General features: G+C 36.2%; 59 protein-coding genes, 1 other RNA gene, 3 pseudogenes and 3 other annotated features (1 of these 66 running past the window's edge). Of the genes and pseudogenes, 41 read left to right on the plus strand and 22 right to left on the minus strand.

Going from position 1 to position 57,671, the window contains the following annotated elements; genetic code table 11:
• Positions 1-11: 11 nt before the first annotated feature.
• The 3 genes from C568_RS36540 (at position 12) to ssrA (ending at position 1,439) form a co-directional block, all read left to right on the plus strand.
• On the plus strand, positions 12-221 hold the full coding sequence (locus C568_RS36540; RefSeq protein WP_081623636.1) for an IS3 family transposase: 210 nt from the start codon (positions 12-14) through the stop codon (positions 219-221).
• A 264-nt stretch (positions 222-485) separates the two neighbouring features.
• Positions 486-953 carry an SsrA-binding protein SmpB gene (gene smpB, locus C568_RS0122050; RefSeq protein WP_001123909.1) on the plus strand — a complete coding sequence of 156 codons (468 nt, stop codon included), beginning with the start codon at positions 486-488 and terminating at the stop codon, positions 951-953.
• 127 nt (positions 954-1,080) lie between these two features.
• Positions 1,081-1,439, plus strand: a transfer-messenger RNA (tmRNA) gene (gene ssrA / locus C568_RS33445).
• A 299-nt stretch (positions 1,440-1,738) separates the two neighbouring features.
• Here the strand turns inward: ssrA and C568_RS0122055 are convergent.
• From C568_RS0122055 to C568_RS0122070, 3 genes are all read right to left on the minus strand, one after another.
• Positions 1,739-3,232 carry a peptide MFS transporter gene (locus C568_RS0122055; RefSeq protein ID WP_018782732.1) on the minus strand — a complete coding sequence of 498 codons (1,494 nt, stop codon included), beginning with the start codon at positions 3,230-3,232 and terminating at the stop codon, positions 1,739-1,741.
• Between the two features lie 230 nt (positions 3,233-3,462).
• Complete coding sequence (locus C568_RS0122065; RefSeq protein WP_018782734.1) at positions 3,463-4,230, minus strand: NADH dehydrogenase; 768 nt, start codon at positions 4,228-4,230, stop codon at positions 3,463-3,465.
• 1 nt (position 4,231) lies between these two features.
• Positions 4,232-4,561, minus strand: a complete 330-nt coding sequence (locus tag C568_RS0122070) for a PadR family transcriptional regulator (RefSeq protein ID WP_003201969.1) — start codon at positions 4,559-4,561, stop codon at positions 4,232-4,234.
• Between the two features lie 367 nt (positions 4,562-4,928).
• On the opposite strand from C568_RS0122070, the gene psiE reads away from it, so the two are divergent.
• The 12 genes and pseudogenes from psiE (at position 4,929) to tyrS (ending at position 17,324) form a co-directional block, all read left to right on the plus strand.
• A complete protein-coding gene (psiE, locus tag C568_RS0122075; protein ID WP_003201971.1) occupies positions 4,929-5,333 on the plus strand; it encodes a phosphate-starvation-inducible protein PsiE in 405 nt (134 codons plus the stop codon).
• Between the two features lie 261 nt (positions 5,334-5,594).
• Positions 5,595-6,113 (plus strand): spermidine N1-acetyltransferase, encoded by a 519-nt coding sequence (gene speG, locus C568_RS0122080; protein WP_016112470.1) that lies wholly within the window; start codon positions 5,595-5,597, stop codon positions 6,111-6,113.
• Between the two features lie 181 nt (positions 6,114-6,294).
• Positions 6,295-6,462 (plus strand): annotated as a pseudogene (locus C568_RS33450) (DUF3955 domain-containing protein); the annotation flags it as partial.
• Positions 6,463-6,927: 465 nt separating this feature from the next.
• Positions 6,928-8,472 carry a spore germination protein gene (locus tag C568_RS0122090; protein ID WP_414629868.1) on the plus strand — a complete coding sequence of 515 codons (1,545 nt, stop codon included), beginning with the start codon at positions 6,928-6,930 and terminating at the stop codon, positions 8,470-8,472.
• Positions 8,469-9,575 (plus strand): spore germination protein, encoded by a 1,107-nt coding sequence (locus C568_RS0122095; RefSeq protein ID WP_018782736.1) that lies wholly within the window; start codon positions 8,469-8,471, stop codon positions 9,573-9,575. Before C568_RS0122090 ends, C568_RS0122095 begins: the two co-directional genes overlap by 4 nt.
• A complete protein-coding gene (locus C568_RS0122100) occupies positions 9,556-10,758 on the plus strand; it encodes a Ger(x)C family spore germination protein (RefSeq protein ID WP_018765078.1) in 1,203 nt (400 codons plus the stop codon). The genes C568_RS0122095 and C568_RS0122100 overlap by 20 nt, the downstream gene beginning before the upstream one ends.
• Before the next feature lie 347 nt (positions 10,759-11,105).
• Positions 11,106-11,594 (plus strand): YndM family protein, encoded by a 489-nt coding sequence (locus C568_RS0122105; RefSeq protein ID WP_003201983.1) that lies wholly within the window; start codon positions 11,106-11,108, stop codon positions 11,592-11,594.
• A 221-nt stretch (positions 11,595-11,815) separates the two neighbouring features.
• On the plus strand, positions 11,816-12,211 hold the full coding sequence (locus C568_RS0122110) for an SET domain-containing protein (protein ID WP_003201985.1): 396 nt from the start codon (positions 11,816-11,818) through the stop codon (positions 12,209-12,211).
• Positions 12,212-12,325: 114 nt separating this feature from the next.
• The gene (locus C568_RS0122115) at positions 12,326-12,886 is read left to right on the plus strand and encodes a sigma-70 family RNA polymerase sigma factor (RefSeq protein WP_018782737.1); all 561 of its coding nucleotides are present in this window, start codon (positions 12,326-12,328) and stop codon (positions 12,884-12,886) included.
• On the plus strand, positions 12,856-14,250 hold the full coding sequence (locus C568_RS0122120; RefSeq protein ID WP_018782738.1) for a DUF4179 domain-containing protein: 1,395 nt from the start codon (positions 12,856-12,858) through the stop codon (positions 14,248-14,250). The genes C568_RS0122115 and C568_RS0122120 overlap by 31 nt, the downstream gene beginning before the upstream one ends.
• A 474-nt stretch (positions 14,251-14,724) precedes the next feature.
• Positions 14,725-15,642: a UDP-N-acetylmuramate dehydrogenase gene (murB, locus tag C568_RS0122125; protein WP_006096450.1), complete on the plus strand. Its 918-nt coding sequence runs from the start codon at positions 14,725-14,727 to the stop codon at positions 15,640-15,642.
• Positions 15,643-15,769: 127 nt separating this feature from the next.
• Positions 15,770-15,991: a binding site (T-box leader), on the plus strand.
• A 70-nt stretch (positions 15,992-16,061) separates the two neighbouring features.
• Complete coding sequence (tyrS, locus tag C568_RS0122135) at positions 16,062-17,324, plus strand: tyrosine--tRNA ligase (RefSeq protein WP_018782740.1); 1,263 nt, start codon at positions 16,062-16,064, stop codon at positions 17,322-17,324.
• Positions 17,325-17,785: 461 nt separating this feature from the next.
• On the opposite strand, the gene C568_RS0122140 is transcribed toward tyrS, so the two are convergent.
• The 3 genes from C568_RS0122140 to C568_RS0122150 form a co-directional block, all read right to left on the minus strand.
• Positions 17,786-18,964, minus strand: coding sequence for an NAD(P)/FAD-dependent oxidoreductase (locus C568_RS0122140; protein WP_018782741.1), 1,179 nt, complete (start codon positions 18,962-18,964; stop codon positions 17,786-17,788).
• Between the two features lie 44 nt (positions 18,965-19,008).
• Positions 19,009-19,449, minus strand: coding sequence for a DUF1641 domain-containing protein (locus tag C568_RS0122145; RefSeq protein ID WP_003201998.1), 441 nt, complete (start codon positions 19,447-19,449; stop codon positions 19,009-19,011).
• Positions 19,450-19,909: 460 nt separating this feature from the next.
• Positions 19,910-20,260 (minus strand): winged helix-turn-helix transcriptional regulator, encoded by a 351-nt coding sequence (locus tag C568_RS0122150; RefSeq protein ID WP_003202000.1) that lies wholly within the window; start codon positions 20,258-20,260, stop codon positions 19,910-19,912.
• Positions 20,261-20,579: 319 nt separating this feature from the next.
• Here C568_RS0122150 and C568_RS0122155 point away from each other — a divergent pair, with 319 nt between their 5' ends.
• From C568_RS0122155 to C568_RS0122170, 4 genes are all read left to right on the plus strand, one after another.
• Positions 20,580-21,797 (plus strand): MFS transporter, encoded by a 1,218-nt coding sequence (locus C568_RS0122155; protein ID WP_018765070.1) that lies wholly within the window; start codon positions 20,580-20,582, stop codon positions 21,795-21,797.
• 56 nt (positions 21,798-21,853) lie between these two features.
• Positions 21,854-22,696: an aldo/keto reductase gene (locus C568_RS0122160; RefSeq protein WP_018782742.1), complete on the plus strand. Its 843-nt coding sequence runs from the start codon at positions 21,854-21,856 to the stop codon at positions 22,694-22,696.
• 142 nt (positions 22,697-22,838) lie between these two features.
• On the plus strand, positions 22,839-23,399 hold the full coding sequence (locus tag C568_RS0122165) for a biotin transporter BioY (RefSeq protein WP_003209123.1): 561 nt from the start codon (positions 22,839-22,841) through the stop codon (positions 23,397-23,399).
• A gap of 141 nt (positions 23,400-23,540) precedes the next feature.
• Positions 23,541-24,443 (plus strand): thioester domain-containing protein, encoded by a 903-nt coding sequence (locus C568_RS0122170; protein ID WP_003202008.1) that lies wholly within the window; start codon positions 23,541-23,543, stop codon positions 24,441-24,443.
• A gap of 36 nt (positions 24,444-24,479) precedes the next feature.
• Here the strand turns inward: C568_RS0122170 and C568_RS0122175 are convergent, their stop codons facing one another.
• Positions 24,480-25,118, minus strand: coding sequence for an NAD(P)-dependent oxidoreductase (locus C568_RS0122175; RefSeq protein WP_006096457.1), 639 nt, complete (start codon positions 25,116-25,118; stop codon positions 24,480-24,482).
• A gap of 324 nt (positions 25,119-25,442) precedes the next feature.
• Here C568_RS0122175 and C568_RS0122180 point away from each other — a divergent pair, with 324 nt between their 5' ends.
• The 3 genes from C568_RS0122180 (at position 25,443) to C568_RS0122190 (ending at position 29,885) form a co-directional block, all read left to right on the plus strand.
• Complete coding sequence (locus tag C568_RS0122180) at positions 25,443-26,879, plus strand: alanine/glycine:cation symporter family protein (protein WP_018782743.1); 1,437 nt, start codon at positions 25,443-25,445, stop codon at positions 26,877-26,879.
• Between the two features lie 300 nt (positions 26,880-27,179).
• The gene (locus C568_RS0122185; RefSeq protein WP_018782744.1) at positions 27,180-28,361 is read left to right on the plus strand and encodes a NupC/NupG family nucleoside CNT transporter; all 1,182 of its coding nucleotides are present in this window, start codon (positions 27,180-27,182) and stop codon (positions 28,359-28,361) included.
• 342 nt (positions 28,362-28,703) lie between these two features.
• Positions 28,704-29,885, plus strand: coding sequence for a NupC/NupG family nucleoside CNT transporter (locus C568_RS0122190; protein WP_018765065.1), 1,182 nt, complete (start codon positions 28,704-28,706; stop codon positions 29,883-29,885).
• A 44-nt stretch (positions 29,886-29,929) separates the two neighbouring features.
• Here the strand turns inward: C568_RS0122190 and C568_RS0122195 are convergent, their stop codons facing one another.
• From C568_RS0122195 to C568_RS0122205, 3 genes are all read right to left on the minus strand, one after another.
• On the minus strand, positions 29,930-31,102 hold the full coding sequence (locus tag C568_RS0122195; protein ID WP_018782745.1) for a DUF418 domain-containing protein: 1,173 nt from the start codon (positions 31,100-31,102) through the stop codon (positions 29,930-29,932).
• A 172-nt stretch (positions 31,103-31,274) separates the two neighbouring features.
• Positions 31,275-31,781, minus strand: coding sequence for a ferritin (locus C568_RS0122200; RefSeq protein ID WP_016112449.1), 507 nt, complete (start codon positions 31,779-31,781; stop codon positions 31,275-31,277).
• A 55-nt stretch (positions 31,782-31,836) separates the two neighbouring features.
• Entirely contained in the window at positions 31,837-32,157 is a 321-nt protein-coding gene (locus C568_RS0122205) for a MazG nucleotide pyrophosphohydrolase domain-containing protein (RefSeq protein WP_016112448.1), read from the minus strand.
• A 73-nt stretch (positions 32,158-32,230) separates the two neighbouring features.
• Between C568_RS0122205 and C568_RS0122210 the strand changes: the two genes are divergently transcribed.
• The gene (locus tag C568_RS0122210) at positions 32,231-32,809 is read left to right on the plus strand and encodes a TIGR00730 family Rossman fold protein (RefSeq protein WP_018782746.1); all 579 of its coding nucleotides are present in this window, start codon (positions 32,231-32,233) and stop codon (positions 32,807-32,809) included.
• A 27-nt stretch (positions 32,810-32,836) separates the two neighbouring features.
• Here the strand turns inward: C568_RS0122210 and C568_RS34850 are convergent.
• From C568_RS34850 to C568_RS0122220, 3 genes and pseudogenes are all read right to left on the minus strand, one after another.
• Positions 32,837-33,034, minus strand: a pseudogene (locus tag C568_RS34850) (hypothetical protein).
• A 186-nt stretch (positions 33,035-33,220) separates the two neighbouring features.
• Positions 33,221-33,382, minus strand: a complete 162-nt coding sequence (locus C568_RS34855; RefSeq protein WP_080740092.1) for an NADH dehydrogenase — start codon at positions 33,380-33,382, stop codon at positions 33,221-33,223.
• On the minus strand, positions 33,352-33,792 hold the full coding sequence (locus C568_RS0122220) for a Dps family protein (protein WP_018765061.1): 441 nt from the start codon (positions 33,790-33,792) through the stop codon (positions 33,352-33,354). Before C568_RS0122220 ends, C568_RS34855 begins: the two co-directional genes overlap by 31 nt.
• Positions 33,793-34,181: 389 nt before the next feature.
• Here C568_RS0122220 and C568_RS0122225 point away from each other — a divergent pair, with 389 nt between their 5' ends.
• The 3 genes from C568_RS0122225 (at position 34,182) to C568_RS0122235 (ending at position 35,888) form a co-directional block, all read left to right on the plus strand.
• Positions 34,182-34,616: a DUF3920 family protein gene (locus tag C568_RS0122225; RefSeq protein ID WP_018782747.1), complete on the plus strand. Its 435-nt coding sequence runs from the start codon at positions 34,182-34,184 to the stop codon at positions 34,614-34,616.
• A gap of 113 nt (positions 34,617-34,729) precedes the next feature.
• A complete protein-coding gene (locus tag C568_RS0122230; RefSeq protein WP_018782748.1) occupies positions 34,730-35,140 on the plus strand; it encodes a MarR family winged helix-turn-helix transcriptional regulator in 411 nt (136 codons plus the stop codon).
• A gap of 49 nt (positions 35,141-35,189) precedes the next feature.
• Positions 35,190-35,888 (plus strand): pirin family protein, encoded by a 699-nt coding sequence (locus C568_RS0122235; RefSeq protein ID WP_018782749.1) that lies wholly within the window; start codon positions 35,190-35,192, stop codon positions 35,886-35,888.
• Between the two features lie 65 nt (positions 35,889-35,953).
• Here C568_RS0122235 and C568_RS0122240 read toward each other — a convergent pair whose 3' ends face one another.
• Positions 35,954-36,223 (minus strand): hypothetical protein, encoded by a 270-nt coding sequence (locus C568_RS0122240; RefSeq protein ID WP_018782750.1) that lies wholly within the window; start codon positions 36,221-36,223, stop codon positions 35,954-35,956.
• A gap of 243 nt (positions 36,224-36,466) precedes the next feature.
• Here C568_RS0122240 and C568_RS0122245 point away from each other — a divergent pair, with 243 nt between their 5' ends.
• Positions 36,467-38,116: a M4 family metallopeptidase gene (locus tag C568_RS0122245; RefSeq protein WP_042511553.1), complete on the plus strand. Its 1,650-nt coding sequence runs from the start codon at positions 36,467-36,469 to the stop codon at positions 38,114-38,116.
• 47 nt (positions 38,117-38,163) lie between these two features.
• Here the strand turns inward: C568_RS0122245 and C568_RS0122250 are convergent, their stop codons facing one another.
• Positions 38,164-38,478 (minus strand): metal-sulfur cluster assembly factor, encoded by a 315-nt coding sequence (locus tag C568_RS0122250; RefSeq protein WP_003201771.1) that lies wholly within the window; start codon positions 38,476-38,478, stop codon positions 38,164-38,166.
• 139 nt (positions 38,479-38,617) lie between these two features.
• On the opposite strand from C568_RS0122250, the gene C568_RS0122255 reads away from it, so the two are divergent.
• A complete protein-coding gene (locus C568_RS0122255) occupies positions 38,618-39,712 on the plus strand; it encodes a TIGR04053 family radical SAM/SPASM domain-containing protein (RefSeq protein ID WP_018782752.1) in 1,095 nt (364 codons plus the stop codon).
• A 259-nt stretch (positions 39,713-39,971) separates the two neighbouring features.
• On the opposite strand, the pseudogene C568_RS32065 reads toward C568_RS0122255, so the two are convergent.
• Positions 39,972-40,765: pseudogene (locus tag C568_RS32065) on the minus strand (class I SAM-dependent methyltransferase).
• Between the two features lie 116 nt (positions 40,766-40,881).
• Positions 40,882-41,155, plus strand: a binding site (T-box leader).
• Between the two features lie 51 nt (positions 41,156-41,206).
• Between C568_RS32065 and metG the strand changes: the two are divergent.
• On the plus strand, positions 41,207-42,835 hold the full coding sequence (gene metG / locus C568_RS0122265; RefSeq protein ID WP_018782753.1) for a methionine--tRNA ligase: 1,629 nt from the start codon (positions 41,207-41,209) through the stop codon (positions 42,833-42,835).
• 31 nt (positions 42,836-42,866) lie between these two features.
• Here the strand turns inward: metG and C568_RS0122270 are convergent, their stop codons facing one another.
• Positions 42,867-43,769 carry an EamA family transporter gene (locus C568_RS0122270; RefSeq protein ID WP_006096476.1) on the minus strand — a complete coding sequence of 301 codons (903 nt, stop codon included), beginning with the start codon at positions 43,767-43,769 and terminating at the stop codon, positions 42,867-42,869.
• Between the two features lie 538 nt (positions 43,770-44,307).
• Here C568_RS0122270 and C568_RS0122275 point away from each other — a divergent pair.
• From C568_RS0122275 to C568_RS0122290, 4 genes are all read left to right on the plus strand, one after another.
• Positions 44,308-44,922 (plus strand): DedA family protein, encoded by a 615-nt coding sequence (locus C568_RS0122275; protein ID WP_003201786.1) that lies wholly within the window; start codon positions 44,308-44,310, stop codon positions 44,920-44,922.
• A 201-nt stretch (positions 44,923-45,123) separates the two neighbouring features.
• A complete protein-coding gene (locus C568_RS0122280) occupies positions 45,124-45,345 on the plus strand; it encodes a helix-turn-helix transcriptional regulator (RefSeq protein ID WP_018782754.1) in 222 nt (73 codons plus the stop codon).
• Positions 45,335-46,048 carry a DUF3169 family protein gene (locus tag C568_RS0122285; protein ID WP_018782755.1) on the plus strand — a complete coding sequence of 238 codons (714 nt, stop codon included), beginning with the start codon at positions 45,335-45,337 and terminating at the stop codon, positions 46,046-46,048. The genes C568_RS0122280 and C568_RS0122285 overlap by 11 nt, the downstream gene beginning before the upstream one ends.
• Positions 46,048-47,154 (plus strand): M50 family metallopeptidase, encoded by a 1,107-nt coding sequence (locus C568_RS0122290; RefSeq protein ID WP_080740089.1) that lies wholly within the window; start codon positions 46,048-46,050, stop codon positions 47,152-47,154. Before C568_RS0122285 ends, C568_RS0122290 begins: the two co-directional genes overlap by 1 nt.
• A 157-nt stretch (positions 47,155-47,311) precedes the next feature.
• Here the strand turns inward: C568_RS0122290 and C568_RS0122295 are convergent, their stop codons facing one another.
• Positions 47,312-47,698, minus strand: coding sequence for a DUF3938 domain-containing protein (locus C568_RS0122295; protein WP_018765049.1), 387 nt, complete (start codon positions 47,696-47,698; stop codon positions 47,312-47,314).
• A gap of 367 nt (positions 47,699-48,065) precedes the next feature.
• Positions 48,066-48,959 (minus strand): YitT family protein, encoded by an 894-nt coding sequence (locus C568_RS0122300; RefSeq protein WP_018765048.1) that lies wholly within the window; start codon positions 48,957-48,959, stop codon positions 48,066-48,068.
• Between the two features lie 275 nt (positions 48,960-49,234).
• On the opposite strand from C568_RS0122300, the gene C568_RS0122305 reads away from it, so the two are divergent.
• From C568_RS0122305 to C568_RS34860, 6 genes are all read left to right on the plus strand, one after another.
• A complete protein-coding gene (locus tag C568_RS0122305; protein ID WP_018782757.1) occupies positions 49,235-49,519 on the plus strand; it encodes a hypothetical protein in 285 nt (94 codons plus the stop codon).
• A 28-nt stretch (positions 49,520-49,547) separates the two neighbouring features.
• On the plus strand, positions 49,548-50,330 hold the full coding sequence (locus C568_RS0122310) for a membrane protein insertase YidC (RefSeq protein WP_006096484.1): 783 nt from the start codon (positions 49,548-49,550) through the stop codon (positions 50,328-50,330).
• 156 nt (positions 50,331-50,486) lie between these two features.
• Positions 50,487-51,293, plus strand: coding sequence for a hypothetical protein (locus tag C568_RS0122315; RefSeq protein ID WP_018782758.1), 807 nt, complete (start codon positions 50,487-50,489; stop codon positions 51,291-51,293).
• A gap of 389 nt (positions 51,294-51,682) precedes the next feature.
• Positions 51,683-51,918 (plus strand) — a binding site (T-box leader).
• Positions 51,919-51,983: 65 nt separating this feature from the next.
• Positions 51,984-53,297 carry an APC family permease gene (locus C568_RS0122320; protein ID WP_018782759.1) on the plus strand — a complete coding sequence of 438 codons (1,314 nt, stop codon included), beginning with the start codon at positions 51,984-51,986 and terminating at the stop codon, positions 53,295-53,297.
• Between the two features lie 163 nt (positions 53,298-53,460).
• Complete coding sequence (locus tag C568_RS0122325; protein ID WP_029427618.1) at positions 53,461-54,633, plus strand: MFS transporter; 1,173 nt, start codon at positions 53,461-53,463, stop codon at positions 54,631-54,633.
• Between the two features lie 79 nt (positions 54,634-54,712).
• Entirely contained in the window at positions 54,713-54,883 is a 171-nt protein-coding gene (locus tag C568_RS34860) for a hypothetical protein (RefSeq protein WP_003209008.1), read from the plus strand.
• A 23-nt stretch (positions 54,884-54,906) separates the two neighbouring features.
• Here the strand turns inward: C568_RS34860 and C568_RS0122335 are convergent, their stop codons facing one another.
• Together C568_RS0122335 and C568_RS0122340 are read right to left on the minus strand one after the other, a co-directional pair.
• Positions 54,907-55,665: a TrmB family transcriptional regulator gene (locus tag C568_RS0122335; RefSeq protein WP_006096488.1), complete on the minus strand. Its 759-nt coding sequence runs from the start codon at positions 55,663-55,665 to the stop codon at positions 54,907-54,909.
• Positions 55,666-55,798: 133 nt separating this feature from the next.
• Complete coding sequence (locus C568_RS0122340) at positions 55,799-56,458, minus strand: hypothetical protein (RefSeq protein ID WP_018782760.1); 660 nt, start codon at positions 56,456-56,458, stop codon at positions 55,799-55,801.
• Positions 56,459-56,655: 197 nt separating this feature from the next.
• Here C568_RS0122340 and C568_RS0122345 point away from each other — a divergent pair, with 197 nt between their 5' ends.
• Together C568_RS0122345 and C568_RS0122350 are read left to right on the plus strand one after the other, a co-directional pair.
• On the plus strand, positions 56,656-56,958 hold the full coding sequence (locus C568_RS0122345) for an MTH1187 family thiamine-binding protein (protein WP_001018864.1): 303 nt from the start codon (positions 56,656-56,658) through the stop codon (positions 56,956-56,958).
• 114 nt (positions 56,959-57,072) lie between these two features.
• Positions 57,073-57,318, plus strand: coding sequence for a YusU family protein (locus C568_RS0122350; protein ID WP_006096491.1), 246 nt, complete (start codon positions 57,073-57,075; stop codon positions 57,316-57,318).
• A gap of 67 nt (positions 57,319-57,385) precedes the next feature.
• On the opposite strand, the gene C568_RS0122355 is transcribed toward C568_RS0122350, so the two are convergent.
• On the minus strand, positions 57,386-57,671 hold the 3' portion of the coding sequence (locus tag C568_RS0122355; RefSeq protein ID WP_018782761.1) for a GNAT family N-acetyltransferase. 260 nt of this gene lie beyond the right edge of the window; the window shows 286 of its 546 coding nt (coding positions 261-546); its start codon lies off the right edge, out of view — the gene reads right to left on this strand; the stop codon is at positions 57,386-57,388.

Consider the following 57,671-nt stretch of genomic DNA (forward strand, 5'->3'; position numbering starts at 1 on the left):
TGAAGGCTAGTATGTCTCGGAAGGGAAACTGTTGGGACAATGCTTGTATAGAAAACTTCTTCAGCCACTTTAAGTCAGAGTGTTTTCATTTATACTCTTTCCGTAAAGCTGATGAGGTTAAATTTGCCGTGCGCAAATATATACACTTTTATAATCACCAAAGATTTCAAAAGAAATTAAATAACCTGAGTCCATATAAATATAGAACTCAGGTTACTTAGTTGTGCTTTTTGAATACAGTCTACTTGACAGGGGTCACTTCAAGAAGGAGGGCTTTGCTTATATACTGAGCGAAGCCACTTCTTTTCTGGTGGTATCTAGTTAAGGCGGCAAGCTCTTCGTGTTTAAGAACCTTCTGCAAAAGAAGATAAAAAGCATCCTCTATGCGAAAGAACCTTAGCCGATCAGAGCCGAACATTCTGAGCGAGCACTTCCAATTTTTCGTAATTTTTGTTAAAATGGTACAAATAGAGGAGGGACATAAAATGCCAAAAGGTAGTGGTAAGGTTATTGCACAAAATAAAAAAGTATTTCATGATTATTTCATCGACGAAACATACGAAGCAGGGCTTGTCCTTCAAGGAACGGAAATTAAGTCTATTCGCGCCGGACGCGTAAACTTAAAAGATGCTTTCGCACGTATACATAATGGTGAAGTTTGGGTGTATAATATGCATATTAGTCCATATGAGCAAGGGAATCGTTTCAATCACGAGCCGCTTCGTACAAGAAAATTACTTCTTCATAAGAAAGAAATCGACAAGCTAATTGGCTATTCAAAAGAAACAGGTTATACGCTTGTTCCAGTTAAAATCTATTTAAAAAATGGCTTTGCGAAAATGGCACTTGGTGTAGCACGAGGGAAGAAACAATATGATAAGCGTCATGATTTAAAAGAGAAGGAAGCGAAACGCGAAATCGCACGTGCATTCCGTGATCGTCAAAAGATGTAATACAAAAATTTACATTTGTAAAATGTTGAACGTATGATATAATAATTTTTGTAAGGCCAGTTGAACATTGAAAAACAGCTCATTAAGTAGCTATCACGAATATACTTCGTATGCTCCATTCTTATATGGGGACGTTACGGATTCGACAGGGGTAGTTTGAGCTTAAGTTGCGAGTCGAGGGGATCGGCCTCGTTAAAACGTCAAAGCCAATAACTGGCAAACAACAAAACAACTTCGCTTTAGCTGCTTAATACAGCTTAGCGGTTCCTCCCTCCATCGTCCATGTGGTAGGGTAAGGGACTCAAACTAAGTGGACTACGCCGGAGTTCGCCGTCTGAGGACGAAGGAAGAGAACAATCAGACTAGCAACTTGGAAGCCTGTCGATAGGCCGAAGAGTTTGCGAAATGCCAATATATCGACTACACTCGTAGAAGCTTAAGTGCCAATATCTTTGGACGTGGGTTCGACTCCCACCGTCTCCACCAATACATATTTGGTGGTTTTTTTATTTTGTGTGATATGAACCATAAGTTTGCCGGAACGGCAAACTTATGGTTCTTTTTGTTTGTAGTAAAGTGATTGTTCTGAGAAATGAAGTGGATAGAGAATACGATTGTTGAGTGTGTAATGTTTTTATGTAAAAGAATCAAAAAGTGACAATGGCATAAAAAATAATTCCATTTATAAAAAATAAAGAAGTTGGTATAGTACCAGCTTCTTTATTTTTTATGAAATAGATATTGAATTGAAATAACTTATATCGTTGAACGATTCGAGTGACTCTTTACTGAAGTCCTTTCATAAAGCTTTGAATTTTTGTTGATAGCATAAATAAAGTGATACTTACAATAATGGATATAGCTCCAATTACTCCAAAGTAAATGATTTCTGTTGCGGGATTATACAGTTTTACAACTTGTGCATTTATGGCTTGTGCAGATGCGGTAGATAGAAACCATAAACTGATTGTTTGCGCTGAAAAAGCAGCTGGAGCTAATTTTGTTGTTATTGATAATCCAGCAGGCGATAAACAAACTTCCCCAATTACGATTAACAAAAAGCTAAGAACTAGCCATATAGGGCTTGCTAGAGATTCTGTACCGTTAATAAAGGCAGGGATCATCATGATTAAAAATGACAATCCGGCAAAAAGTAATCCAATAGCGAATTTTTTAGGAGTGGAAGGTTGTTTTGTATTCAGTTTTACCCAAATCCACGCGAATATTGGTGCTAGTATTACTATAAATATAGGACTTAATGATTGGAACCATGCAGGTTGTATTTTAAATCCAGCGAATTGTAACTGAGTTCGTTGATCTGCATATGTTGCTAAAATAATTGCACCTTGTTCTTGTATCGCCCAAAATATCGCAGCTGAAATAAATAGGGGTATATAAGCAAGCAGGCGAGAACGTTCAACTTTAGTGGTTTTTGGACTACGATACATATAAATAAAGTAACAAGTAGGAATAATAATTCCTAAGATACTAATTAAAAAAGTAAAACGATTAATCGTTAATATACCCGTTGGTATTGTAATAGCACATAAAAGTATGATTACAATGATACTGATGCTAAAGTGTTTAATAGTTTTTTTTCTTTCAATATCTGTTAAAGGGTTTGGCACTTGAGTGCCAGCTACTCCAAGAGTCTTTTTTTTCGTAAAAACAAATAGTATTAAACCTATTACCATACCAATTGCTGCGACTCCGAAACCAAGATGGAAGTTATATTGTTGTCCTAATGTACCGACAACTAAAGGAGCTACAAGAGCACCTAAATTAATACCCATATAAAAAATACTAAAACCAGAGTCTCGGCGTGTGTCTGATTCATGATATAAATTTCCGACAATGTTAGAGATATTTGGTTTTAATAATCCTGTCCCAAGTATTAAAAATACCATGGAAATAAATAAAGTAATGATACTACCCGGCAATGCTAGAATAAGGTGGCCAATCATAATTAAAACTCCACCCCAAAAGACCGTTTTGCTTGAACCGAGTAAACGATCAGAGACCCAGCCGCCGATAACACTGGACATGTATAATAGAGAGCCGTAAATTGCCATGATTGAAGTGGCAGTAGCTTGATCAAGTCCTAATCCACCTTTTGCGATGGAATAATACATATAGTAAAGTAAAATAGCTCTCATTCCATAATAAGAAAATCTTTCCCAAAACTCGGTGAAAAATAAAGTGAATAAACCTTTAGGGTGACCAAAAAAACCTTGTTGAGGGATACTCTCCATCATTGTTTGTTTTTCTTTCATATCCATACCGCTTTCTCCTTCGTATATTTATATATTATTTTAGTATAACGTAAATGTTTAGGAATGAAAGTAGAATATTTAAAAGTATCTTGTTTAAATTTATCCCGCATTAACGGACAGTAACACTCCCACCTCAAAATTCAGCGAAAGCAAAGAAGTTAGGTGAGAGATCAATCGCCCATAAAAGCCCGATTAGTGAGGAGGAATAATCAGTGGAATAGAAAGAAAACCACTTCCTAAGTATTGGAAGTGGTTTTCGCCTTCTTGTAGAAATAGATTACTAGCAAAATACCTATGACGATACTAATGATAATCGTTAGTGTAATATACATGGGATCTTTATTAATTTCAGGTGGAATAACGTGCTCTAAAAGTGGACCAATGCCCATCGTGAATGCTGCCCCAATTATTAACCATGATTTTGTATATGATGCAAAAAGAATAAAAATAAGGACACATATACTAGTGATGATATAGTTTTGCATAGTAGTCGCTACAAAGTAATCTGTATCAAGTCGTCCATCTAACCAAAAATAAAAAGCAACCCATCCGCCGATGGTAATAAGATGAGCTACTATTAAAAGAAAAATTGTGTTTTTTCTAGATGGGTATACTTTTGGAAGTCCTTTAAATAGCGTAAATGCAAATATAGCAAGGGCCAAGAATAAAGGTAATGATCCAAATAACAATATGTTTTGTGAAATTTTGAACTGCCCTCTTACTGCTGGAGCAAAGCACATAGAAGCAACGATAACTAAAATCGCTGCAGGAATGATGACGAGCAATCCTTCCTTGTCTACAGGTAGTTCTTTCCCAATATTCTTCATGTGCTGTTTACGACTTTTTCCAATAATATGATCAACATTCTGGCCTCTTTGTTCAGCTTCTGTTAAATGAACTTCTAGTTCGTCTACTATTGCATTTATATCTTCATCTTTTTTTCCGCGTTGCAGTAAGTACATTCTGAGTTCAATTAAAAATTGTTCAGACTTTGTTGATAACATTCTATTCGCCCCCTTTATTAATCACTTTTTCAACAGATAGCTTTAAATCAGTCCAGCGCTCTTTGAAGTTGTTTAATTCTTTCTCCCCTAATTCTGATAGCTGATAGTACTTCCGCTTAGGGCCAGCAGTTGATTCCCTTAATACGCTCGTAACCAATCCTTCTTTTTGCATACGTAATAGTAATGGATAGATCGTGCCCTCACTAAAAGAGTGAAAACCATAGCTATGTAATTTCTCTGTTAATTCGTAACCGTATATTTCACCTTCTTGAATAATGGCTAAAATACAACCATCCAAAATTCCTTTTAGCATTTGCGTTGAGTCAGCCATTTTAGCCCTCCTGTTCGTATATCTTTATATATATCTTGTAATACAAGGTATATAATTGTGAGGATACCTTGCAATGCAAGTGTTGTAATAAAGGTAACATAAAATTAACTTGTAATGCAAGGTATGTGAATTTAATTTCAATGGTATTTCTCAATGTGCATATAAGTATGCTTTACAGGATTATGTACTTATTTTAGGAGTGATGATTATCAATTGATAATTTATGAATATTAAATAAAATTAATTCATACGATAAGACTTGCTTATACGAGGAAGAAACTACGATTTAACGCTTCTGCAATTTATATAGCAGGATAATTTTGCTATAATATATGAGCATGACATATACGTAGAGGAGTGCTAGAAAATGCGATCATTTAATGTCGATGACTTTATTGCCAGTGTTTTACAATGGATATTAAATACAGCTTTAATCATATTATCCATTGTTCTATCTATCTTTTTAATTAATGAAACAATTACATTTATACAATACATATTTTCCGCAAAGAAATACACATCCTATAAATTAGTTGAAAGTATTATTGTTTACTTTTTATACTTTGAATTTATTGCATTGATTATTAAATATTTTAAATCGAATTATCATTTTCCATTACGTTATTTTATTTACATAGGAATTACAGCTCTAATTCGATTAATTATTGTTTCTCATGAAGAGCCATTTGAAACATTATTATATGCAGGATCTATTCTCATTTTAGTGATTGCTTTATATATATCTAATATGAGGGATTTGAAGAAACATTAAATATGATTTTGATGCAAAGCTATATCGTATATGAAACCACTTTTGCATGAATTACATAAAGCATACTAAAAAGTAGTGCAGACCAAGGTATTGGTTCGCACTACTTTTTTCATTCTAGTGATGAAAAGAGACAAAATGTATGTTTACTTCCTCCTTGACCTTCAAGTTACTTGAAGGATTAGAATGTGAGTAGAGAGTTGTAAGGGAGCGTTTTGAAGTGAAAACTGTTGAGAAATGAAATGAAGAATGGAGATTGAAAAAATGAGTCAAGAACCTAAACTGCGCCCATTAGAACGAGAAGACTTGAAATTTGTTCATGAACTTAACAACAATGCACATATTATGTCTTATTGGTTTGAAGAACCTTATGAAGCTTTTGTGGAGTTGCAGGATCTATATGATAAGCACATTCATGATCAAAGTGAACGTCGATTTATAGTAGAAAAAGATAATAATATGATTGGATTAGTTGAATTAGTGGAGATTGATTACATTCATCGAAGAACAGAATTTCAAATTATCATTGATCCAAAGTATCAAGGGTATGGTTATGCAGCGTGCGCAACCCGTTTAGCGATGAATTACGCCTTTTCAGTTTTAAATATGCACAAACTTTATTTAGTAGTGGATAAAGAAAATGAAAAAGCTACGCATATTTACAAAAAAGTCGGTTTTACGATTGAAGGCGAGTTACAAGATGAATTTTTTGTTGATGGTAACTACCATAATGCAATCAGAATGTGTATTTTCCAGCATCAATATTTAGAAATGAAATCATAAGTTTTAATGTATGATGAAAAACAAATATTTATCCCGCATTAACGGACAGTAACACTCCCATCTCAAAATTCAGCGAAAGCAAAGAAGTTAGGTGGGAGATGAACTGTACGTAAAAGCCCGATTGGTGAGGGCTAATAATCAGTGGGGGATGGAGAAAACCTCCACTGATTAAAGTTTCACTTTATGCTTAGTTATCTATAGTATGATTGGCTCAAGAGTGGAACCAGACGGTACTTTGGTGGAGCCTTTCTTCTTAATTCCATTAAGTTATTTATTTGTTTTTAGTGATATTATTGCAATATTGTTTGTGGCTATCATTTCGATGTTCAAAAAAGGGAAACTTAATTAATTCAATTGATGTACCGTTTTAGATGTATAAAAGGAAGTATAACTTAGGGTTATGCTTCTTTTTTGATTGCCAAAGGGTATGCTTCATCGTTAGTAATAAACAAAGAAGGCTCAATCTTTATAAAAAGATGGGCTTTTTTGTCTAATCATACATCCAATTATAAGTTTTTGATAGTAGAAGGCTAATATCAACAAGAAAGTAATGATAAAGCTTTGAATGGATTAAATTTCCGTACATCAGACATAATAATGCTTAAGAAATTCCAATTAGGGTGAGAAATCGCAGTGTCAACTGCGGATATTGGGTGATTAAAATGTGGAAAATGCTTGTTTCTTATCTTCCAGATTGGAAAGTGTTTGTGCAAACTTTTATAGTATTTTTCGTTCCTTATGTGACCTCAAGAGTTTTTAGTTGGATCCGTACATTAGAGAAAGAGTGATGAGGATGAAAGAGAAGGAATCAAAGATGAGGCAACAAACCGATACATATCAGGATAAGCCTTTTCAAAACGTAACAGATTATTTTACAGGCGATTTTACCTTGGATCTAGAGCTTGTAAAAAAAGAAGTTAGTTATAACTCGGATGCCCACTTTCGAGAGTTTAACATAGGGGGGACAAATATTCGAGCGGCGCTTGTTTTTGTGGAAGGACTGTCGGATAAGGATCTCATTAATATGCATATTTTGAAGTCATTGATGTTTAATTTTTATGAAGAATATAAGAGTGCACCATCTTATGTGGAAGGTACCATTTCAAAAGAGTTTATTAAGAATCGCGTCCTTTCTATTAGTGAGGTAGAAGAAGTCTATTCTATAAAAGAGTTGATGGCAAAAGTGTTGATAGGTTCAACGGCACTTTTAGTTGATGGATTAGCAGGTGTATTAATTCTTGGTACAAAAAAAGGAAAAACACGCAATGTTGAAGAGCCGATATCAGAGGGATCAGTTAGAGGTCCACGGGTAGGTTTCACAGAAGTTTTGTCTGATAATACCGCTCTTTTACGGCTACATGGCGAAAACGAGGGATTGTCATTAACAAAATTTCATGTAGGAGAGCGGGCAAAAAAAGAGTTGGTTATTGCCTATATGAAAGAGATTGCTGATTCGGAATTGGTAGAAGAGGTTAAGAAAAGAATTCAGAAAATCAATATTGATAATGTGCCAGAATCAGGATATGTGGAGCAGCTCATCGAAGATAATTACCTCAGCCCGTTTCCACAAGCACAGAGTACGGAGCGCCCTGATCGCGTCATCGCAGCGTTGATGGAAGGGCGTGTTGCGATTTTATTGGATGGAACACCTTTTGCCCTGATTGTTCCAGTTACATTTAGCATGCTGATGCAATCGCCCGAAGATTATTATGAACGTTGGATTCCAGGCACGTTTATCCGTTTATTGCGTTTTGGAGCAGCTATTATTTCTCTTTTTGCACCTGCTTTGTACATTTCCTTTATCTCATTTCATCCTGGATTAATTCCGACCAAGTTGGCTATTTCAATTCTTGGGGGACGGGAAGGAGTTCCGTTTCCTGCAATTATAGAAGCATTATTTATGGAAATCGCCATCGAGATTTTGCGGGAAGCAGGGCTACGCCTGCCTAAGCCGATTGGTTCAGCGATGGGAATTGTCGGTGGATTAATCATTGGACAGGCTGCCGTAGAAGCGGGAATTATTAGTCCAATTATGGTAATTGTAGTAGCGGCCACTGCTATTTCTTCCTTTGCGCTCCCTCATTATAGTACAGCAATTCCACTACGGATCCTTCGCTTTGTAGCTATGTTTTGCGCTGCCATATTTGGACTATACGGAGTCATTCTGTTTTTTCTCGTTCTATGCAGTCATATAGCGAGATTGAAGAGTTTCGGCGTACCATATGCCAGTCCAGCTGTTGTTTATCATTTAAGCGATTGGAAAGATTTCATGATTCGCATGCCACTTCAGATGATGAAACGTCGTCCAAAAATGATGAATATGAAAGATTCGATACGAAAAGGAAGTGAAGAGGGATGATTACCAACTCTAAAGATCGAATTCCGACTTCGCAAGCGGCTGTCATTCTTATCAATTATATACTCGCAGTAGGAATTCTCACCTTGCCCAGAACAGCTGCTGAGAAAGTAAACACACCAGATGTTTGGATAACTGTTATTTTAGGCGGATTAATTGCGATGGTTGCAGGGATAATCATGGTCAAATTAAGTCAACAATTTCCTGGAAAAACATTTTATCAATATAATCAAGAAATTGTAGGGAAATGGGTAGGAGCGATACTTAGTCTATTTATTGTAGGTTACTTTTTTATGCTTTCTTCATTTGAAGTCAAAACGCTGGAAGGAATAACAAGTTTCTTTTTACTGGAAGGAACACCTGGATGGGCTATTATCATGCCATTTATGTGGGTGAGTCTCTATTTAAACCTAGGCGGAATAAACTCGATAGCACGTTTATTTGAAATTATATTTCCAATTACAGTCTTTATTTTCTTGCTTACTTCCTTTATGAGCATTGGAATATTTGAGATAGACAATCTTCGTCCTGTATTAGGGTTAGGGATTATCCCAGTACTAAAAGGCTTAAAAACAACAACGCTTGCATATTCAGGTGGCGAAATCATGTTGCTCCTTTTGGCATTTATGAAACAACCACGCCAAGCTGTAAAAGTCGTTCTAATCGGAACTGCTATTCCCTTAATTTTTTATGTCATTACAGTTGTGATGGTTATAGGAACGTTTTCTGTCGATGGGGTATTAATGAGAACATGGCCTACGATCGATCTTATGCGAAGTTTTGAACTCCCTGGTTTGATATTTGAGCGATTTGAGTCTTTATTACTTGTGATATGGATTATGCAAATCTTCGCAACTTATACAATTTGCTATTATGCTGCTGCTTTGGGACTGGCACAGCTCTTTAATAAAAATATTCATTCCTTTTTGTATGGGTTACTCCCGGTTATTTATATCGTTTCTCAAATTCCGAAAAACATTAATGATCTATTTAAATTGGGGGATGTGATTGGTAATGCGGCGATGATATTATTTGGTATCCTACCACTGCTTCTCCTTGTAATTTCAAGATGGAGGAAGAGAAAGAATGAACCGAAGTGTGAATAATGTACGACTTCTTTTGGCTTTATCATCAGTTCTTTTGCTGTTGGCTCTTACAGGGTGTTGGAGCAGTCGTGAAATTGAAGAGCAGGGGTTCGCGGTAGGGCTGGCATTTGATAAAGGGAAGGAGACGAAAGTTGAGAAAGAGATAGAAGAACATGGAGGAGGTTATCGAAAAAGGAATCTTATAACATCGACCTATCAGTTTGTTAAACCAGAATTATCAGGTAAAGGAAAGGGTGGAGGGGGACAACAAAAAGCCTACACGAATATTTCTGAAACCGGAGATTCTCTTCACCAATCGATTCGTGAAGTCGCATTAAGAAGGCAGCGTCCTATAATCTTCCATCACACGAAAGTGATTGTTGTTAGTGAAAGTCTTGCACGAATGTATAGTTTGAAGCAGTTACTGGATATTTACATCCGTGATAATGAGATGAGACCAAGTTGCCTCGTGTTAATTAGTAAGGGGCGAGCTAGTGAGACATTGAAATCGAGGGAAGCAGGAGAAATTCCAGCGTTCCTTTTGATTGGAATTGGGGATAATCAATATAGATCATCACGGATTTTACCTCCCGTGCCGCTTGCTAAATTACCAGGAAAGATCCATTCAGGGGCTAGTTTTCTTTTGCCAAATGTGATTTCGATAAATGGAGAAGTGAAATTTGCGGGGGCTGCCGTAATCAAAGGAAAGACAAAAAAGCTGCGCGGTTTTTTGAATGAAAATGAGTTAGAAGGCTTAACATGGATAACTGGGAAAGGGAAAAGCGGTTTGGTGAAAAGTTTTGATGAAAAGACAGGAAAGCCCATCCTGTATGAAGTGAAATCTATGAAAAGTAAAATCCAACCCCACGTTAAAGGAAATAACATCTCTTTTGATGTGAACATCCAATCAGAGGGACGGCTATCTGAAAACTGGGTCGCTTCAGGAGAACCTTTTGAAAATAAATTTCTAAGAAGTGTAGAAAAATCTGCGGAACAAGAAGTGAATCGATTGGTGAAGCGGACATTAAAAAAGATTCAAAAGGAATATCAGGTCGATGTCGCTGGCTTCGGTAACAGATTAAAAATTGAGTATCCAAAAGTATGGAAAAAGGTCGAAAAAGATTGGGATAAAACATTTAGTAAGGTTCCAATCAAATATAGCGTAAAGTTAACTATTGAGGACTATGGTACGGAAGGGACTTAGAAGTGAGATTCTTTATCCCGCATTAACGGACAGTAACACTCCCACTTCAAAATTCAGTGAAAGCAAAGAAGTTAGGTGGGAGATGAACTGTCCGCAAAAGCCCGATTGGTGAGGGCTAATAATCAGTGGAGGGTGGAGAAAACCCCCACTGATTAAAGTTTCACTTTATTGCATGACATAGTATGAGATAAATGAAAAAATGTTGGTGGAATAGTGAGTGACCTTCCGCCAACATTTTTTTTGTTTATAATTTCCTGTATGTTTTTACAGTACGAACACAATCTAATATAAGGTATAAAAATGAAAATTTTATTTCTAAATGAAAGCTGGAAAATGGAGGAGCACGAATGAAACATATTGTTGCTTTATTAATCAAATATACTGCAATTAGTGCTGTGTTACTCATGATATTAAGTATTTTTCAAGGTGTTTCTATTCCTAGGGTTTTGTTTATTTCGTTAGTAATTACAGGAGTAGCCTATCTAATTGGAGACTTGTTTATTTTGCCTAAGTATGGAAATACGGTTGCTACAATTGTTGACTTTGGATTAAGTTTTTTAGGAATTTGGGTATTAACTTATTTTCTTACAAATGTTAATGTGCCTCGTGGCATTACAGCAGCTTCATTTTGGTCGGCTCTTCTTATTGGTGTAGTAGAAATACTTTTTCATATCTATATGAAGAGATTGGTTCTACATGAAGATGACCAGTTACGAGGAGTATCTTACCATAAGAGATATGCTACGGAATTCTCAGAGGAGTATATAGATCACGCTATAATACAAAAAAAGCGTTTATCTGAGAAGGTAGAAGATCGAGATAATGAATGGAAATAAAAAGTGGCTTTAGTCACTTTTTATCATTTAATTATATATGATCTAGGGATTAATGGAATATTAGCTCCCATTTATATAAAAAGGAAAAATAAAACCAATTGCTTTTCTTCTCATTATCTGCCAAGCTTAAGGAGATAAAGTGAAACTTCCATTAGTGGGGTCTTACTGCCCGTTAATGCGGGACAAAATACTTCAGAGAAAGAAATGTATAGGTGAAGAATATGATTGAAATCAAGACTTCCGCACTTAGCGATGGAGAATTTAATAGAGGAGTATTCGCAAAGCGTGATATAAAAAAGGGCGAACTTCTACACGAAGCACCCGTTATCTCTTATCCGAATGAACAGCATGAGTTTATAGAGAAAACATTACTTGCTGATTACGCATTTGAGTATGGAGTGAATCATACGGCAATTCTTTTAGGTTACGGTATGTTATTTAATCATTCTTATACGCCGAATGCGACGTATGAGATCGTTTTTGAGAATCACACGTTTAAATTCTTTGCTTACAAGGATATAAAAGCAGGAGAAGAAATTCTGATCAACTATAATGGTGATGTTGATGATGATGAATTATTATGGTTTGATAGGGAAAAAGAAGAAAACGATAAATAATTAAGTGTAAAAAGAGCACATTCGATTGGATGTGCTCTTTTGTATGGAACAAAAATAAATTTTTGAAACCAAACTGCCCTTCTATCTATCTAATAAATGAAAGGAGGGGATACGATGGATGAAATAAAGTTAGTCAAAAAGGCAAGAAAAGGTGACGAAGCAGCTTTCGAACAGCTTATTAGTTTATATCAAGATCAATTGTATCGGACTGCTTATCTGTATGTACAGAATAAAGAAGATGCACTAGATATTGTACAAGAAACGGTTTATAAAGCGTATTTATCCATAGAGCAATTAAAGAAACCGAACTATTTTTTGACATGGTTGACACGTATTCTTATACATAATGCCTATCAGCTATTAAGTGAAAAGAAAAAAGTGAAGAAGATAGAGGACGGAAGAGAAGCGGATACATATGGCGAGATGCCAAATAAATTACATCAAATTGAACAAAATATCGACTTACAAGAAGCAATTCAAAAATTGGATGAAAATTATCAAACAGTAATCATTTTATATTATTATCATGATCTTTCAATCAATAAAATTGCCTGGCAAATGAATATACCAGAGGGAACAGTAAAGACATATTTGCACCGGGCAAGAAAAGCGTTAAAAAATTTATTAGGGGGGAGTGAAGAGAATTGGATAAGCAGTGGTTTAATGACGAGGTAAATAAAATTGATGTTCCAAAAAAAGAATTAAATTTGACTATACAAAAAGGGATTGCTAGAGCGAAGGCGGAAAAACCTGTTAAAAGAACATATAAGAAAAGAAGAATCGCTTTGTTAACTGCCGCTTCAATCTGTATAGGTGTATTAGGCTCTGGATTTGTGTTTCCACAAATGAGCCGTGTCTTGGCGGAAGTTCCGATTATCGGGAAAATTTATTCGCATTTTCATGATACAATTGGTCAAAATCTGTCGGCAAGTAAGCTTGTAACAGAGTTAAATCAGCGGGCGGTGAGCAATGGGATTAGCGTAACAATGAATAGTGTTTATTATGATGGTGGTAGAATTGGCGTTACGTTTAAAGTAGATAATCCAGATCAAGTAGTGATAAAAAATAATCCTGGTAGTGGTTTTTATTATAACTTTAAACTTGTTGATGGAAGCCAAAAGTGGGGGAGGGCAGCTTCATTTGATGGCAAAATAACAAAAGACGGTTGGTTCGGAAATATTCATATTAATTATCCAGAAAAAGAGCTTCCCCAAAATACTACATTACCAATTACCATTACGTCTATCGGAGACACAAAAGGGATTTGGAAATTTGATATTCCAGTAAAGCAACTAGAAAATAAAATGATTAACCCGCAGCAATCCGTAAGTAGTGAAGATAAAGAACATACATTTAACTTTGAAAAGATTACAGTGGGAAAGGGATCCGTTGCTATCGACTATAAAGCAATGTATCCACTTGCCGGAGAAAATGATTTAGCAAGAATTGGAAAGGTAACTGATGATAAGGGGAATGAAATTGATTTTAAAACGTCGGGTATTGAATTTGGAAGAGAAAAGGTTGGAAATCAGATAGAATCTGATGAACGATCTATTTTCGGGAAAATTCCAGAGGGAGCGGAATTTATTACGCTACATCCGAATGTGAGATTATCTGAAAAGCCGTCTATTCAGGCTTTAAATCAAAAGACACCATTTGAAATACAAAGCACTCGTAGTGATTTAAAGATTGTCGTGAATAAAATTCAACATAAAAAACAGCGATTAATCGTACAGTATACACTTCAAAATGCCGATACAAAACATAAATCTATGGATGAATTGATAAATTGTGGGGAAGTTATGAATTTAATGGATTCTTCATATGTAGATAAGGAATTTGCACCAATTGGTCATGTTGTAAAGGGCAGTGATGTGAAGGTATTGAATAAGGAGAAGTTACAATTCCAGGCAACGTTTCAGCTAGATGGCGAATATGGTGTGAAGAATTTTAGTTTAAAGAATTATGTATTAGAAGTGGAGATGTCACCATATCATCCTGAAAAACCATTATCGCCAGTCAAAATTCAATTAAAATAATCGAAAAAAGGATGCCCTTAACATATAAGGAGGCATCCTTTTATATTACAAGAGCCTTACAGTTTTGTAATGTCTATTTTTGATATGACAAAATATAGACATTTTTATCAGTTTGAAAAGTTCCATCTTTAAACATATTTTTTCGCATTGACATGCGATATAATAGAGTTTTGTAAAGGAAGAGATTAGATTTTAAATTTTTCTATCTTAAACTTGATTATACCGGAAAATTTTTGAAGGTAAAGTTTTCTTCTCGATTTTTTGATAAGATAGAGACGGAAGCTATCTTACTAAACTATTTAGGTAATCTATGTGGTGGCCGATTATCTACTTATTTTCAGCATGGCATTACATGTAGTGTAGTGAATGAATTTGTAAGCGAAATGGAAGAGAATAAGAGAACTAGTTTTAAGAATGCTGGAACTATCGAGAGGATAGGCCATTAATTATTAATAGAAATAGAGGAATCATAGAATGAATATGCAGGAAGTATATAAATATTTACGTACAGTATTACCGGAAGAACATGTAAAACAAGATGAGATGTTAAAGAATCATACGCATATAAAAGTAGGGGGAAAAGCAGATGTGTTTGTACAGCCTACTACCTATACTGAAATTCAACAAGTTGTACAGTATGCAAATAAACACAACATTCCAATTACGTTTTTAGGAAACGGCTCGAATGTCATTATAAAAGACGGTGGTATTCGTGGAATTACATTAAGTTTGACTCATATTACGGATGTTACTGTGAACGAGCAGACAATTGTAGCACAAAGTGGTGCAGCGATTATTGATATATCAAGAATAGCATTAGAACATTCTTTAACAGGGCTTGAATTTGCTTGTGGTATACCGGGATCTGTTGGGGGAGCTCTATATATGAATGCAGGTGCATACGGTGGTGAGGTAGCATATGTATTAACAAAAGCGGTTGTCATGACAAAAGAGGGAGAGCTAATTACTCTTTCAAAAGACGACTTTGATTTTGGATATCGTAAAAGTAGATTTGCCAATAATCATTACATCATACTTGAAGCTACATTTGAACTTGAGAATGGTGTATATGAAGAGATTAAAGAAAAAATGGATGATTTAACGTATAAAAGAGAATCGAAACAGCCATTAGAATATCCTTCATGCGGTAGTGTTTTCAAGCGTCCGCCTAATAACTTTGCTGGTAAGCTTATTCAAGACTCTGAACTACAAGGAACGCGAATTGGCGGTGTGGAAGTTTCAACAAAACATGCTGGATTCATGGTAAACGTTGATAATGGAACGGCGCAAGATTATATCGATTTAATTCATTTCGTTCAAAAGACAGTTAAAGAGAAATTTGGTGTTACGTTAGAAAGAGAAGTAAGGATTATTGGAGAAGATTTAAAGTAAAAGGTTTAAGGAATAAATGGCGTAATATATTTATTTTTTTATGCTACAAGAAATAAATTGTGAATATTTTTTGGGCATAATTGACAATGTGTTTTCAATTCACTATAATTGGCTATAATTTAACATATTAAATACGTTGAAAGAGCCCAGTAGCAGTTTGTCACTGTTATCGAGAAAGCTAGGGGTTGATGGAACCTAGCACAAACAAACTTGTGAATTACACTCTGGAGTATCTTAGGTAATGCTAAGCGGAGTGGCAATCGATATTATTGCTAAGAGTGGTATGGATAGTGAAATTGTTCCTATTTGTGCAATCTGGGTGGTAACACGGTTAATAATCGTCCCTATGTCTAATGTAGACATAGGGGCTTTTTTGTTTTTTAAATTGGAATTTTAAATATTAAAGGGGATGGAAAGACATGAACATTATTGATGAATTAGAATGGCGCGATGCCATTAATCAACAAACAGATGCAGACGGATTACGTGAATTAGTAGAAGAGAAAAAGATTTCCTTGTACTGTGGTGTAGATCCAACAGGTGACAGTATGCATATTGGACATTTGATTCCGTTTATGATGATGAAACGGTTTCAATTAGCTGGGCATCATCCAGTGATTTTAATTGGGGGAGCAACAGGGACGATTGGGGATCCAAGTGGACGCCAAACAGAGCGGCAGTTGCAGACGTTAGAACAGGTACGGCATAATGTTGACGCATTAACAGCACAAATGCAAAAGCTATTTGATTTTGGCGGCAATAGTGAAGTGAAAATGGTAAATAACTACGACTGGACGCATCAAATCAATATTATCGAGTTTTTACGTGACTACGGTAAAAACTTTAGTATAAATAGTATGTTAGCGAAAGATATAGTAGCGAGCCGTTTAGATACAGGGATTTCATTTACGGAATTCACATACCAAATATTACAAGCAATGGATTTCCATCACTTATACAAAGAAGAAGGGGTACAACTACAAATTGGTGGTAGTGACCAGTGGGGAAATATTACAAGTGGTTTAGATTTAATTCGTAAATTAGAAGGGCATGAAGCCAAAGTTTTTGGATTAACAATTCCATTATTATTAAAATCAGACGGTACGAAATTTGGTAAATCAGCAGGCGGAGCAGTTTGGTTAGATCCTGAAAAAACAACGCCATTTGAATTCTACCAGTTCTGGGTGAATACGGATGACCGTGATGTAGTTAAGTACTTGAAATACTTTACGTTCTTAACGAAGGATAGAATTGATGAATTAGTAATGAAGGTTCAAACGGAGCCACATAAGCGTGAAGCGCAAAAAGTGCTAGCAGAAGAAATGACGAAATTTGTTCATGGTGAGCATGCACTGTCCCAAGCACTAAAAATTACAGAAGCATTATTTAGTGGGGATATTAAATCATTAACTGCGGATGAAATTGAACAAGGATTTAAAGATATGCCGACTTTCCATGCTTTAAAAGAAACAAAAAATATCGTTGAGTGGTTAGTTGATTTAGGAATTGAACCTTCTAGACGTCAAGCCAGAGAAGATATTAATAATGGAGCTATTTCTATGAACGGTGAAAAAGTGACTGATGTGAATACACATGTTACAGTAGAAAATTCATTCGATGGAAGATTTATTATTATCCGTAAAGGTAAAAAGAATTACAGCTTGGTGAAATTAGGAGAATAAAGTTTGTTATAGAGTAGAAGTGAGGAGATATCCTCATTTCTACTCTTTTTATGTACACAATTTCGTCATAAAAAGTCAGTATATTAAGATTGTTATGGAGGTTTATCTTGCTTTCATGTCGAATAAAAATAATGTATATAAATCGTTGTTACGAAGAATAGAAGGAGTGGGCGGATGCTCTCTTCCATCAAAAAGGAAAGTTTTTATGTCGGTTCTTCAATTTGTATTTATAAAAAGTTACTCATAGTAATCTATATAAATTTCTTTGTTTTTTGAAAGATAAATCATTGCACGAAGAAAAAAGGAGCCTTGCGCTCATTGTATCTTTTGTTTTAAACATGGCACGGGGCAGAAAAAGGCCCTGACCGCTCCTATGCATGGTTGGATGCTCTCTCCCATCTAAAAAGAAAGGTTTTTAAAAATAAAAAAAGCCCGAATCATGATTCGGGCTAGTAATCAGATTAGTAAGCTAAGCTGAATAATCCTTTAATATGTGATAAGTAACGAACGTTACTTGCTTCTTTCATTAATGATGCTGGTAAGCCTTTAAGTGGAGTTGAGCTTGCTCCGATTGTAGCAACAGCATCTTTACGACCTAGACTTGCAAGTGTTCCAGAGTTTACTGGTGCGAACTCTTCGAATGCTTTGCCTTCTAGTGCTGCGTATAAGTTGTATCCAATTAACTCACCCATTTGCCAAGCGATTTGTGCAGTTGGTGGGTATGGACGACCTTCTGGACCGAAGACAACAGCGCTGTCTCCAGCAACGAATACATCTTTGTGAGAAGTAGATTGTAGGTATGCATCAACAGTTGCACGGCCACGGTTTACTTCAAGACCTGATTCACCGATTAATGGGTTACCTTGTACGCCACCTGTCCAAACGAATGTGTTTGCAACGATTTTTTGACCGTCTTTTAAGTCAATTTCATTGCCAGCAACGTTTGTTACAGGAAGACCTGTTAAGAATGTAACGCCGCGTGCTTCTAAGCTAGTAGTTGCACGTTCAATTAAATCGTCTGGTAATACTGGAAGGATTTTTGGACCTGCTTCAACAAGAAGTAATTTTACTTCTTTAGGGTTTACGCCGTGGCTTTTTGCAAGTTTAGGCATAATGTCAGCAAGCTCACCAACTAGCTCAACGCCAGTTAATCCGCCACCACCGATTAAGATTGTAGCATCAGCTTCATTTTTTGTTTTTGCGTATTCACGAATACGATCTTCAACATGTTTGTAGATTTTGTTTGCATCAGCAGCAGATTTTAATACCATGCTGTTTTCTTCTAGTCCTGGAATACCGAAGTAAGCAGTTTTACTTCCTAAAGCAACTACAAGTGCATCGTAAGATAAAGTAGTGCCACCAGCTAGTTTTATTTCTTTTTTGTCTACTGAGAATGACTCAACTGTTGCAATTTTAAGATCGATGTCTTTGCCTTTGAAAAGTTTTGTAAGTGGCATTGCAATAGCTTGTTCAGAAACGTTACCTGCTGCTAGGCGGTGTAGTTCTGTAATGATTTGGTGTGTTGGGTATTGGTTGATTACTGTAACTTGTGCTTCTGATTTGCTGTAATATTTACGTACATTTAAAGCGGCAAGAAGTCCGCCATAACCAGCGCCTAAGATGACAATTTGTTTTGACATAGTATGATATCTCCCGTCTTTACTAATTGTTGTTATAAGATAAATTATTTATTATTGCGTTCTGCACTAATTTGAAGATAAGCATTGATAAAACGGAACATTTTTTGTGCTTGTGGATCTTTTAGTAATTTTAACAGACCGAAAAGACCGATAACTTCAGAGCTTTCTTCAGCACGATCTTTTGCTTCGATAGCAGTTGCTGCCATGCTTTTCACTGTATCTTTTACAGGCTCTACAATCTCTTGGATTGCGCCAACAGTGTCGCTTTTTAATACTTCGTCAGTAGCAACAGTTTGAGCGAAGTCATAAGACTTAGTTAAAATGTTAACAAGCTCAGTTAATTTTGGAAGCTGTTCTACTAGTGTAGTTAATGACTCTTGTACTTCAGGTTTTAACAATTGATCAAGTACATCAAGTTGTCCTTGGCTAGCAGAAATTTGTAAAGATTCTTGTTCAGGCTTTGTTTGAGTGATAGTTTCTGGCATCTCCAATTCTCCTTTACGATAGCAATACTCTTATTTTTTTAGGAATAAAACATTCCCAAGTAACAGGTAAGCGTTAGCAAAAATTTGCAAAACTTTATACAAAGCTTCACAAAACGCAATAAAATGCCTTTAAATTTATGATTGCAAGTAGTAGACAATCATAAATTCAAAACCATAATTTCTTACCTATTATTTATGGACTGTCCGATACATGGCTTGTCCGTATAATGGAAACTTCCTTTATCGGAAAGTGTATATAATATATATCTTATATTATATACTATATACACCCAGGTTAACATAAAAATGATCCCTAATTATTTGACTTTGAGTCCATAACTTAGTATTAGCAAGGGAAAAAAGCATATATTTTATTTTACTGTTACCTAAAATATACTTAATTATAGAGAAAAAAAGGAAAAAACGAACAAATGAATGTTCATTTTTTCCTTTTTTCTGATTAAGATTGATCTGTTTGCGGGATAAGCATGGACGAATTCCCGTTCTTTTCAAGATGGCACTCCCCCCAAGTGCAAAGGGAATCAAGAATCGCTTCTAAGGACCGACCGTAGTCGGTAAGAGAGTATTCAACTTTTGGTGGTACTTGATTATATACCTTTCTTTGAATAACCCCATCTTCTTCTAATTCACGTAATTGCTGTGTGAGCATCTTTTGCGTAATGCCAGGCATTAAACGCTTTAATTCACTTGTTCGTTTTGTTCCTTTTGTTAAGTGACAAAGGATGACGACTTTCCATTTTCCCCCGATTACTTCTAAGGTTGCTTCTACAGGAATATTATATGTCTTCATATATTACAACCACCTTTAATGAACTTTTATATAATCATAAATTACTTTTTAGTGCCTATAGCACTTTAAAGTACGTACTGTTTTTCATGTTGAACATGTTTCATAATAGCATACGTAAGAGGTAAATGAGTAGTACGGTACCAAAAAGTAACTATGTTACCTTTTGGTACCTATCGCACTTTAAAGTGCGTTCTTTCGAAAAAGAATGAAACCATTCATAATAGCAGTTGTGAGCAGTAAAACTGTGTTTATTAGAAGATAAAAGGGCCTTTTTATCATACTATTATGATTGGATTTCTCATATTAAGGAGGAGTTCGATTGAGTTCATATACAGTACCGTCTTCAGATGTTCAAACAAATAGAAGAAGTGTGTTTGCTTTATTAGCATTAGCGATTAGTGCGTTTGGAATTGGTACAACTGAATTTATTAGCGTCGGTTTATTGCCATCTATTTCGAACGATTTACATGTTTCAGTTACAACAGCAGGTTTAACCGTGTCTTTATATGCACTAGGAGTAGCATTTGGCGCTCCTATATTAACGTCGTTGACAGCTAGTATGTCACGGAAAACGTTATTAATGTGGATTATGATTGTTTTCATTATTGGTAATGGTATTGCAGGAGTGGCAACAGGCTTTGGTGTACTGCTTGTTGCGAGAGTTGTATCTGCATTTGCGCATGGGGTATTTATGTCGATAGGTTCAACAATCGCTGCAGCTCTTGTACCAGAAGATAAACGTGCTAGTGCAATTGCTTTTATGTTCACAGGCTTAACAGTCGCAACTATCACAGGTGTACCAATTGGAACATTTATTGGTCAACAATTTGGCTGGAGAGCTTCGTTCATGGTTATCGTAGCAATTGGAATTGTTGCCCTTATCGCAAACAGTTTATTAATTCCATCTAGTTTAAAAAAAGGTACGTCTGTATCATTTCGCGATCAATTTAAATTAATAACAAACGGAAGACTATTACTTGTTTTCGTAATTACCGCATTAGGGTACGGCGGGACATTTGTAACATTTACGTACTTGTCTCCATTATTACAAGAGGTGACAGGGTTTAAAGCAAGTACAGTTACAATCATTTTGTTAGTGTATGGGATTGCAATTGCGATTGGAAATATGATTGGTGGAAAACTATCGAACCATAATCCAATTCGTGCATTATTCTATATGTTTTTCATTCAAGCGATTGTGCTATTCGTACTCACATTTACGGCGCCGTTTAAGGTAGCAGGGCTCATCACGATTATTTTAATGGGATTATTCGCGTTTATGAATGTTCCGGGATTACAAGTATATGTTGTGATATTAGCTGAACGCTTTGTTCCGAGCGCTGTAGATGTTGCATCTGCAATTAACATTGCCTCCTTTAATGCAGGGATTGCTCTTGGGGCTTACCTTGGTGGCATTGTAACGAATTCATTAGGGTTAATTCATACAGCGTGGGTCGGCGCGATTATGGTAGTTGGTGCAGTCATATTAACGGCATGGAGTATGGGATTAGAAAAACGAGATCAGGTAAAAAGTTAATATTTATAAGTGAACCATATTATACAAATGAAAAGATGATAGGAGAGAAAGAGAATATGATTAAGAATTTACAAGATCGTGTAGCGTTGCATAACGGTGTGGAAATGCCTTGGTTTGGTTTAGGTGTATTTAAAGTAGAGGAAGGACCTGAACTTGTTAATGCAGTAAAAATGGCGATTAAACAAGGATATCGCAGTATTGATACAGCGGCGATTTATGCAAATGAAAAAGCGGTAGGAGAAGGAATTCGTGAAGGTATTAAAGAAGCAGGTGTCTCAAGAGAAGACTTATTCATCACTTCAAAAGTATGGAACAAAGATCAAGGATACGAAGAGACGTTAGCAGCTTATGAAGAAAGTCTACAAAAGTTAGGGCTTGAGTATTTAGATTTATATCTTGTTCATTGGCCGGTAGGAGGAAAATATAAAGATACATGGAGAGCATTAGAAAAGCTTTATAAAGAAGGACGCGTACGTGCAATTGGTGTGAGTAACTTCCAAATTCATCATTTGAAAGATGTAATGGAAGATGCAGAAGTGAAACCGATGATTAACCAAGTAGAATATCATCCACGTTTAACGCAAAAAGAATTGCGGGACTTCTGTCGTGAACAAGGTATTCAAATGGAGGCTTGGTCACCTCTTATGCAAGGGCGGTTATTAGATAACGAAACATTACAAGAAATCGCAGATAAATACGGTAAAACGACTGCGCAAATTATCTTGCGCTGGGATTTACAAAATGAAGTTGTAACGATTCCGAAATCAACAAAAGAACACCGTATTACCCAAAATGCGGATATATTTAATTTTGAATTAACAAAAGAAGATATGGAACAAATTGATGCGTTAAATCAGAATCATCGCGTTGGTCCAGATCCGGATAACTTTGATTTCTAAAATGAACAGAAGAGAGGGGCACAAAAAAATTTGTGCTCTTCTTTTTAATTGCAGAAAACTAAAAATTCAAACAAATATTTACTCTGTATATGAAATAGGATATCTTAAATTTATAATATGAAATTTTCCTAGGGAGGCACATATGAACAATCATCGTACAAATCATTTCCGCATGTTAATTGTTACTGCACTATTTGCTGCTATTATTGGTATTTTGGCCCAAGTTACAATTCCCCTGCCGCTCGTTCCGATAACAGGACAAACATTAGCGATTGGTCTTACTGCTACAATTTTAGGTTCACGTTATGGCACTTTATCTGTACTGTTATATGTTTTAATTGGTGCAACTGGAATTCCTGTTTATGCTGGGTTTAGTGGCGGTTTATCCGTTTTATTTGGTCCTACAGGCGGCTTCCTATTAGCCTTCATTCCAACTGCTTTTTTAATTGGTTTGTTAACTGAGAAGACAAAGCTTACATTTTGGAATTCGTTAATGGCAAATGTTTTAGGAATGTTTGTGACATTAACAATTGGGACTGTATTCTTAAAGTATGTGGCATCGCTAGGATGGCAAGCGGCTTTCATGGGTGGTTTTGTGCCATTCCTTATTGTAGGTGTAATAAAAGCTGCATTAGCTGCATGGGTTGGGATTAAGGTAAGAGGAGCGTTAGTACGTTCGAAATTATTATTGCAAGAAAACTAAATGATAATAGAAACACGCGTAGAATGATCTCTGCGCGTGTTTTTTTATAGCGTCTTAAGAAGGGAAAAGTAATGTATAAAAAGACTTTTTAACTAGATACTATACAGTAGTAAATTTGTTATTTTATAAGGGGTTGTGAACATGAATATTAAACAATCGTATAAGTTATTGGTTGCTTTTTTGAGTGTTTTATTTGTATTTGCGAATTTATTATTCCCACTCCAAAAAGCATCGGCAGAAGTCATGGATCATACAAAGTATCAAATGGATTGGAGCTACAGTAAATCAAAAAAGAAACCAATCCGAACAGAGCTTATTAAAACAGCAGATGGGAAAATTGCATTCTGCTTGAATGTAGATTTGAAATCACCAAGCGGTCAAGATTTACCTGAAATAGGTAAGGTGGATATTGGGGTGTACCGCGTGTTATTAAATGGATATCCACAGAAGAGTCCACAAGAATTAGGTGTCTCTGATTGGAGAGAGGCGCATTATGCGACGCAGCTCGCTGTATGGAATGCGCTGGGACAAGTGGATATTAATGATTTAGATTTTCGTAATAAAAATGTAGAAAAAGTAATGAAAGATATTGTTGCGAAAGCAAAGAGCAGTGAAGAAGTACAAGAAATTACGATGAGTGTTACGCCGTCAGAAAAGCAAGAAGCAGTATTAAAAGATGAGTTCTTCGAAACAGGTTTATATACGGTGCAAACAAATGCGAAAAGTGGAACGTACCAAGTGCAAGCAACTGGTGCGCCTGCAGGAGTTAAATTTGTGAATGAAAAAGGCGAAACAAAAACACAGTTTAATGTGGGGGAAAAGTTCCGTATTTTAATTCCAAAACAGACGCCATCTGGTGAATTTAGCTTTAAAGTATCAGGAACTTTAACAAAATTACAAGGTATCGCGCATAAGGGAACACCGAAAATTCAAGATGCGGTAGTTTTATTAGAGCGCAGTGAAGAAAAAACAAGCCCAGATTTAGCGGTAAGCTGGAAAAAAACTGAAGCACCGCAGAAACCGAATAAACCTTATAAACGATAAAAAAGCGCTGGCGTTTGCCAGCGCTTTTTTCTATTATTATTCAGCTTCTGATACAACTGTAAAGCGTTCGTTCACGTGTTTTGGATTTTCAATTTCATCAAGTGCAGCTACAGCGAAGTCTTCGTAACTTACATAGCTATCGCCTTTTTCGTTAACAAGAAGGTGGTCTTTACCAGCTTTGTAAGAACCAGTACGTTTTCCTAATGCGAATAGAGCAGAAGGACTAATGAATGTCCAAGTGATATCGTTTGTTTGTTGTAAAATTTCTAGGTTTTTTCCTTGGTTTTGAGCTGTTGCAAGATATTCTTTAGGGAAACCTGGTGTATCAAATACACGTGTTGTTTTTGCCTCATCTACAAATAAACTTCCAGCGCCTCCGACAACAAGTAACTTCGTATTAGGTGCACCTTTCATTGCCTCAATTAATACGTTCCCTGCATCTACGTGAAGATGTTCACTTCCAGCAGGAGCGCCAAACGCATTCACGATTATGTCAAATGCTTGTATGTCATTAGCAGTAAGATCGAAAACATCTTTTTCTAAAACTTTTACATTATTCTCTGTGATTTTTGCGGCGTTTCTTACGATTGCAGTAACTTCATGACCGCGATCAAGTGCTTCTTTCATAATACGACTTCCAGCTTTTCCGTTTGCTCCGATAATTCCGATTTTCATAATATATACCTCCAAATGTTTAATAGAATAAATGCCTAAAATGTATGTGCAAAAATGAATCGATGTAGTTAAGCAAGTTTGATACCACTCGTTGTAACTAGTATAGTTACAGAGTTAGTTTTTGTCAATCGCTTTGTTTATGAAAAATATTTCTTCAAGTAGTATGTGCGTTTCTAAAAATAAGAAGTCATATTTCTTAACAAGTAACACGATTGTGTTATAAAACCTAACATTTGGAAGCGATAATCTGTCGAAAAATGTTGATTTTTGAATATTTTTTAAATATAATTCAATTTATGAGAAGAAAAGGGAGGGACTAATCGTATGAATATTTTAGAACAGTTCGTTTCATCAACGAATACGATTCTTTGGTCATATATTCTTATCGCAATGTTAATAGGCTTAGGGCTTTATTTTTCTATTAAATTGAAATTCGTACAAATTACCCATCTAGGCGAAATGGTACGATTAATGAGTGATGGATTAACTGGAAAGACACGTAAAAAGGGCAGCGTATCTTCTTTCCAAGCTTTCTGTATGAGTTCAGCAGCCCGCATTGGGATCGGGAACTTGGCTGGTGTGGCACTAGCTATTTCTATGGGAGGACCCGGCGCAGTCTTTTGGATGTGGGTAATTGCAATTATCGGGGCATCTTCAAGCTTTGTAGAAAGTACACTTGCACAGATTTATAAAGTAAAAGATGGCAGCGGCTTCCGTGGTGGTCCTGCTTATTATATGGAAAAAGGTTTAAATAAACGTTGGATGGGAATTTGGTTTTCTATTCTGATTACAATTAGTTACGGTTTAATTTTCAACTCAGTACAGGCAAATACAGTTACGCTAGCATTTAAAAATGCATTCGGTTTAGAGCGTTATGTTGTAGGGATCGCATTAGCTGCATTAGTCGCAGTTATTATTTTTGGCGGCGTTAAAAGTATTGCACGTATGTCAGAAATGATTGTTCCACCAATGGCAATTATTTATATAGCAGTAGCTGTTTTCGTTGTTATTAAAAACTTCTATTTACTACCAGATGTTTTCACAGAAATCTTTAAAGGTGCATTCGGTTTAGATTCAGCTGTAGGTGGCGGTATCGGGGCTGCGATGAAGTATGGTATTCAGCGTGGATTATTTGCGAACGAAGCAGGTATGGGTAGTGCGCCGAATGCGGCTGCGACAGCAGATGTAACGCATCCAGCTAAACAAGGATTTATTCAAACAATTGGAGTTTTAGTAGATACATTTTTAGTATGTACATCAACAGCGTTTATCGTACTATGCTCTGAAGCATATAAGGCAACGAATTTAGAAGGAATTGAATTAACACAAAAGGCGCTAAGCTCACAAATTGGTCCATGGGCAAGTAGCTTCTTAGCGATTATTATTTTCCTATTTGCGTTCAGTTCACTTCTAGGAAACTATTATTATGGTGAAACAAATATCGAATTCATTAAGAAAAGTAAAACATGGTTAATGATTTACCGTGCTGCAGTAGTTGGAATGGTGTTATTCGGTTCTGTTGCGACGCTTCAAGTCGTATGGAATATGGCAGACTTATTTATGGGTCTAATGGTAATCACAAACTTAATTGCGATTACACTTCTTGGCCGATTTGCATATGCTGCGTTGACAGACTATGTAAAGCAAAAGAAACAAGGGAAAGATCCAGTCTTCCATGCAAGCTCTATTCCAGGTTTGGAAAACACAGAATGCTGGGAAGATTCTATGGTAACAAAAGAAAAAGAAGAAAAAGCTGTATAATAAGGAAAGGGCATCAGAGAGAATCTGATGCCTTTTTTTATGGTTTGTAGGAAAAACCGAACATTAATAGAGTTTTTATGTTTATTATATTTTTTTAGAAATATAAAGATGTGAGTTGAAATTTATGTTAGAATGTATAAGGTCTTTCCAGGTAAGAGGTAAGACGGGTTTTGAGGTATAGCATATATATTTTTATATGTTAGGTGAAAGTTCGGATTATTTATTTTTTATATGGTCAGACGTTCAACGTTAAATAATTTTCTAGAGCGTTGAATAAGGTTTAAATGGAGGATTTTATATATGAAATTTGTTATGTTTCTTGTAGGATTACTCGTTGTATTTATACTCGGGTTTCTTATAAGTGCGGATCGAAAGAAGATTAAGTATAAACCAATTGTGGTTATGCTTGTTATTCAGTTAGCATTATCGTACTTCCTATTAAATACACAGATTGGTTATATTTTAGTAAAAGGAATTTCTGATGGATTTGGAGCATTACTTACATATGCGGAATCTGGAATCGTTTTCGTATTTGGTGGCCTTGTTAATAAAGGGGAAATTTCCTTCTTCTTAACAGCATTATTACCAATCGTGTTCTTTGCCGTATTAATTGGGATCCTGCAACACTTTAAAATTTTACCGATATTTATTCGTTCAATTGGTACCCTGTTAAGTAAAGTAAATGGTTTAGGAAAGTTAGAATCATATAATGCAGTAGCGGCAGCAATCGTCGGGCAGGCTGAAGTATTTATTACGGTAAAAGATCAATTAAGCAAAATACCGAAGCATCGTTTATATACACTTTGTGCTTCTTCTATGTCAACAGTATCTATGTCGATTGTTGGATCATATATGAAAATGATTGATCCGAAATATGTAGTAACAGCACTTGTATTAAATTTATTTAGTGGTTTTATTATCATTCATATTATTAACCCGTATGATATTACGGAAGAAGAGGACACACTTAAGTTAGAAAATAAACAAAAGCAATCATTTTTCGAAATGCTTGGCGAATATATTATGCTTGGATTTACAATTGCGATTACAGTAGCAGCGATGTTACTTGGTTTCGTAGCGTTAATTACAGCAATTAATAGCTTGTTCGATTCTATTTTCGGCATTACATTCCAAGCAATATTAGGATACATTTTCTCACCACTTGCATTTGTAATGGGTATCCCGCAATCAGAAATGGTAACAGCGGGACAAATTATGGCAACAAAATTAGTATCAAATGAATTTGTTGCGATGCTTGACCTTGGAAAAGTAGGAGGAGAATTATCAGCTCGTACAGTTGGTATCCTTTCTGTATTCCTTGTATCATTTGCAAACTTCTCATCTATTGGAATTATTGCAGGGGCAACGAAAGGGATCGATGAAAATCAATCAAATGTTGTTTCTTCATTCGGATTAAAGCTTGTATATGGTGCAACGTTAGTAAGTATTTTATCAGCGATTATCGTTGGTGTGATGTTATAGAAATAAAAAGCAGTGAGCAGAAGCTCATTGCTTTTTTATTTCATAGACATAAATTCTAGCGAGATTTGTAAGGGAGAAATTAACATATCATTTATTGAAAAAATTATGTTGCATTTCATCTGGATAACGCTTACAATTTGTTTGTGGGTGGTATCAGTTTCATACTTTAAATCAAGTAGGTAAGAAGACCACTAATTGTAAATTATAATTTATGTAAACGCTTACTGGTTTTAGGATACATTGTAAAGTAAATAGTATTTAGGGGTTCTATTTTTTTAACATCGATGGTCAGACGTCATTCGTTGGACGACCAATAACTCATGGAAAGTGGAGGGTTCACATATGAAACTAGTGATGTTTCTAGTCGGTTTACTTGTTGTATTTGTACTAGGTTTCCTTGTAAGTTCAGATCGTAAGAAAATTAAGTATAAACCAATTGCAATTATGCTTGTTATTCAATTAGCATTGGCTTACTTCTTATTAAATACAAAGATTGGATTTGTATTAGTAAAAGGAATTTCAGATGGCTTTGGCGCCATTTTAAAATACGCAGAAGCTGGGGTTAACTTCGTATTTGGTGGTTTAGCGAATGATGGACAAGCACCGTTCTTCTTAACAGTATTACTACCAATTATTTTCTTAGCGGTATTGATTGGTATTCTGCAACATCTTAAAATTTTACCGATTATTATTCGTGCAGTCGGTTTCGTATTAAGTAAAATAAATGGTCTAGGGAAATTAGAATCATATAATGCAGTAGCAGCGGCAATCGTTGGTCAAGGTGAAGTATTTATCACAGTAAAAGATCAATTAAGTAAATTACCAAAAAATCGTTTATATACACTTTGTGCATCTTCTATGTCAACGGTATCGATGTCAATTGTCGGTTCTTATATGAAAATGATTGATCCAAAATATGTAGTAACAGCACTTGTATTAAACTTATTCAGTGGATTCATTATCGTTCATATCATTAATCCGTATGACATTAGTGAAGAAGAAGATATTTTAGAATTACAAGAAGATAAGAAGCAAACGTTCTTCGAAATGTTAGGCGAATACATTATGCTTGGATTCTCTATTGCAGTAACAGTAGCAGCAATGTTAATTGGATTCGTAGCATTAATTACAGCAATTAATGGTGTATTTGATTCTATTTTCGGCATTACGTTCCAAAGCATTTTAGGATATGTGTTCTCACCATTAGCATTTGTTATGGGTATCCCAACATCAGAGATGCTACAAGCAGGACAAATTATGGCAACCAAATTAGTAACAAACGAATTTGTTGCGATGCTTGATTTAGGAAAAGTAGCTGGCGATTTATCAGCTCGTACAGTAGGTATTTTATCAATCTTCCTTGTATCATTTGCAAACTTCTCATCTATTGGGATTATCGCAGGTGCAACAAAGAGTATCGATGGAAAACAAGCGAACGTTGTATCTTCTTTCGGATTAAAGCTTGTGTATGGTGCAACGTTAGTAAGTATATTATCAGCGGTTATCGTTGGGGTTATGCTTTAAAAATAAGGAAAGCAATGGGCGCGTGAGCTCATTGCTTTTTTTGTTTAACTTACTTTGTTTAACTTACGTTTAAAAGCAGGCCTTTTTAAATATGTGCCAAGACGCCATACGTATTCAACTGGCCCTATGCGATACCTTTTTAACCAACAGGTGCTAGCATATAATTGGATGACGTAAATTACAATTGTTAAGACAATGCCAAAGAAGTAGCCGATTTTCCCATATAAACCAAGTCCATACGCATAAAAAATGGTGGTAGCAATGATGGATTGCGCTAAATAGTTACTAACTGACATTTTTCCCATGTGAGCCATATATTCTAATAAGCGTGATGCTTTTTTGTAATGAAATAATAAAATGATAGAGCTTCCGTAAAAAATGGCCATGCTAAGCGGTGTAACACTGTCTTTTAACATAATGAGAAGAGGTTGTTTTGTTAATAGTTCTAAGATTTTTACTGTGAAAGAAAAAATACCGCTGATGAACCAGATTTTTTTGAGGGAAGGTAAATGTTTATCTATTTCAAACAGCCAGCCTTTTTTTCCAACATACATTCCTAGTAGGAATAGTGGAGTCATAAAAATCAGTGCGAAAAGTGTTATGAAAAATGTTCCGAAAAAGCCAGTGATCCCAATATACTTAAAAGGATCTTCATTAAGGCGGAAGCTTACATGTTCTATATAGCTACCAGTTTCATGAACCTGTTGTTCTTTTGCGATATAAGGTGCAAAGTCATCGGACATATTGGTGCTTGGTTCAAAGGGATAAGACATCAGCATAGTTAGTACTAGTATGATGGATGCCCAAATGATCAATGTTTTGGGCTTTCGATTTATAAACATCATTAATAAGATTCCTATAATTCCATAACCGAATAAAATATCCCCATCCCAAATAAAAGTACCATGGAGATATCCGAGGATGAGTAAAATACTAAGGCGGCGGATATAAACCGGAAAGAAACGTTTTTCTTTTTTTATGATACTGTTTTGCAGCAAAGTAATACTAATCCCAAATAGAAAAGAAAATAGGGAAATGAAATTGTGGGTGCCAAAAAATTGAATAAACCAATTGGCACCTTCATCAACTTTTCCGAATACATAAGTAGGCTGTTCACCGCTAAACATTCCAAATTGAATTAATGTCATGTTAACAAGTAAAATACCGAATAAAGCAAAACCACGAACGGCATCGATTGCTTCTACACGTTGTTTCATAGAGATGTTCTCCTTCCCGTTTGTACTCTATATTGAAAATAATACCATTTATAATAGTAGTCCTATGTAGAATGAGCGAAGATTTAAGCTGATTTTAATCCGATGTTAAGGTGAAAAGTGATTTAAAGGAGAAAAAAATCACCTTAACGAATTCATTAAGGTGATAAGGATATTACTCAGCAGGAGGAGTAAACGTACGTTTTTCCAATTCCGCATCTAACATAAATAGAGCGTTAGAGTCGCTTGTAATACGTTTTAGTTTTTGGATGATGCTGTCGAAAGAAGCTTCTTCTTCAACCTGTTCGTCAACGAACCATTTTAAGAATGTAATTGTCGCGTGCTCACGCTCATCCCAAGCGATATCGGATAAGTTGTAAATACGCTTTGTTACTTCACGCTCATGCTCAAGTGCGATCTCAAATGCGCTTAAAACAGATTCATATTCATTGTTAGGGTTTTCGAATCCAGTAATAATGGCGCGCTCTCCGCGGTCATTAATGTAATTGTAAAGTTTCATTGCGTGGAAACGCTCTTCTTCTGCTTGTACAAGGAAAAAGTTTGCAAATCCATCATAGCTTTCTGCTGTGCAGTAAGCAGCCATTGCCATGTAAACATGGGCAGAGTAAAATTCAAAATTCATTTGGTCGTTAAGCGCATCGTGTAATTTAGTAGATAACATAAATTCTCTCCTTTGTATGTTGTCGGAACCATTATATCATAATTGATAAATATTCTCATTTGTTTTCGAAACGATTAGAAAGCTTCTCGACATGTGCCTCCATAATATCTTGTAAGTCTAAATCATATTTTTGAGAAAGGATAATGAGGTTTGCAAGTACATCTCCAAGTTCTTCTTTTAATTCAATTTTCAATTCTTCCACTTGTTTTACTTGTTCATCTGGGCGATCGCGTCCAATTTCAATGGCGCGTACAACTCGTGAAACTTCTCCTACTTCTTCTGTTAAGAAATTCAAGCGAATAAAAGAGTTATATTGTGACCAGCTTCGTTTTTCGTAAAATTCCTCAACCCATCTCTGAAATTCGGCAATATTCAATTCTTTTCCATCCCCTCAATATGTTGTACAATGTTCATTGTATCATAACAATATATAGTTTTGGGGTGTAGGTATGAGAAAGATTTGTGTGTTTGCAGGTTCTAATTTAGGAGAAAGACCTGAATTTAAAGAGCAAGCAATTAAGCTTGGAGAAGTGCTTGTCCAAAATAATTGTGAACTAGTATACGGCGGTTCATGTGTTGGTTTAATGGGGGAAGTAGCCAATGAAGTGTTGCGCTTAGGCGGACGTGTCACTGGTGTTATGCCTCGTGGTTTATTTCGCGGAGAGATTGTTCATAAAGGATTAACAGAACTAATTGAAGTAGAAACAATGCATGAGCGCAAAGCAAAAATGGGAGAGCTTGCGGATGCATTTATTGCGTTACCAGGTGGCTACGGAACATTTGAAGAGTTATTTGAGGTTGTATGTTGGTCACAAATTGGAATTCATGACAAGCCAGTTGGATTATTAAATATTAAAGATTTTTATAGTCCAATTTTGCAAATGATCGATCGTACGGCAGAAGAAGGATTTATGAATCCATCGAATAAAGAGTTAATTGTTTCGGCGGATAATGCAGAAGAATTATTGCTCCACATGAAAAACTATAAGAGACCTGTTATGGGGAATAAGTGGAAGCAGTTATCATAATAAGATGAATAAAAAGAGGCATTCCGTTCATTTCGGAATGCCTTTAGATTTGCCTTTCATAGACTTCTTATATAAATGCCAGCCACCCCAACCACCAAGTATCGCGATACAGATAAGGAAAGGATAGCTTCATACATCTACGTTTATGCCCAAAATATTGGCTATCATGAAAGTAATTCCAACAGCTAATGAAGCGAAAAATACTCGAATCAAATAGTCTTTCAACTGAACCACTCCCGTCATTTGATAGTGATAGTACCTAAATGATGAATTTGGAAAAGTATTGTCTAGACGTAACTATTAGAAGGCTATTTTCTATATTTTAACATAAAAACGGTTGAGATATATCGATATAATAATAAATCCCCTCAAGTGAATTGAGGGGATTTATTGACCGAGCCGTTTGCGCTTTTAATAGTATCCAGCTCCAGCGGCTAGAACAGTCGGTCGTTTCACTCCTTTATCTGAGGCAAAAAGCGCCTCTGAATCAGGAGTTCCAACGCCCTCCTGTTCTAAGCGAGCTGCTTGCGCTTTTAATATGATTATTGATTCAAGAACGCACGTAGCATCCAAGCGTGTTTTTCTAGTTCTGTGTAGATGCCAAGTAGTAAGTCAGATGTCGTTTCGTCGTCAGCACCCTGCGCGATTTCCATACCTTTTTTCAGTTCGCCTAGCATCATTTGGTAGTCTTTCATAATTGCTTCGACCATCCCTTCTGCAGTCTCTCCGTAAGCCGCTTCTTGAACAGAAGATCGTTCTAAGTATTCTTTCATTGTCGCTACTGGTTTGCCACCAATTGCTAAAATGCGTTCTGCAATTTCATCGATGTGTCCAGCTGCTTCTGTGTAAAATTGTTCGAATTTCTCATGTAGTGTAAAGAATTGAGGTCCTTTTACATACCAATGGAAATTGTGTAGTTTTGTAAATAATACGTTCCAGTCTGCTACCTGTTTGTTTAATACTTCGATTACTTGTGTGTTCATATGATCAATCTCCTTTTGAGTTATTATATCTTTTATTAATTTATAATTATTATAATCTAGTAATTGATATAAATCAACCATTTACAAAGATTATTTTTGAACTATATAAATACAAATTGAAAAACGAGATAAAACCCTTCTTTTTAGGTGGGAGAGAGCATCTAACCATGCATAGAAGCGGTCAGATCCTTTTCCTGCCCCATACCAAGTAAAAACAAAGAGAGAAAACAAGTAGGGGTCACCTTTTGTTCTTCAAAGCAGCGACTTATATGTTGAAAAATCAAAATGGATTTATATAGATGTAATGTTGTATTGCAATATGTGTTTATTTTTCCTATATGGTGGCATACATATAGAAAAAGGGAATATAGAAAGGAGAATGGAGGGCAATGGAACTCCAGTTTCAAAACGTATATCAGCAAGCTGGAAATTGGTATGTGCTGGACTCAGAGTTTCCGTGGGATATTCAGCGGGTGAAAAATGATATATTTTCACTTATTGAGAAACGCGAAATTCCAGTTATTTTTTGCGATACGTGTGATACAAATAATGTGCTTGCAAACTTAGGAGAAGAGGAAGAAGAATTTTTATTTCCTTTAAGCGGTTTTTATCATAAAGAAAGACAAATGATTTTTGTTTGTATGTGGGAACAGTATGAGCAAGTGCTCAAAACATTACTACATGAATTCAGGCATTCAATGCAACATGAGAAAAATGTATTATACATTGGAAAAGAAGCGTATGAAGCACGTGGGATTGAAAAGGATGCCCGAGCATTTGCAGAACGTAAAATGAAGGAATATATAAGAAGAAACTTAAACTAAGGCATAGTGAGAGAAATTCACTATGCTTTTGTTTATCGCTTACTAAAATAAAGTAATTGACATTTTTAAAGTTTAGTTCTAAACTAAAGACATCAAGTAAGCGAGGTGATGGAATGAAAGCAGAAGAAAGATTAGGATTATTGTTATGGTTTCGTTTATCACGCTTTTATAACAGAAGCATTCGTGAGACAAATCAACATTTGAAAGAATGGAGTTTATCTGCTGCCCAGTTTGATGTTCTAGCCCAAATTGGTGGGCACGATCGATTAACACAGCAAGAACTCGGGCGAAAGCTATTTGTTACAAAAGGGAACATCACGCAGCTTTTAAATAAAATGGAGCAGCTTGATTGGATTAAGCGAGAACAGGAAGGTACTACGAAATACCTTTCGTTAACTGAAAAGGGCAGAGTTTTGTATGAAGATGTTGTTCCACCGCAAGAGACGTTTCAAGCAGAACAATTTGATAAGTTAAATCGTAATGAACAAAAACAACTACTAGAATTACTTCGAAAGTTACAATAAAAAATTTTAAATAAATATCTCGAATTCGAGATAATATGAGGTGAAGGATATGTTTAAAAAAGTTGAGCATAAAAATATGGGAAGAGCAAATCACGGTTGGTTAAATACACATTTTCATTTTTCATTCGCAGATTATTATAATCCAGATAATATGAGATTTGGGGCGCTTCGCGTTATTAATGATGATTTAGTAGCAGCGCAAACAGGATTTGATATGCATCCGCACCGTGATATGGAGATTATTTCTTACGTTGTAGATGGTGCATTAACACATCAAGATAGCATGGGGAACCGCGGTACAATTGAGCGTGGACATGTACAATATATGAGCGCTGGTACAGGTGTTTTTCATAGTGAACATAATTTAGGGAATGAGACATTACGCCTATTACAAATTTGGATTTTACCAGACCGCGCAGGGCACACACCAAACTACGGCGAGTTCAAGTTTGATTGGAATAAACGTGAAAACAATTGGTTCCATATGGTATCTCCAATTGATGGTGGTGCACCAATTGAAATTCATCAAGACGCAAATTTATATTCACTATCTTTAGAAGCAGGAAAAGAAATCACTTTCCCTGTTAGCGAAGATCGTCAAGTTTATCTTGTGCAAATTGAAGGAAGTGGTGTTGTAAATGGTGAGACACTTGTAATGCGCGATGCAGCAGAAGTAGTTGAAGAAGATATTCGTATTCAAGCAACAGAACAATCGCATTATTTAGCGATTGAGATGAAAAAGAAATAAGAGACACTATGAATAAAAAGAAATAGCGCAGTGAAAATAATGCGCTATTTCTTTTTGTGCTTTTCTTAATTCCTCATACGAAACATCTTGAATACTTTTAAGATTAGAATGAAAAATAGATTTGTTAATGCTGTAACTATAAAGAAAATGGCGAGAACAAATTCATTTAACCCGTTAGTGAATAAAAACTGAGCATAGCAGAGAACGCCTAATATTGCTGAAACGATAATAGGTAGAAAATATACGATTGCTTTTTGCTGTAGTTTTATAAAAAGGAGGAAAGTCGCTACTAATGTTATCGGACAGAAGGAATACATAATAATTTGCGGTAACATTATATCACCACCTTTCAAAGATAAAGTATGATTCTAGTTAAGAAGGATATGCAATTTTATCTTTATTTTTTATATGTAGGTATTTTTAAGTGTAATATAATGGGAATGTTTTGCGAATTTAAAATAGGGATTTTTGGATGGAATTGTAAAAAAGTTTCTCAATATTTTTTGGTAGGAGATATTTTCCTTTTCTCGAAATGTAATAAGAGTGTCAAAAATTTTTGGGGAATGGGGAGTGTTAGATTGAAAAAGCAAGTCGTTTCATCAGCATTAGCTTTATCCGTTATCGTTGGGGGTTTTGGGGCATTCGGAGCAACAAAAACACAAGCGGCAGAGCAACAAATTCAGTATCACCAAGAATTTAAAACACCGGCTTACATAGGTGAGGAATGGAAAGCACCGCAAGGATTAGATAAAAAGGAAACAGTATTTCAGTATTTAGAGAGCAAGAAAGATATGTTTAAATTAGCAGGAAATATTGACAAACATTTTAATATTGTAGGGGAAGAAAAGGACGCTGACTCGGGTACAACACATGTGAAGTTAGTTGAGAAACATAATAATGTTCCTGTATATGGATCAGATCAAACAGTTACGCTTGATAAAGACAATAACGTAAAGGCGTTCTTCGGGCAAGTTATCCCGAATTTAGAAGATAAAAATATTCCAGCTGCAGCTAGCATTACTGATGAGAAGGCGGTAGAAGTTGCAAAGGCTGATATTGAGAAAGAAATTGGCAAAGTAGATAAATATGATGGTGTGAAAAAAGATTTATATGTGTATGAAAAAGATGGACAATACTATCTTGCATACCTTGTTAAAGCGTCTATTTCAAAACCAGCACCAGGATACTGGCATTACTTTGTTGATGCAACAAATGGAAATGTGATTGAGAAATATAATGCAATCGACCATATTACTGGTTTTGGCTATGGCGTTCTAGGAAACAAGCAATCATTTGAAATTGCTCAAGATGAAAAAACAGGAGCATTTAACTTGTTTGATGGAAAACGTGGAAATGGTGTTCATACGTTTGATGCACAAAACATGGATGAGAACTGGTTTAATCTCTTCTCACAATGGCTTGGATATACAGGTGAAGAAGTAGAAAGTAAATCAAAATTCTTTGAAGATAAAGCGGCTGTTGACGCACATGTAAATGCAGGAAAAGTATACGATTATTATAAAAAGACATTTAACCGTAATTCTTTCGATAATAAAGGTGCGAGGCTGATTTCTACTGTTCACGTAGGTGAAGGGTGGAATAACGCAGCTTGGAACGGTGTACAAATGATGTATGGAGATGGGGATGGAAAAACATTCATTCCATTATCTGCAGGTTTAGACGTTATTGGACATGAGCTAACACATGCTGTAACAGAGCATACGGCGAATCTTGTTTACAAAGATGAGCCAGGAGCATTAAATGAATCATTATCTGATATTATGGGTGTAATGGTTGAGAAGAAAAGCTGGGATTTAGGTGCTGATATTTATACACCTGGTGTTGAAGGGGATGCGCTTCGTTCTCTGAAAGATCCAGCATCTATTCCGAACCCATTAAAACCTGGTGAAGGTTACCCAGATCATTACAGCAAACGCTACACTGGAAAAGCTGATAATGGCGGCGTGCATATTAACAGTAGTATTAATAACAAAGCCGCATATTTAGTATCTGAAGGTGGCACGCATTATGGTGTGAAAGTAAATGGCGTAGGCCGTGAAGCAACAGAAAAAATTTACTACCGCGCTCTTACAAAATATTTAACTGCAAACTCTAACTTTAAAATGATGCGCCAAGCTGCACTTCAATCTGCGACAGACTTATATGGTCAAAACTCTAAAGAAGTACAAGCTGTAACGAAAGCTTATGACGCAGTTGGTGTGAAATAAGATGAAAAAAGACCTGACATCGATAATGTCAGGTCTTTCTTTGTTATTTAATCGCGAATACCGAGAGCGATTTTTGCCATACGTGACATACGCTCTTTTGACCAAGGTGGATTCCAAACCACATTGACCTCTATTTCATTTACTTCCGGTACATTTGTCGATAATACTTTTTTGACATCTGATACGATCTGCCCAGCCATTGGACAACCGATCGAAGTCATCGTCATTGTTACAACAGCATTATTATTTTCATCTGCTGTTACGTCATATACTAATCCAAGATTGATAATATCAACGCCTAATTCAGGATCGATAACAGCCTCTAAATTGGCATATAATTTCTCTTCGAATTCTTGCGACATGCACAACACCCCTAATATTAATGATATCCATTCTCATTATAAAGGAAATAAGATAAAGATGCAGTGAAATAGCTCACAGTGTTTTTTTAGAATCTTTCCTATACTGATTATAAGTATGTAGGAAGGAGCAAGATTGAAAATGAACTATGATGAAAATCCTTTTATCGTGATATGGGAAGTTACACGAGCTTGTGAATTAAAATGTCTGCATTGCCGGGCTGAAGCGCAGTATAGGAGAGATCCGAGAGAATTAACTTTTCTTGAGGGGAAGAGATTAATTGATGAAATATATGAAATGAATCAGCCGATGCTAGTTTTTTCAGGCGGGGACCCGCTTATGAGAGAAGATATTTATGAGCTAGCAAATTATGCAGTGCAAAAAGGACTACGCGTTTCGATGACGCCTAGTGCGACTCCAAATGTGACGAAAGAGGCAATACAAAAAGCAAAAGGGGTTGGACTTGCACGCTGGGCCTTTAGTATCGATGGTGCTACAGCTGAGACACATGATCGTTTTCGCGGCGTGGCGGGGTCTTTTCAGCTTACGATGGATGCGATTCAATACTTAAATGAGTTACAGATTCCTGTCCAAATCAATACAACTATTTCTAAGTACAATGTTCATGAAGTAGAGGAGATGGCGGCGCTTGTTGAAAAGTTAGGTGGTGTACTATGGAGCGTGTTTTTCCTTGTTCCAACTGGAAGGGGAAGTGTAGAGGATATGATTTCACCAGTAGAACATGAACTTGTATTTCGTAAATTATATGAAATAGGAAAAAGGGCTTCATTTGATATAAAGACGACAGCTGCTCAGCATTATCGCCGCGTTGTGATGCAGCAAAAGAATAAGGAAGGTAAAAGCAAGCAAAGAATGTGTTATGAAGATGCGCTGCAAAATGGGTTAACTGGAAAAATTGATGGTTTAGGACGAGCGCCAAAAGGAGTCAATGACGGTAACGGCTTTGTTTTCATTTCGCATATTGGTGATGTATATCCAAGCGGGCTACTACCGATTCAAGCTGGGAATGTGAGAGAAAAGCGTTTACGAGATATTTATCGTGATTCTCCAATTTTTCAAGCATTACGTAATCCAGATAGCTATAAAGGAAAATGTGGGAAGTGTGAATACCGTTATGTGTGTGGTGGTTCTCGCTCAAGAGCATATGCGATAACCGGTGATTATTTAGAGAGCGAGCCATATTGTGTATATGTACCGAAAGCTTTAAGAAGCTAGCTAATAAAAAAATGTGAGATTCCTATTGTCTTTTTAGGATACATCATGTATACTTCTGATTAGTTGATAACGATTATCAGTATCAACTGAACATTGCTCTTCGTTATGTTGGTCATACCCCTTTTGACTGCGTAAGTCAGAGACAAAATGTTGAAATACCTTGTGTCCTATTCTACAGAATTATGGTAATCTCCAACCTCAACTTATATGCGTTAAGCATGCAAAAAGGATCCTATCCGTGAAGGGATCCTTTTTTGTGTTATGTTGTAGCAATTAATGTGTAAAGTCCAGGGACTCTATTTTCAATACCTTCTGGAGAGAGGAAGGGAAGACCCAGCGCTGGTGTGGACCACGTTCCTCAATAAGTTCTTCAATTCGTAAGTTTGCTTTAGCAATCTCTGTAATAATTTCTCCTAACGTCCAGCGACGAATCTTCGTTTTTGGTAGTAGGTCTCGCTGCGTTTTATCCAGTAGACTGCTATAAGCAACGTTATCTTCAATAATCTCTTCATAAAAATAATTCCCGTTTGCCTGGAACATTTCATGATCTATCGCTACTAACTTTGTATAGAGAGGATGATAATCCCGAAGTATGAAAGTGCCACCGTCTTTTAGCAGCCCAGCGATTAATTTAAAGAGTGGCTTAAGATCTAAAAAATAGTGGAGTACACCTAGCTCCAATAAAACAACATCGAATGTTTTGGAAGGAGAAATGTCTAGTACATCAGAAACAATATATGTAATAGAGGTTCCTGCAGCATCCGCTAGCTCATTTGCATATTTGGCATTGCTTTCAGAAATATCTACAACTGTTACGTCAGCACCTAATAATGCGAATGCCACAGCTTTATTTCCTTTCGAACCAATTAAATTTATGATGCGTTTTTCCTGTATATTCTCTATGTAAGGTAAGTAATAGGATACTTCATGGGCTGGATCTTGTAATAATTTCTTTGCATATTCCTTGGGTGTACCGTGCCGATTGGTCCACGCCTCATAGGCAGCAGCGTTCCAACTTTGCTTATTAATTGTGCTTAATTGTTTTTGATTCAATGAGATCGCTCCTTTCTTTAAACATGTATATATTCGGAAGGGATTATTTATTTCCTGTTTTCCTTTGTGAAAAGTTTGATTTTTCTGTATTTTGATCGTAAAATACGTGTTATATATGAAAAGCATTGAAAAGGAAAAGTAGAATGAAACCATTCTTTCCAGAGAGCTTCGGGAGCTGAGAAGAAGCAAGAATGTTCATTTGAACAATGGCCTTTGAGCTGCGTCCTGAACTTATCAGATGATAATAGTAGGGGGCGACGAGAGTTGGTTCTCGTTATCAAAACCACAGTATAAGAGCGTAATATTGCTCCGTACTTGACGAGGTCAGTTGTGTGAATAGCTGACGAAATAAGGTGGTACCGCGACTGTTTATACAGCCCCGCCCTTATCTTTTTAGAAGATAGGGGTGGGGCTTTTTATATTTAAAAGGAGGAATAGATGATGAGTACTTTTATTGGAGGAGCTTGGCCATATGCGAATGGCTCTTTACATCTTGGGCATGTTGCGGGTTTATTACCTGGGGATATTTTGGCTCGCTATTATAGAACGAAAGGTGAAAATGTTCTTTACGTATCAGGAAGCGATTGTAATGGAACTCCGATTGCTATTCGGGCAAAACAAGAAGGGATTACTGCAAAAGAAATTGCAGACTATTATCATGAGGAATTTGAGCGATGTTTTAAGGAGCTTGGTTTTACGTATGATTGTTATACACGTACAGATGCACAGCATCATCATGAAACGGTACAGAAGATTTTCTTACGTTTGTTAGAAGAAGGATTTATTTATAAAAAGACAGTTGAGCAAGCATATTGTGAAACGTGTACACAATTTTTACCGGATCGCTATGTGGAGGGGGTTTGTCCACATTGCCATGAACCAGCACGTGGGGATCAATGTGATGCATGCTCAGCTATTTTAGATCCACTCGATTTATTAGAAAAGAAATGTAAGCTGTGTGGAAATACGCCAGCAGTTAAGGAAACGGAGCATTTCTATTTTGCCTTGCATAAATTTCAGCCGCAGATTAAAGATGCCGTAGCAGTTGCAAAACGAGAAGGAGCATGGCGTGATAATGCAATTCAATTAACAGAGCGTTACTTAGAAGAAGGATTACAGGACCGGGCTGTATCACGTGATTTACCAATTGGAGTGCCAATTCCAGTTAAGGGATATGAGGATAAGAAAATTTATGTGTGGATTGAAGCTGTTGCTGGTTATTATTCAGCGAGTAAACGATGGGCTGAAGAAACAAGGCAAGATGATGGGGAGTTGTGGAGTAGCAGCGCGAGGACATACTATGTTCATGGGAAGGATAATATCCCGTTCCATTCTATTATTTGGCCAGCTGTATTACTTGGGATAGGAGAAAAGGCAATTCCGCGTCATATCGTTTCCAATGAATATTTAACTGTTGAGAAACGAAAGTTATCGACAAGCAAAAACTGGGCAGTATGGGTACCGGATATATTAGAGCGGTATGATCCAGATTCGATTCGTTATTTCTTAACGATTAATGCACCAGAAAATCGCGATACCGATTTTTCTTGGCGCGAATTTATTTATAGCCATAACAGTGAGTTACTAGGCGCATATGGGAACTTTGTAAATCGTACATTAAAGTTTATTGAGAAATATTATGACGGTGCGGTACCAAAAGGGCATATAAATCTAGAGCTAAAAGAAAGAATAGAGGAATTATATCGTAGTGTAGGAAATGCAATTGAGCAGGCTCATTTTAAAGTAGCAGTAGAAACAATCTTTGAAACGGTACGCTTTGCGAATAAATATTTTGATGAGCAGGCGCCTTGGAAGCAAAGGGAGGAAGAGCCTGTTGCTTGTGAAGAGACGATTTACACCTGTGTATATTTTATTGTGAATTTTGCGCAGTTACTGGAACCGTTTTTACCGTTTTCAAGTGAAAGGGTGCGGAATATGCTAGCGATTACGAATCCGGGCTGGAAATGTGAAAATATATTGCCAGAGCGGATAAGTCATGTACAGCCTTTATTTGAAAGAATTGATATAAAACAAATTGAAAAAGAGGTAGAAAGGTTATATGGAGCATGAAAGTAAAAAGAGCACATGATGTGCTCTTTTTTTAGGCGCTATGCTCTATGCTCTTTTTCTTCTCCTTCCGTGCAGTCAAAATTTGTGGTGTAAAAATACCAAGCAATATGCAAACAATGCCGAGCCATTGCATCGGTGATACGACTTCATGAACAAGAGTGATAGAAGCAATGATTGCTGTTGGTAGTTCTGCAGCACCTAAAATGGTTCCCAATCCTATACCGACCTTTGGTACACCGATGGAGAAGCAAATTACCGGTACAACAACACCGAAGAATCCAAGGAAGAAAGCGTACTTCCATAATCCAGCTTGCAAGGCACCATCCATTAAAAAGGTTGGTGGAAAGAATAAACACACAATAAGTGTAGCACTTGTTGTCATAAGGAAGCTTTTTGTATAGGGTGGTACATTTGTAGCAACGCGGCCACTTGCAAAGACATAAAAGGAAAAAGAGACAGCGGCTAATAGTCCAAAGATAATACCCTTTGTAGAGAAGTTTTGACCAAGCCCTTCAAACACACCGCCTGCAAATAATGTTCCGGCAAATAAAATAATAATAGATATTACCTTTTCGCGGCTTGGTAATGTCTTGTTAGCGACTGCTTCAATGACTACTCCAATCCAGGTAAATTGAAAGAGTAGAACAACAGCGATGGAAGCAGGTAATTCTTCTACAGAAATCGCGTAGAAAATCCCGGTCATGCTCATTGTTGTTCCGACAGCTAATAAGGTCAATGCTTGTTTTTTCGAGACTTTATGACGCGAGAAGAAAAGAACGAGCAATAAAAGTCCCACCCAACCAAATACATATTGTCCACCTAGTAACTCATGTGCAGAAAACCCGTTCATAAAGCCAAGTTTGAAAATTGTAGAAAGTACGCCGTAGCTGCAGGCGCCAAATAAAACTAATAATGAAAACTTAAATTTCTCCATAAAAAATCCTCCTTCGACAAATAAAAAACGCCCGCTGTCCAATTCAGGACAGCGGGCGAACGAAACAGAGTGAAAACTCTACAAAATTCCGCCACTCACAATCGTGTGTGAGTTTGGATATAAAACATTTGATAATGACTATGACTCTAGTTTATAGCAATCTCTTTTACATTTTCAATATAAAGTAGATGTAATTCTTTTCGCAAGTTTTGTGTGTTTTTTTAGAAATCACATGTGAGAAGAGTTGCGCGTATCTTCTAAAATAAGGATAAGTGAATTTCTAAAAGTTAACTATGCGAAAATGAGAGAAAAACGCAATTTTTTTGTATATAATAAAGGAGAAATGAAAAAATTTGAAAATATATAATAGATATTAGGAGAATTTGCATGAATATGGGGTATTTTAGTATTTCCCTTACAAAAATGTAATCTAAATGTAAGCTATTGTGATAGTTATTTCGACAATTTTTTTATACAATAATAGTAACAGTTTGAACGTGATAGATGCTGTAGATAAGAGAGAAAAGGAGAGATCGACATGGAATGGATTCATGAATTATTTCAGCAATACGGTTACTATGTAGTACTTGTAGGGTTGCTGTTAGAGTATATTGCGCTTCCGTTTCCGGGAGAGCCAACACTAGCATACGCGGGTTTTTTGGCGCATCAAGGGGATTTACAATTACCACTTTTAATTATCTTATCATGTATTGGAACGAGTGTTGGGATGACAATTCAGTACTTTTTAGGTAATAAACTTGGTATGCCGTTCGTACAGAAGTATGGGAAGTATGTGTTTTTAACGCAAAGAAAAATTGATTTAACGAGAATGTGGTTTGATAAATATGGATACTTCCTTATTTTTATCGGATTCTTTATTCCAGGTGTACGCCATTTTACTGGATACTTTGCAGGCATTATTAATTTACCATTCCGTCGCTTTGCTATAACGATTTACTCTGGTGCTCTATTCTGGGTATCTTTCTTCTTAATCGGTGGCTATTGGTTAGGTGGAAACTTACATGATATATTTGGAGTACTTGGACAACACATTGGGAAAATTATCTTTGGAGTGATTGTTATTGTAGCAATTACGTTAGGAGTTCGTTTCCGCAAACAATTAAAACGCGTATTTGTACAAAGTGCAAATTAATATGGAATCCATTCTATGTCGGAAATTGGAAGAGGTAGTGCTGATAGGCACTGCCTTTTTTATTTTCCTTTTAAGTTTCATGTAACAGTTTGTTTTATAGAGTCGTTTTGACATACATTAATGTCAAAATGACAATGATAATTGACAACTATGAGGATATTATTTACAATTTTAGTTAAATAAACGAAAAAGAGGTCGAATATGAAGCTTCAAAATCGAGTGAGAGAATTTCGAGCAAAGCATCGAATGTCACAGGGTGATTTAGGGAAAGTAATTGATTCATCGCGGCAGACGATTAGCTTAATTGAGCGCGGAGATTATGCGCCTTCAATTGTTTTGTCGCTGAAGATTGCGCATGTTTTTGGAGTACCGGTGGAGGAGATATTTACATTAGTAGAGGAGGAAAAGGACGATGAGAAGTAAAAAGAAAGGGAATTTGTTTACGATTTTGAAGATTTTAATGGCTATGATGGGTGGTTTTGGTGTTGGTTTTATATTAGCGGATGCTTTTGTACCAGGACGAAGAATAGTACCTGCGCCTAGTTATTTAGTAATCATTGCGCTTATTTTATTTGCCGTAGGGATTATGTATCGAATTTGGAAAACGACACGTTTCTTAAATAAATTACGTGATGAAGAGGAAAGCATTCAAGGTAGACGGTTAGGAGCACAATTAATTTATTTACGTGCAAGTGAAATCATTATACCGTCTTGGGGAGTTTATGCATACATATCTTGCTATCGCTCTTATATAACAAATACAATGTCATTATTTGAAGTTGGAAATGTAATTGCATCTTCAGTAGGGATCATTGTCGTTATCTTATTAGGCGTTATTATGAAAAATCGATACAACGCACTGTATCCAGAACAGAGCGTAACATATTCACAATCACTTGAGATGTGGGCAAAAAATGCAGATGAAGGACAAACTCACATCGTTCATGAAGCAGGGTATCGAGCTTATCAATCTACAAATATTGTTCTTGTATGCGTATGGTTGGCTGCGATTATTTATACGCTTTGGACGGGAGAAGGTTTCTTCTTTATTGGTATGATTTCATTTGTATGGGTATTGCATATTGGGAAATACATGTATGAAATGCATAAGAAAATGATTTATTAATGTTAAAGATTACTGAGGGGAGAAACAAGGTGGATATTTTGAAAAGGCCAGCTTTTTCTATAGTTATTGCTTTTGTTTGTTCAGTTATATATGGATGGATCAGACCAGAAAAAATGCAAGGGTTTATGGAAATATGGGGAGTACTGCTTATTGGAGTACTTGTTTTTGCAATTCATGAACTTGGGCATGTTATTTTTGGTCTGCTAAATGGTTTGAAGTTTAAATTTATGGTAGCAGGCCCTATTACTATCCAAAAAGAGGGAGAGAAAATACGGATAAGAGAAAATAAATTGTGGTTGTATTTTGGAGGCGTAGCTATGTTGTTACCTCCGTCTATACATACACCAAATCTTTCAAAGAAATGGGCATGGATGACGCTAGGTGGACCGATAACAAGTTTGGTGTGCGGTTTGTTAGCTGGTTATGTATACATGGTGAGCTACTACCAATTTCTTTTATATTTTTCTGTATTACATTTAGCAATCTTTTTAGCTACAGTGATTCCAATGAAGGGAATTATGCTTAGTGATGGCAAACAATTTTTAATCTTAATTAAAGGTGATGAAACGGCGCAGCAGCATTTACATAGTATTCAAGTATCTAGCGAGTTGTGGAGCTTCAAGCGGCCAAAAGATTGGGACGAAAAGTTAGTAGAAATAAGTGAAGAAAAAATAAAGGGCGATGAAGAGGTAAGAGAAGTACTGAGTGATCTTATGCTCACGTTTTATTCGCGATGTGATAGAGAAGGAATGGAAACAGGGATCGTTTGCCTAGAACAGGTTTTACAAATACCTGTTACAAAAGAAAATAAATATTTTGTTGGTGGTTTTCATAGCTGGTATTTGTTATATAAAGTGCTATATGATATGGACGATGTTTCTTTACAAGATATGAAGCAGCACGCGAAGGCTATAACAAAATTGGACCCGCATGGGTATTACCGTACACATGCAATCTTAAAATATTTAGAGAAGGATGCGGAATCCTTTCATACATATATGAAGAAGGCAGAAAGTGAGTTAAAGAATGCTGAAAAGAGTGGAGTCGGTTATTTACAATTAGAACGAGAATGGTTCCAGCTTTTGCAAAAGAAACTCGTAATCTAGGGGATATCTTACACTGAGTAAGATATCCTCTTTCCTATATATAATTTTATATAGCTTGATATAGTGAATGGTGAGGATCAAGGCGTGTCGTATTTTGTGGAACGGTCGATATATTGCAAAAAGAGGCTGGAAGATTCATCTTCCAGCCTCTTTTGTATTAAGAGTTGCTCTCGATCCCTCGACCATTTTCTTCTTCAGGATCTTGTAATAGGTTAAACACATCTGCTAAGCAAAATGCGATAAACCAAGTCCAAAGACCGTGGAAGAAAGCTGAGCTTAATTGTAATGGTAATGTGTAATTCGTCATTGAGAAGGAAATACATCCTCCAACGATTCCGATCATTGTTAATAACATTGTTTTTTGAGCATTTTCTTCTGGATTAAAGAGGAAGAAAATGTATCCGCCTAATATTGAAGCGCTTACAAGTGATTCGATTCCATTAAAAATGATATGTTCTCCAAGCTGAATGTTTGTCCAGAAGCAAATCATGCCGCCGATAAGAGCAAACAGGACAGCTACCATGTACCGTATATGTTGATTCATATGTTCATCTCCTTATGTAATAAGATGATTTGGAAGTCAAAAAGGTAGGTATAGTAATAGAAGTAAATTTTAGTTGCACGTATCTTTTTTAGAGTAATGAAGAATAATTAAGATAATTGGTCACTTTGAACCGTTTCTTGTATGATGCGAAAATGATTCGTTATTACGTAAACTTGCACTTGAGATATACCCGACTTCTCGTTTCTTTTTGCTTATACAAGTAAGAGAAACTCCCAAGTCTATACATTCTTTTTTGTGAGTCTTATTGTATTATAACATATTTAGCTTAATAATAATAATAGAATTATCTGATTTTAAAATGAGTGTAAAAATAAAAGCGCAAGGAATTCGAATTCCTTGCGCCTTCTTATATACGTTTGAAACGTCCAACGATTTCAACGGTTTCTGTAATATTCATAAACGCATGATTGTCTACATGACGAATGATACGCTTTATTTCTCCTAATTCGTAACGGGTTACGACAGTGTAAATCATTTTTTTCTTATGGTTGGTATAGCCGCCGACAGCGTCTACCATCGTTACACCACGTATGCCGTGATGCAGTAGTGCGCTTTTAATTTCCTCGCCTTTTTCTGTAATTGTCATTATCGTTAATTTAATGTGTTTTGTATGTACAGCATCAATTACTTTGCTGACAACAAAACGACTAATTAATGTGTACAGTGTAATATCCCATCCGAAAATAAAGCCAGCGACAACAAGTAAGATTAAGTTGAAGCCAAAAATAATAGCACCAATCGAAATGTCTTTATATTTCGCTACAATCAATCCAACAACATCAAAACCACCTGTTGAAGAAGCAAATCGGAATATAATCCCTGAGGCTGCACCACAGATGACCCCACCAAATACAGAAGAAAGTAAAATATCATCTGATACTTGATGTACTGGGATAATGTTCATGGCAAGTGATGATACAGCCACGAAATACGCTGTTAAAAAGGTTGTCTTCTTTCCTAAGTAAAAGTGACTTAAAATGAGAAGAGGGATATTTAGTAAAAAGATAAGTGCACCGATATTATAATGCATTAAATAACCGATAATCATCCCAACTCCAGCGAAACCACCGCTAATCATATTATGCGGGATAAAAAACATATTCATTGAAATAGCATACAAAATGGAAGCTATAAAAATAACAATCAACTGTATTACAAATTCTAAATGAAATGTTCTAGCTGCTGGGAAGGATAAAAAGGCGGTGTCGGGAACGTAATCGGCGTCTCCTAATTGACCCATAGTATGTTTCATCTCCATATTCATTTTTGATTACAAGAAGAGAATAATGCTTTTTTCAAAAACTGGCAACCGTTTTATTATAATACGAAAATTTTATAAATTTCTAAAAAATCAAACCTATTCAGTTATATGTGTGAATATACTCAAGAAAACGAATACAATGGTTTTCTGAATCATTTTTGTGAGAAAATATGCAAAACATTTATTTGAAAATAAAAGGAAATAGAGAACGTTTGGAGAATGTGCTAAAATGAGCTTATTAAGGATGTGAAGCGATGGAATTTTTATTGCAAGATGCAATTCTATATATAACTTTTGTAACGACAGCATTCTGTTTATTAGAAGTCTATTTTCTCGCTAATGTTTCTCGCTTTGTACGCCAACAAACATCAAGCGGTAGACAAAGAGCTTTCGCATTCGTTGATATATGTGAAGAACATATAGGAAATACTCCGCTTTTTTCCATCTTCTATAAATATGGAATGGTTCGGTCGGTTCGCAGACAAGAATCGAGCGGAGAGAGTGATGAGGTAGGTCCATATTTACCAATGTTTCGCTAACTAATTACGAAACATTGGAGGAATGAACATGTTAAAATCATACCGAGCTGTGCTCGTTAGTTTATCATTATTACTTGTTTTTGTTTTATCTGGTTGTAGCAGTACGGCACCAATTGATGCACATAGTACGGGGGTTTGGGATCACTATTTTGTTTATCCAATCTCGCTTATGCTTCAATTTGTTGCTCATCATGTACCTGGCGGAAGCTTCGGTATTGCAATTATTATCATTACGCTTGTGATTCGTTCAGCAATGATTCCATTAGCTGTTTCGCAATATCGTAGTCAAATGAAAATGAAAAAAATGCAGCCACAGATTCAGAAGTTGAAAGAAAAGCATGGTAATGTAAGCAAAGATATTGAAAAGCAAAAACAATATCAAAAAGAAATGTCAGAACTAATGAAAACAGGCGGTTGGAATCCTTTGGCTGGTTGCTTGCCACTTCTAATACAAATGCCGATTTTTTCAGCATTGTATTATGCGATTAGCAGGACTGAAGAGATTCGTACATCTTCATTTTTATGGGTAAACTTAGGACATGCAGATCCGTATCATATTTTACCGATTCTTGCAGCGCTAGCAACATTTATTCAAATGAAGGTTATGCAGTCAAATGTGACACCTGGAGAGCAAGTTCAAATGCTGAAAGTGCAACAGTTCATGATGCCAGCAATGATTTTATTTATGGGATTTGCGGCGCCATCAGGACTTGTATTGTACTGGATTACAGGTAACATATTTACAATGCTACAAACAATTGTGCTTAGAAAAGTAATGGATCGTGAAGAAGGACAATTACAAAATGCATAGAAGAAAGCCGCTCAATTGAGCGGCTTTTATTGATTTGTTGAAGTTTATCTAATGGTTAAGGAAAAATTAAGAAAACCAATTTACTATGTGAATTGTATACGAAGGTGTACAAGTTTTAGAAAGTTATTTGATATGAAATGAAGGAGGAATTTTCATATGAAGAAGAAAACAATTGGGTATGTAGTAGCTGCAGGAGCTTTATCACTAGGAATTATGGGAGGGGCAGGTATCCCTGCTTTTGCTGCAGCTAGCACAGACAATTCTACACAAGCCACAGAACAAACTAAGAAAGGGACTTCGTATCAAAACTTGGATGAAGCAACGAAACAAAAAGTGCAAACGATCATGCAGGAAGCGAAAAAGCAATTAGCAGAACTAGGTGTGAAACTTCCTGAAAAAGGGAAACGAGGAGAAATGTTTGCTAACCTGGATGATCAGGCAAAAGAAAAGGTAAAAGCAATCATGGAGCAGAAAAAGTCTGGTACATTAACACATGAACAAGTAAAAGAGAAATTGGCTGAGCTAGGTGTGAAGCTTCCTGAAAAAGGGAAACGAGAAGAGATGTTTGCTAACCTGGATGATCAGGCGAAAGAAAAAGCGAAAGCGATCATGAAGAAAGAAAAAGCAGGAACATTAACTCATGAACAAGCAAAAGAGCAATTAGCAGAACTAGGTGTGAAACTTCCTGAAAAAGGGAAACGAGGAGAAATGTTCGCTAACCTTGATGAGGCGACGAAAGAAAAAGCGAAAGCGATTATAGAGCAGAAAAAAGCAGGAACATTAACTCATGAACAAGCAAAAGAGAAATTGGCAGAACTAGGTGTGAAGCTTCCTGAAAAAGGGAAACGAGAAGAAATGTTTGCAAACCTTGATGATGCGACAAAGGAAAAAGCGAAAGCTATCATGAAAAAGGCAAAAGAGCAATTAGCGGAGCTTAACGTTAAATTTCCAATCAAGGATTAATGGGAGCAAGCGAATAATTGATTAAAATACAGAAGATACGAAGACTTTTAATAGAACGGTCTTTCGGATGGTGAAATGAAAGAGACTGTGTATAGGATTTATTTGAGGCTAAACTTCTCCCACTGGAGAAGTTTGGCCTTTTTCATTATGCAAATGATTTCTATACCAGAAAGAATGTATTCGGCATTGGGCAGTAGGGCACCATACGAGGAAGATAGATGGGGATTATTATATTAGGATTAAAAAAGTGTTAAAATAATTATGAAATGAGCGTTTATGAAGCTTGTAGAAAATTTTAAGAAAAAAATTGTTCATATGATATATATATAAACACTCTTGATTTTTTTGAAAAATTCAATATAATGAACATTAACTACAAAATTCGACATCAAGAAGTGATGATGAGGACACGATCGATTTTTTACGATTCTCAGAGAGGGAAGTCTTTGGCTGTGAGCTTCCTAATACGGAAAAATAGATTACCACCTCTGAACTGCAGCAGTGAACGAACAATCAGTAATTGCTTGCCGGCAAACACCGTTATCTAGACTTGAGGAATTGGTGAAGTATGTTATTTTACTGATGAAACAAGGGTGGAACCACGAATACAACACTCGTCCCTTTTTTAGGGAGGAGTGTTTTTTTATTTTATTTTTGCATCACACTAGAATTGGAAGGAGGATACGCAGCATGCATCATGATGAGAAAAACAAAATTGGTTTAACTGTAGCACTATCTATCGTTGTGGGGACTATTATTGGGTCTGGTGTATTTATGAAGCCAGGAAGCGTATTAGATTACTCAGGGAGTTCGAATATGGCAATTCTCGCTTGGGTAGTAGGTGGCTTGTTAACGCTAGCTAGCGGTTTAACTGTAGCTGAAATTGGAGCGCAAATTCCGAAAAATGGTGGATTGTACACGTATTTAGAGGAGATTTATGGGAGCTTTTGGGGGTATTTATCCGGCTGGATGCAAACAATTGTATACGGCCCAGCTATTATTGGAACATTAGGTTTATATTTTAGCTCTTTAATGATTAACTTTTTCTATTTAGATAAAGTATGGAATTTACCAATTGCAATTGGAACAGTTGTGTTCCTTGGTGTTGTTAATAGTATGGGAACGAAGTATGGGGGGATTGTCCAAACAATTACGACATTAGGAAAGATGATTCCAATTGTATTAATTGTTGTGTTAGGTTTTTGGAAAGGGAATAGCGATATCTTTAATGTAGTTGTACCATTATCAGAAAACCAAAGTATTGGAATGGCAATTTTAGCAACGTTATTTGCTTACGATGGCTGGATTTTACTTGCTTCTATTGGCGGTGAAATGAAGAATCCAACAAAGTTATTACCAAAGGCAATGACAGTGGGGATTTTAATTGTAACAGTTGCTTACGTATTAATTAACTTAGCTCTACTGAAAGTATTACCAGCTGCGAAAATCGTGGATCTTGGTGAAAATGCGACAGCGACAGCAGCAAGTATGTTGCTTGGAGAATATGGCGGGAAAATCATTAGTATCGGTATTATCATTTCTATTTTTGGATGCTTAAACGGAAAGATTTTAACATTCCCGCGTATTCCAATGTCAATGGCGGAACGTGGACAACTTCCATTTTCTAAGTTTATTGCAAAGGCACATGAAAAATTTAAAACACCAGCAAATGCGATTACTTTTGAAATTATATTAGGGATTATTTTAATGATTATGAGTGATCCAAATAAGCTTTCCGAGATTTCCGTATTTATTATTTATATTTTCTATGTGATGACATTTATCGGCGTCTTTATTTTACGAAAACGTAATGAAGGGAAAGAACGTGCATACAGTGTACCGCTATTCCCGATCGTACCAATCGTGGCGATTTTAGGATCACTATTCGTAATTGGAAGTGCGATTATTAATGATTGGAAAAGCTGTTTCTTATCGATTGGAATGGTATTTACAGGTCTTCCGGTTTATTGGTATTTAAATAAGAAAAAAGAAACGCAGTCTTAAAGAATAGGGATAGTGAAAAGAGCGGGCATATGATATGTCTGCTCTTTTGTTTGTAAAAAATTTCCGGGTGTGTGCAGGAGAATTTACACTTGATTGCAAATGTTATTTTGGTTACTATGATTGTAGTAACCAAAAGTGAACGAGAGAAAGTGTGGGGAAAAACTTGAATTTTCGTGTATATATTTTAGCTATTGCGGCATTCGTAGTCGGGACGGTTGAATTAATTATTGGGGGTACGCTGGATTTAGTAGCAAATGATTTAGGCGTATCTATTAGTGTAGCTGGGCAATTAATTACAATATTCTCTGTTGTATTTGCTCTTTCAGGGCCAATTTTATTAGCGATGACAGGGAAAATTGAGCGTAAAACATTATATATCAGGGCATTATCTATTTTTTTAATTGGTAATATCATTTCAGCATTTAGTTTGAATTACGGGATGCTCATGTTCTCAAGGGTCATTTGTGCAGCAAGTGGGTCGTTGATTATCGCATTGTCAGTAACGTTAGCTTCTAGTGTGGTGGCACCGCATTTTCGTGCGCGTGCAATCGGAATTATTTTTATGGGGATTAGCGGGTCGCTTGTACTTGGTGTACCACTCGGTCTTGTCCTTGGGAATGCATACGGATGGCGTGCTCCATTTGTTTTAATTTCAGTATTAACGGTTATAGCAATTGCGAGTATTTCTTTATTCTTAACAAAAGTTCCACCAGTAGCTGTATTGTCGATAAGAGAACAAATTGCTACTTTGAAAGATAAAAAGATCGTTAGTGCGCAGTTAACATCATTCTTATTTTTAACAGGACATTTAACACTGTACGCATATTTAACACCCTTTTTAAAAGACGTGATGCATGTGGAAGCAAACTGGATTAGCGTATTTTACTTTATTTTCGGCATTGCAGCAGTAATCGGCGGCGGATTTGGTGGTTGGCTTGCAGATAAGTGGGGTTCGAAGAAAAGTATTATCTCCATTATTATCATCTTTGCATGTGCCATCTTTATCTTACCGATGATGACATTTTCATTTCCGCTATTTATTATCATGATGGGGCTTTGGAGTATGTTAAGCTGGGCAATTTCACCAGCGCAGCAAAATTATTTAATTGAAATTGCACCGGAATCAGCTGGTATTCAGCAAAGCTTAAACAACTCAGCGCTTCATTTAGGAATTGCACTTGGTTCAACGGTAGGCGGAGCTGTTATTGAACAATCGTCGGTTATATATAATGCATGGGTAGGCGGAGGCTTTGTGATTTTAGCACTGCTTTGCGCGGTCTTCTCGATTACGAGAGGGCAATCTACTCATGTGGCAAAGAAGGAATCTATCGTTTGATAGGTTCTTTTTTGTTTGAAGTGAATTGAAGGGTTTACCATTATGATATAGTAGGGTACAGGGTGAGGAGTGATGGTATATGGATTTGGAATCGGCGATTGGCTTTTTTGCGATGGTGTTACCAGTTTTTCTGATTGCTTTTGTACTACGATGGATTCGCTTCCTCTACCATAATTCTGAGAAACAGGTTCAGCAAAATGAGAAGATTATTGAGTTATTAACTGAAATAAAAAAGCAAAATGAAAAATAGCAAAGAGAGCTCCTTTGCTATTTTTAATATCGTAACTTTATTAAAATGCTGCGTATTTCCTCATCATTCATAAAGAGATCGTGATGTTTCTGTGTGATTTTTGCAAGTGCAACATCATGATAGAAGAACTCCGTAAAGAATTTTACGAATGGCGGAGACATTGTTTTCATCGCTTGCCACGATTCTTGCTCTACCCCAGCAAATAAAATTTCACGATCATCAACAATAAGAAGTAAGTAACGTTCTAATGCGTTAGGTTCTTCAGTTGGAATGAGAAAATGAACATTTGACAGTTCTGTTTTCACATCTCCAACTACAAGTGCTTCAATATCAATGCCTTGCTTTGCTTGTTTCTCAAGTAAGGGAAGATATTCTAAAAAGGTATCATTCCAAGCGGAAATACGGATAGATTGTTTCGCTTCTTCTACTAACTGCTTACTTTGTACTTGAATAGAAGACTGCATTTTTAAGCTCCAAACGCGGTCATCTGTAAAGGATCGTTTTGAAATATTTGTTTGAAGTTCTTTAATATTCGATTGAAATTCTGTCGTTAATTTTTGAATGGCAAGATCCAGTGGCAGGGCGGTATATAGCTTTTTCTTTTCTGAGACGGAATCCATAACCATTCCTTTATCGATGAGGCGCGCTAATACTTCATATATTTTTGCTTTTGGAACACCCGAATGTTTTACAATCGTTGTTGCATCTAGTGGTTCATCGCTTGAAACTACGACTTCATATGCCTGGCTTTCGTATTGTGAGAAACCGAATTTTTGTAACATAATGCCCTCCGAACAAGTTAGATTCTATACTAAGAATAAAGAAGTATAAGCATTTACACAAGTACTTCACTTTTTAATCAGGAAAAAGAAAAAATAGAGTCATCATACATAGACTCTATTCTTTGTTGTATGTTTAATTGTGAACCGCCTTGAACATAAGTGCGCCATTGTTTTCAGTAACAGTTAATGTACCGTTAATTGCTCGAGTTGAGAATTGCTTTGTTTGAAAATAATCTTTCGAACCGAGTTGTTCTAGAATAGTGTTCATGTCTTGCTCACTTAGAGCTGAGTCAATAGAACGAATGACAGTCTTTATTGTGGAATAAAAGGCGTCAATTTGTTCTTTAGATGTACCGGATCCAGCGATAGCAACAGCAGCGATACCGCCAGTTGCTTTATAAATGGAAACGCCTAATCCAAATTTAGTATTAAAGATTCCGTTATATGTTGCGATTTGTGCTGTTTCAGTAAAGAGTTTAATGCTGCTTACGTTAATGCCATTTGAATTTCCAACTGAGTTAATTGAATTTACCAGTTTTTGCATGACTTGAGCCGTATCTACTGAAGCTGGAGGCGGAGTTGGATTAGGAGGCGGAATTGGAGTTGGAGTTGGATTAGGTGGTGGAGTTGGAGTTGGATTAGGTGGTGGAGTCGGAGTTGGAGTCGGTGCTGGATCGGGTTTCGGCTTTGGATCAGGCTTTTCTACTGGTTTTGGATCCTTCTGCCATAAGTCACAAGCTGTTGTTCCAAATAAGAGGGGAATGGCTAATAAAGTGAGAAGTAACTTTTTCAATTGTCCACTTCCTTTCAAAAGGATAAGTTGATTATGGTGGTTCTTAAAAGGATAACACCAATATATGCACAACCAGTGGAAAAGGATTACAGAGGATAAGTATATTATGAAAAATAAATTAAAAGTATAGTTATGGTTAGTAAAGTAGGGGAGAGTTTTGTACAATAGAAATGAAACAAACATAGGAGGGAACTACCATGGCAATTGTTGATGTATCGATTATTCCAGTTGGAACAGGTAATCCAAGCGTAAGTGAATATGTAGCAGAAGTACAAAAAGTGTTAGAGAAAAACGCGGATCGCGTGAAGTACCAATTAACACCGATGAATACAGTAATTGAAGGAGATCTCCCTGTATTACTTGAAGTAATTCAACAAATGCATGAAGTGCCATATACAAAAGGTGCAAAGCGTGTAGCGACAACAATTCGTATTGATGATCGCCGAGATAAAGAAAGCACAATGGAGAAAAAATTAAATTCTGTTCGTTCGAAATTATAGGAGAAAGCAGCGATTTTTGCTGCTTTTTTGTATGGGTAAATTAGGTAAGAAAAGTGTATCCATGGTACACTTTTTTATTATTGATTGTAGTACCTAGGGAAGGAGGAAAGGGAAATGAGTGACAAATTTAATGAGCAGTTTGATGGCTTACTTGAAAAGTATACAGAATTGTTACTAGGGGAAGGCAGTGAAGAGAGAAAAGAACAAGTGCAAAAGTGGGCACTGTACTCTTACATTGCTAAAACAATGCCAGCTTTAGTCAAGCATTGGAATGAGACATATCCAGAGGCAAAAGAAGAGATGGTAAAGTTAATCTCTGATATTAAAAGGTTAAATGAGGAACATCGTAATCAGAAATAAGAATGAGAAACCATTTTGTGATTTTTTACAAAAAAGCTTGGGGATCAATAGGCCCCAAGCTTTTAATTCATATAGAGGAATTGTTTGATGGTTTCGTAGTTATCTCTAAACACCAATTATTGCATCGTATGACACTCCCTGGCGGATACTCGAAGTCACACTCACTAATAAATAAGAAGTTGAGCTTTTGGAAAATAGCGTTTGAAGCAGGATTATTGATGGCGGGAAAAGCATGAATGAATCTGTACCTTTGTTCCGTTTTAGCATGAGCGATAGCTTTTTCGACGGCCTTTGTTGCTATTCCTCTTCCTTGAAATGGTGGTAGGACGCTCCAGCCAATTTCGTATACGTTC

Origin of the sequence: Bacillus sp. 95MFCvi2.1 (assembly GCF_000374965.1) — a bacterium.
Lineage (GTDB): Bacteria > Bacillota > Bacilli > Bacillales > Bacillaceae_G > Bacillus_A > Bacillus_A pseudomycoides.

Bases quoted from the DNA above. Each gene is read 5' to 3' on its own strand.
- C568_RS36540 (WP_081623636.1), top strand. From the start codon at position 12: ATGTCTCGGAAGGGAAACTGTTGGGACAATGCTTGTATAGAAAACTTC.
- smpB (WP_001123909.1), top strand. From the start codon at position 486: ATGCCAAAAGGTAGTGGTAAGGTTATTGCACAAAATAAAAAAGTATTT.
- C568_RS0122055 (WP_018782732.1), bottom strand. From the start codon at position 3,232: ATGGATATGAAAGAAAAACAAACAATGATGGAGAGTATCCCTCAACAA.
- C568_RS0122065 (WP_018782734.1), bottom strand. From the start codon at position 4,230: ATGTTATCAACAAAGTCTGAACAATTTTTAATTGAACTCAGAATGTAC.
- C568_RS0122070 (WP_003201969.1), bottom strand. From the start codon at position 4,561: ATGGCTGACTCAACGCAAATGCTAAAAGGAATTTTGGATGGTTGTATT.
- psiE (WP_003201971.1), top strand. From the start codon at position 4,929: ATGCGATCATTTAATGTCGATGACTTTATTGCCAGTGTTTTACAATGG.
- speG (WP_016112470.1), top strand. From the start codon at position 5,595: ATGAGTCAAGAACCTAAACTGCGCCCATTAGAACGAGAAGACTTGAAA.
- C568_RS0122090 (WP_414629868.1), top strand. From the start codon at position 6,928: ATGAGGCAACAAACCGATACATATCAGGATAAGCCTTTTCAAAACGTA.
- C568_RS0122095 (WP_018782736.1), top strand. From the start codon at position 8,469: ATGATTACCAACTCTAAAGATCGAATTCCGACTTCGCAAGCGGCTGTC.
- C568_RS0122100 (WP_018765078.1), top strand. From the start codon at position 9,556: ATGAACCGAAGTGTGAATAATGTACGACTTCTTTTGGCTTTATCATCA.
- C568_RS0122105 (WP_003201983.1), top strand. From the start codon at position 11,106: ATGAAACATATTGTTGCTTTATTAATCAAATATACTGCAATTAGTGCT.
- C568_RS0122110 (WP_003201985.1), top strand. From the start codon at position 11,816: ATGATTGAAATCAAGACTTCCGCACTTAGCGATGGAGAATTTAATAGA.
- C568_RS0122115 (WP_018782737.1), top strand. From the start codon at position 12,326: ATGGATGAAATAAAGTTAGTCAAAAAGGCAAGAAAAGGTGACGAAGCA.
- murB (WP_006096450.1), top strand. From the start codon at position 14,725: ATGAATATGCAGGAAGTATATAAATATTTACGTACAGTATTACCGGAA.
- tyrS (WP_018782740.1), top strand. From the start codon at position 16,062: ATGAACATTATTGATGAATTAGAATGGCGCGATGCCATTAATCAACAA.
- C568_RS0122140 (WP_018782741.1), bottom strand. From the start codon at position 18,964: ATGTCAAAACAAATTGTCATCTTAGGCGCTGGTTATGGCGGACTTCTT.
- C568_RS0122145 (WP_003201998.1), bottom strand. From the start codon at position 19,449: ATGCCAGAAACTATCACTCAAACAAAGCCTGAACAAGAATCTTTACAA.
- C568_RS0122150 (WP_003202000.1), bottom strand. From the start codon at position 20,260: ATGAAGACATATAATATTCCTGTAGAAGCAACCTTAGAAGTAATCGGG.
- C568_RS0122160 (WP_018782742.1), top strand. From the start codon at position 21,854: ATGATTAAGAATTTACAAGATCGTGTAGCGTTGCATAACGGTGTGGAA.
- C568_RS0122165 (WP_003209123.1), top strand. From the start codon at position 22,839: ATGAACAATCATCGTACAAATCATTTCCGCATGTTAATTGTTACTGCA.
- C568_RS0122170 (WP_003202008.1), top strand. From the start codon at position 23,541: ATGAATATTAAACAATCGTATAAGTTATTGGTTGCTTTTTTGAGTGTT.
- C568_RS0122175 (WP_006096457.1), bottom strand. From the start codon at position 25,118: ATGAAAATCGGAATTATCGGAGCAAACGGAAAAGCTGGAAGTCGTATT.
- C568_RS0122180 (WP_018782743.1), top strand. From the start codon at position 25,443: ATGAATATTTTAGAACAGTTCGTTTCATCAACGAATACGATTCTTTGG.
- C568_RS0122185 (WP_018782744.1), top strand. From the start codon at position 27,180: ATGAAATTTGTTATGTTTCTTGTAGGATTACTCGTTGTATTTATACTC.
- C568_RS0122190 (WP_018765065.1), top strand. From the start codon at position 28,704: ATGAAACTAGTGATGTTTCTAGTCGGTTTACTTGTTGTATTTGTACTA.
- C568_RS0122195 (WP_018782745.1), bottom strand. From the start codon at position 31,102: ATGAAACAACGTGTAGAAGCAATCGATGCCGTTCGTGGTTTTGCTTTA.
- C568_RS0122200 (WP_016112449.1), bottom strand. From the start codon at position 31,781: ATGTTATCTACTAAATTACACGATGCGCTTAACGACCAAATGAATTTT.
- C568_RS0122210 (WP_018782746.1), top strand. From the start codon at position 32,231: ATGAGAAAGATTTGTGTGTTTGCAGGTTCTAATTTAGGAGAAAGACCT.
- C568_RS0122220 (WP_018765061.1), bottom strand. From the start codon at position 33,792: ATGAACACACAAGTAATCGAAGTATTAAACAAACAGGTAGCAGACTGG.
- C568_RS0122225 (WP_018782747.1), top strand. From the start codon at position 34,182: ATGGAACTCCAGTTTCAAAACGTATATCAGCAAGCTGGAAATTGGTAT.
- C568_RS0122230 (WP_018782748.1), top strand. From the start codon at position 34,730: ATGAAAGCAGAAGAAAGATTAGGATTATTGTTATGGTTTCGTTTATCA.
- C568_RS0122235 (WP_018782749.1), top strand. From the start codon at position 35,190: ATGTTTAAAAAAGTTGAGCATAAAAATATGGGAAGAGCAAATCACGGT.
- C568_RS0122240 (WP_018782750.1), bottom strand. From the start codon at position 36,223: ATGTTACCGCAAATTATTATGTATTCCTTCTGTCCGATAACATTAGTA.
- C568_RS0122250 (WP_003201771.1), bottom strand. From the start codon at position 38,478: ATGTCGCAAGAATTCGAAGAGAAATTATATGCCAATTTAGAGGCTGTT.
- C568_RS0122255 (WP_018782752.1), top strand. From the start codon at position 38,618: ATGAACTATGATGAAAATCCTTTTATCGTGATATGGGAAGTTACACGA.
- metG (WP_018782753.1), top strand. From the start codon at position 41,207: ATGAGTACTTTTATTGGAGGAGCTTGGCCATATGCGAATGGCTCTTTA.
- C568_RS0122270 (WP_006096476.1), bottom strand. From the start codon at position 43,769: ATGGAGAAATTTAAGTTTTCATTATTAGTTTTATTTGGCGCCTGCAGC.
- C568_RS0122275 (WP_003201786.1), top strand. From the start codon at position 44,308: ATGGAATGGATTCATGAATTATTTCAGCAATACGGTTACTATGTAGTA.
- C568_RS0122280 (WP_018782754.1), top strand. From the start codon at position 45,124: ATGAAGCTTCAAAATCGAGTGAGAGAATTTCGAGCAAAGCATCGAATG.
- C568_RS0122285 (WP_018782755.1), top strand. From the start codon at position 45,335: ATGAGAAGTAAAAAGAAAGGGAATTTGTTTACGATTTTGAAGATTTTA.
- C568_RS0122290 (WP_080740089.1), top strand. From the start codon at position 46,048: ATGTTAAAGATTACTGAGGGGAGAAACAAGGTGGATATTTTGAAAAGG.
- C568_RS0122295 (WP_018765049.1), bottom strand. From the start codon at position 47,698: ATGAATCAACATATACGGTACATGGTAGCTGTCCTGTTTGCTCTTATC.
- C568_RS0122300 (WP_018765048.1), bottom strand. From the start codon at position 48,959: ATGGGTCAATTAGGAGACGCCGATTACGTTCCCGACACCGCCTTTTTA.
- C568_RS0122305 (WP_018782757.1), top strand. From the start codon at position 49,235: ATGGAATTTTTATTGCAAGATGCAATTCTATATATAACTTTTGTAACG.
- C568_RS0122310 (WP_006096484.1), top strand. From the start codon at position 49,548: ATGTTAAAATCATACCGAGCTGTGCTCGTTAGTTTATCATTATTACTT.
- C568_RS0122315 (WP_018782758.1), top strand. From the start codon at position 50,487: ATGAAGAAGAAAACAATTGGGTATGTAGTAGCTGCAGGAGCTTTATCA.
- C568_RS0122320 (WP_018782759.1), top strand. From the start codon at position 51,984: ATGCATCATGATGAGAAAAACAAAATTGGTTTAACTGTAGCACTATCT.
- C568_RS34860 (WP_003209008.1), top strand. From the start codon at position 54,713: ATGGATTTGGAATCGGCGATTGGCTTTTTTGCGATGGTGTTACCAGTT.
- C568_RS0122335 (WP_006096488.1), bottom strand. From the start codon at position 55,665: ATGTTACAAAAATTCGGTTTCTCACAATACGAAAGCCAGGCATATGAA.
- C568_RS0122345 (WP_001018864.1), top strand. From the start codon at position 56,656: ATGGCAATTGTTGATGTATCGATTATTCCAGTTGGAACAGGTAATCCA.
- C568_RS0122350 (WP_006096491.1), top strand. From the start codon at position 57,073: ATGAGTGACAAATTTAATGAGCAGTTTGATGGCTTACTTGAAAAGTAT.